The organism is Anaeromicrobium sediminis (assembly GCF_002270055.1).
GTDB lineage: Bacteria > Bacillota > Clostridia > Peptostreptococcales > Thermotaleaceae > Anaeromicrobium > Anaeromicrobium sediminis.
In genome coordinates, this window is sequence record NZ_NIBG01000015.1 from 1 (window position 1) to 57,671 (window position 57,671).

At 31.7% G+C, this 57,671-nt stretch carries 61 protein-coding genes, 1 pseudogene and 2 other annotated features (1 of these 64 running past the window's edge); of the genes and pseudogenes, 32 read left to right on the forward strand and 30 right to left on the reverse strand.

Features of this window, described 5'->3' with window-relative positions; genetic code table 11:
- Window positions 1–596: 596 nt before the first annotated feature.
- Genes leuB through CCE28_RS14955 form a run of 4 tightly spaced genes read right to left on the reverse strand, consistent with a single transcriptional unit; the run spans window position 597 to window position 4,982 of the window.
- Entirely contained in the window at window positions 597–1,655 is a 1,059-nt protein-coding gene (gene leuB / locus CCE28_RS14940; RefSeq protein WP_095134533.1) for a 3-isopropylmalate dehydrogenase, read from the reverse strand.
- Window positions 1,656–1,675: 20 nt separating this feature from the next.
- Window positions 1,676–2,164: a 3-isopropylmalate dehydratase small subunit gene (gene leuD / locus CCE28_RS14945; protein ID WP_095134534.1), complete on the reverse strand. Its 489-nt coding sequence runs from the start codon at window positions 2,162–2,164 to the stop codon at window positions 1,676–1,678.
- Window positions 2,165–2,176: 12 nt separating this feature from the next.
- Window positions 2,177–3,436 carry a 3-isopropylmalate dehydratase large subunit gene (leuC, locus tag CCE28_RS14950; protein WP_095134535.1) on the reverse strand — a complete coding sequence of 420 codons (1,260 nt, stop codon included), beginning with the start codon at window positions 3,434–3,436 and terminating at the stop codon, window positions 2,177–2,179.
- Between the two features lie 13 nt (window positions 3,437–3,449).
- Entirely contained in the window at window positions 3,450–4,982 is a 1,533-nt protein-coding gene (locus CCE28_RS14955; protein WP_278277567.1) for a 2-isopropylmalate synthase, read from the reverse strand.
- A gap of 281 nt (window positions 4,983–5,263) precedes the next feature.
- Window positions 5,264–5,485 (reverse strand) — a binding site (T-box leader).
- A gap of 563 nt (window positions 5,486–6,048) precedes the next feature.
- Window positions 6,049–6,264, forward strand: a binding site (T-box leader).
- Between the two features lie 107 nt (window positions 6,265–6,371).
- Here CCE28_RS14955 and CCE28_RS14960 point away from each other — a divergent pair.
- The 3 genes from CCE28_RS14960 to CCE28_RS21880 are packed head-to-tail and all read left to right on the forward strand — an operon-like array spanning window position 6,372 to window position 8,505.
- Window positions 6,372–7,430, forward strand: a complete 1,059-nt coding sequence (locus CCE28_RS14960) for a pyridoxal-phosphate-dependent aminotransferase family protein (RefSeq protein ID WP_095134537.1) — start codon at window positions 6,372–6,374, stop codon at window positions 7,428–7,430.
- 12 nt (window positions 7,431–7,442) lie between these two features.
- Window positions 7,443–8,351 carry a D-2-hydroxyacid dehydrogenase gene (locus CCE28_RS14965; RefSeq protein ID WP_095134538.1) on the forward strand — a complete coding sequence of 303 codons (909 nt, stop codon included), beginning with the start codon at window positions 7,443–7,445 and terminating at the stop codon, window positions 8,349–8,351.
- Window positions 8,352–8,364: 13 nt separating this feature from the next.
- Complete coding sequence (locus CCE28_RS21880) at window positions 8,365–8,505, forward strand: DUF1015 family protein (protein ID WP_141228375.1); 141 nt, start codon at window positions 8,365–8,367, stop codon at window positions 8,503–8,505.
- Between the two features lie 86 nt (window positions 8,506–8,591).
- On the opposite strand, the gene CCE28_RS14970 is transcribed toward CCE28_RS21880, so the two are convergent.
- Window positions 8,592–10,595 (reverse strand): methyl-accepting chemotaxis protein, encoded by a 2,004-nt coding sequence (locus tag CCE28_RS14970; RefSeq protein WP_095134539.1) that lies wholly within the window; start codon window positions 10,593–10,595, stop codon window positions 8,592–8,594.
- Between the two features lie 157 nt (window positions 10,596–10,752).
- Complete coding sequence (locus tag CCE28_RS14975; protein WP_176461853.1) at window positions 10,753–11,073, reverse strand: hypothetical protein; 321 nt, start codon at window positions 11,071–11,073, stop codon at window positions 10,753–10,755.
- Between the two features lie 175 nt (window positions 11,074–11,248).
- On the opposite strand from CCE28_RS14975, the gene CCE28_RS14980 reads away from it, so the two are divergent.
- Window positions 11,249–11,398, forward strand: a complete 150-nt coding sequence (locus CCE28_RS14980) for a CDIF630_02480 family spore surface protein (RefSeq protein WP_095134541.1) — start codon at window positions 11,249–11,251, stop codon at window positions 11,396–11,398.
- Between the two features lie 85 nt (window positions 11,399–11,483).
- On the opposite strand, the gene nifJ is transcribed toward CCE28_RS14980, so the two are convergent.
- Together nifJ and CCE28_RS14990 are read right to left on the reverse strand one after the other, a co-directional pair.
- Window positions 11,484–15,011 carry a pyruvate:ferredoxin (flavodoxin) oxidoreductase gene (gene nifJ / locus CCE28_RS14985; RefSeq protein WP_095134542.1) on the reverse strand — a complete coding sequence of 1,176 codons (3,528 nt, stop codon included), beginning with the start codon at window positions 15,009–15,011 and terminating at the stop codon, window positions 11,484–11,486.
- A gap of 93 nt (window positions 15,012–15,104) precedes the next feature.
- Window positions 15,105–15,695 (reverse strand): superoxide dismutase, encoded by a 591-nt coding sequence (locus tag CCE28_RS14990; protein ID WP_095134543.1) that lies wholly within the window; start codon window positions 15,693–15,695, stop codon window positions 15,105–15,107.
- Between the two features lie 129 nt (window positions 15,696–15,824).
- Between CCE28_RS14990 and CCE28_RS14995 the strand changes: the two genes are divergently transcribed.
- A complete protein-coding gene (locus tag CCE28_RS14995) occupies window positions 15,825–16,037 on the forward strand; it encodes a hypothetical protein (RefSeq protein ID WP_095134544.1) in 213 nt (70 codons plus the stop codon).
- Window positions 16,038–16,187: 150 nt separating this feature from the next.
- Complete coding sequence (locus tag CCE28_RS22785) at window positions 16,188–16,319, forward strand: hypothetical protein (protein ID WP_278277568.1); 132 nt, start codon at window positions 16,188–16,190, stop codon at window positions 16,317–16,319.
- Window positions 16,320–16,373: 54 nt separating this feature from the next.
- Here the strand turns inward: CCE28_RS22785 and CCE28_RS15000 are convergent, their stop codons facing one another.
- Window positions 16,374–16,949 carry a uracil-DNA glycosylase gene (locus CCE28_RS15000; protein WP_095134545.1) on the reverse strand — a complete coding sequence of 192 codons (576 nt, stop codon included), beginning with the start codon at window positions 16,947–16,949 and terminating at the stop codon, window positions 16,374–16,376.
- 233 nt (window positions 16,950–17,182) lie between these two features.
- Here CCE28_RS15000 and CCE28_RS15005 point away from each other — a divergent pair, with 233 nt between their 5' ends.
- Window positions 17,183–17,479: a hypothetical protein gene (locus tag CCE28_RS15005; protein WP_095134546.1), complete on the forward strand. Its 297-nt coding sequence runs from the start codon at window positions 17,183–17,185 to the stop codon at window positions 17,477–17,479.
- A 6-nt stretch (window positions 17,480–17,485) separates the two neighbouring features.
- Here CCE28_RS15005 and CCE28_RS15010 read toward each other — a convergent pair whose 3' ends face one another.
- From CCE28_RS15010 to CCE28_RS15030, 5 genes are all read right to left on the reverse strand, one after another.
- Window positions 17,486–18,040 carry a uracil-DNA glycosylase gene (locus CCE28_RS15010; RefSeq protein ID WP_095134623.1) on the reverse strand — a complete coding sequence of 185 codons (555 nt, stop codon included), beginning with the start codon at window positions 18,038–18,040 and terminating at the stop codon, window positions 17,486–17,488.
- A gap of 109 nt (window positions 18,041–18,149) precedes the next feature.
- Window positions 18,150–18,860, reverse strand: coding sequence for an ABC transporter ATP-binding protein (locus CCE28_RS15015; protein WP_095134547.1), 711 nt, complete (start codon window positions 18,858–18,860; stop codon window positions 18,150–18,152).
- 1 nt (window position 18,861) lies between these two features.
- On the reverse strand, window positions 18,862–19,662 hold the full coding sequence (locus tag CCE28_RS15020) for an ABC transporter ATP-binding protein (RefSeq protein ID WP_095134548.1): 801 nt from the start codon (window positions 19,660–19,662) through the stop codon (window positions 18,862–18,864).
- Window positions 19,662–20,705, reverse strand: coding sequence for a branched-chain amino acid ABC transporter permease (locus tag CCE28_RS15025; RefSeq protein ID WP_095134549.1), 1,044 nt, complete (start codon window positions 20,703–20,705; stop codon window positions 19,662–19,664). Before CCE28_RS15025 ends, CCE28_RS15020 begins: the two co-directional genes overlap by 1 nt.
- A gap of 5 nt (window positions 20,706–20,710) precedes the next feature.
- The gene (locus CCE28_RS15030; RefSeq protein WP_095134550.1) at window positions 20,711–21,604 is read right to left on the reverse strand and encodes a branched-chain amino acid ABC transporter permease; all 894 of its coding nucleotides are present in this window, start codon (window positions 21,602–21,604) and stop codon (window positions 20,711–20,713) included.
- Window positions 21,605–22,071: 467 nt separating this feature from the next.
- On the opposite strand from CCE28_RS15030, the gene trpS reads away from it, so the two are divergent.
- Complete coding sequence (gene trpS / locus CCE28_RS15035; protein ID WP_095134551.1) at window positions 22,072–23,055, forward strand: tryptophan--tRNA ligase; 984 nt, start codon at window positions 22,072–22,074, stop codon at window positions 23,053–23,055.
- 38 nt (window positions 23,056–23,093) lie between these two features.
- Here trpS and CCE28_RS15040 read toward each other — a convergent pair whose 3' ends face one another.
- The 12 genes from CCE28_RS15040 to dnaA all read right to left on the reverse strand — a co-directional run bounded on the left by CCE28_RS15040 (window position 23,094) and on the right by dnaA (window position 34,906).
- The gene (locus tag CCE28_RS15040) at window positions 23,094–23,507 is read right to left on the reverse strand and encodes a bacteriohemerythrin (protein WP_095134552.1); all 414 of its coding nucleotides are present in this window, start codon (window positions 23,505–23,507) and stop codon (window positions 23,094–23,096) included.
- Between the two features lie 232 nt (window positions 23,508–23,739).
- Entirely contained in the window at window positions 23,740–24,153 is a 414-nt protein-coding gene (locus tag CCE28_RS15045) for a bacteriohemerythrin (RefSeq protein ID WP_095134553.1), read from the reverse strand.
- Window positions 24,154–24,239: 86 nt separating this feature from the next.
- Entirely contained in the window at window positions 24,240–25,028 is a 789-nt protein-coding gene (locus tag CCE28_RS15050; RefSeq protein ID WP_095134554.1) for a SigB/SigF/SigG family RNA polymerase sigma factor, read from the reverse strand.
- The gene (locus CCE28_RS15055; RefSeq protein WP_095134555.1) at window positions 25,028–25,453 is read right to left on the reverse strand and encodes an ATP-binding protein; all 426 of its coding nucleotides are present in this window, start codon (window positions 25,451–25,453) and stop codon (window positions 25,028–25,030) included. Before CCE28_RS15055 ends, CCE28_RS15050 begins: the two co-directional genes overlap by 1 nt.
- A 27-nt stretch (window positions 25,454–25,480) precedes the next feature.
- The gene (locus tag CCE28_RS15060) at window positions 25,481–25,789 is read right to left on the reverse strand and encodes an STAS domain-containing protein (RefSeq protein ID WP_095134556.1); all 309 of its coding nucleotides are present in this window, start codon (window positions 25,787–25,789) and stop codon (window positions 25,481–25,483) included.
- Window positions 25,790–25,905: 116 nt separating this feature from the next.
- On the reverse strand, window positions 25,906–28,347 hold the full coding sequence (gyrA, locus tag CCE28_RS15065; protein WP_278277569.1) for a DNA gyrase subunit A: 2,442 nt from the start codon (window positions 28,345–28,347) through the stop codon (window positions 25,906–25,908).
- A 24-nt stretch (window positions 28,348–28,371) separates the two neighbouring features.
- On the reverse strand, window positions 28,372–30,285 hold the full coding sequence (gene gyrB / locus CCE28_RS15070; RefSeq protein ID WP_095134558.1) for a DNA topoisomerase (ATP-hydrolyzing) subunit B: 1,914 nt from the start codon (window positions 30,283–30,285) through the stop codon (window positions 28,372–28,374).
- A gap of 111 nt (window positions 30,286–30,396) precedes the next feature.
- Entirely contained in the window at window positions 30,397–30,696 is a 300-nt protein-coding gene (gene remB, locus CCE28_RS15075; protein ID WP_095134559.1) for an extracellular matrix regulator RemB, read from the reverse strand.
- A gap of 91 nt (window positions 30,697–30,787) precedes the next feature.
- Window positions 30,788–31,894, reverse strand: coding sequence for a DNA replication/repair protein RecF (recF, locus tag CCE28_RS15080; RefSeq protein WP_095134560.1), 1,107 nt, complete (start codon window positions 31,892–31,894; stop codon window positions 30,788–30,790).
- 18 nt (window positions 31,895–31,912) lie between these two features.
- Window positions 31,913–32,119, reverse strand: coding sequence for a S4 domain-containing protein YaaA (gene yaaA / locus CCE28_RS15085; RefSeq protein ID WP_095134561.1), 207 nt, complete (start codon window positions 32,117–32,119; stop codon window positions 31,913–31,915).
- A 106-nt stretch (window positions 32,120–32,225) separates the two neighbouring features.
- Window positions 32,226–33,329 (reverse strand): DNA polymerase III subunit beta, encoded by a 1,104-nt coding sequence (gene dnaN / locus CCE28_RS15090; RefSeq protein WP_095134562.1) that lies wholly within the window; start codon window positions 33,327–33,329, stop codon window positions 32,226–32,228.
- A gap of 236 nt (window positions 33,330–33,565) precedes the next feature.
- Window positions 33,566–34,906 (reverse strand): chromosomal replication initiator protein DnaA, encoded by a 1,341-nt coding sequence (dnaA, locus tag CCE28_RS15095; RefSeq protein WP_095134563.1) that lies wholly within the window; start codon window positions 34,904–34,906, stop codon window positions 33,566–33,568.
- A gap of 581 nt (window positions 34,907–35,487) precedes the next feature.
- On the opposite strand from dnaA, the gene rpmH reads away from it, so the two are divergent.
- From rpmH to noc, 9 genes are all read left to right on the forward strand, one after another.
- Window positions 35,488–35,622 (forward strand): 50S ribosomal protein L34, encoded by a 135-nt coding sequence (gene rpmH, locus CCE28_RS15100; protein WP_095134564.1) that lies wholly within the window; start codon window positions 35,488–35,490, stop codon window positions 35,620–35,622.
- An 82-nt stretch (window positions 35,623–35,704) separates the two neighbouring features.
- Window positions 35,705–36,040 (forward strand): ribonuclease P protein component, encoded by a 336-nt coding sequence (gene rnpA / locus CCE28_RS15105; RefSeq protein WP_095134565.1) that lies wholly within the window; start codon window positions 35,705–35,707, stop codon window positions 36,038–36,040.
- Between the two features lie 18 nt (window positions 36,041–36,058).
- Complete coding sequence (yidD, locus tag CCE28_RS15110) at window positions 36,059–36,268, forward strand: membrane protein insertion efficiency factor YidD (protein ID WP_095134624.1); 210 nt, start codon at window positions 36,059–36,061, stop codon at window positions 36,266–36,268.
- A 20-nt stretch (window positions 36,269–36,288) separates the two neighbouring features.
- Entirely contained in the window at window positions 36,289–36,954 is a 666-nt protein-coding gene (locus CCE28_RS15115; RefSeq protein WP_242972991.1) for a YidC/Oxa1 family membrane protein insertase, read from the forward strand.
- Between the two features lies 1 nt (window position 36,955).
- The gene (gene jag, locus CCE28_RS15120) at window positions 36,956–37,573 is read left to right on the forward strand and encodes an RNA-binding cell elongation regulator Jag/EloR (protein WP_095134566.1); all 618 of its coding nucleotides are present in this window, start codon (window positions 36,956–36,958) and stop codon (window positions 37,571–37,573) included.
- Between the two features lie 211 nt (window positions 37,574–37,784).
- Window positions 37,785–39,170: a tRNA uridine-5-carboxymethylaminomethyl(34) synthesis GTPase MnmE gene (gene mnmE, locus CCE28_RS15125; protein WP_095134567.1), complete on the forward strand. Its 1,386-nt coding sequence runs from the start codon at window positions 37,785–37,787 to the stop codon at window positions 39,168–39,170.
- Window positions 39,171–39,330: 160 nt separating this feature from the next.
- The gene (gene mnmG / locus CCE28_RS15130; RefSeq protein ID WP_095134568.1) at window positions 39,331–41,223 is read left to right on the forward strand and encodes a tRNA uridine-5-carboxymethylaminomethyl(34) synthesis enzyme MnmG; all 1,893 of its coding nucleotides are present in this window, start codon (window positions 39,331–39,333) and stop codon (window positions 41,221–41,223) included.
- A complete protein-coding gene (rsmG, locus tag CCE28_RS15135; RefSeq protein ID WP_095134626.1) occupies window positions 41,216–41,935 on the forward strand; it encodes a 16S rRNA (guanine(527)-N(7))-methyltransferase RsmG in 720 nt (239 codons plus the stop codon). The genes mnmG and rsmG overlap by 8 nt, the downstream gene beginning before the upstream one ends.
- Before the next feature lie 251 nt (window positions 41,936–42,186).
- Window positions 42,187–42,990: a nucleoid occlusion protein gene (gene noc / locus CCE28_RS15140; RefSeq protein ID WP_242972992.1), complete on the forward strand. Its 804-nt coding sequence runs from the start codon at window positions 42,187–42,189 to the stop codon at window positions 42,988–42,990.
- A 37-nt stretch (window positions 42,991–43,027) separates the two neighbouring features.
- Here noc and CCE28_RS15145 read toward each other — a convergent pair whose 3' ends face one another.
- Window positions 43,028–43,297, reverse strand: a complete 270-nt coding sequence (locus tag CCE28_RS15145; protein WP_095134570.1) for a TMEM165/GDT1 family protein — start codon at window positions 43,295–43,297, stop codon at window positions 43,028–43,030.
- A 153-nt stretch (window positions 43,298–43,450) separates the two neighbouring features.
- Between CCE28_RS15145 and CCE28_RS15150 the strand changes: the two genes are divergently transcribed.
- The 6 genes from CCE28_RS15150 (at window position 43,451) to CCE28_RS15175 (ending at window position 47,744) form a co-directional block, all read left to right on the forward strand.
- On the forward strand, window positions 43,451–44,224 hold the full coding sequence (locus CCE28_RS15150; protein ID WP_095134571.1) for a ParA family protein: 774 nt from the start codon (window positions 43,451–43,453) through the stop codon (window positions 44,222–44,224).
- A complete protein-coding gene (locus CCE28_RS15155) occupies window positions 44,225–45,082 on the forward strand; it encodes a ParB/RepB/Spo0J family partition protein (protein WP_095134572.1) in 858 nt (285 codons plus the stop codon). It begins immediately after the preceding gene.
- Window positions 45,083–45,261: 179 nt separating this feature from the next.
- Window positions 45,262–45,561, forward strand: coding sequence for a hypothetical protein (locus CCE28_RS15160; RefSeq protein WP_095134573.1), 300 nt, complete (start codon window positions 45,262–45,264; stop codon window positions 45,559–45,561).
- Window positions 45,562–45,655: 94 nt separating this feature from the next.
- On the forward strand, window positions 45,656–46,804 hold the full coding sequence (locus CCE28_RS15165) for an aminotransferase class V-fold PLP-dependent enzyme (RefSeq protein ID WP_095134574.1): 1,149 nt from the start codon (window positions 45,656–45,658) through the stop codon (window positions 46,802–46,804).
- Window positions 46,805–46,904: 100 nt separating this feature from the next.
- Entirely contained in the window at window positions 46,905–47,402 is a 498-nt protein-coding gene (locus CCE28_RS15170) for a DUF4446 family protein (RefSeq protein WP_095134575.1), read from the forward strand.
- 75 nt (window positions 47,403–47,477) lie between these two features.
- Window positions 47,478–47,744 carry a YkuS family protein gene (locus CCE28_RS15175; protein ID WP_095134576.1) on the forward strand — a complete coding sequence of 89 codons (267 nt, stop codon included), beginning with the start codon at window positions 47,478–47,480 and terminating at the stop codon, window positions 47,742–47,744.
- A gap of 50 nt (window positions 47,745–47,794) precedes the next feature.
- Here CCE28_RS15175 and yyaC read toward each other — a convergent pair whose 3' ends face one another.
- Window positions 47,795–48,385 (reverse strand): spore protease YyaC, encoded by a 591-nt coding sequence (gene yyaC / locus CCE28_RS15180; protein ID WP_095134577.1) that lies wholly within the window; start codon window positions 48,383–48,385, stop codon window positions 47,795–47,797.
- Window positions 48,386–48,518: 133 nt separating this feature from the next.
- Here yyaC and aroE point away from each other — a divergent pair, with 133 nt between their 5' ends.
- The 5 genes from aroE to CCE28_RS15205 all read left to right on the forward strand — a co-directional run bounded on the left by aroE (window position 48,519) and on the right by CCE28_RS15205 (window position 53,380).
- Window positions 48,519–49,373, forward strand: a complete 855-nt coding sequence (gene aroE, locus CCE28_RS15185) for a shikimate dehydrogenase (protein WP_095134578.1) — start codon at window positions 48,519–48,521, stop codon at window positions 49,371–49,373.
- A 24-nt stretch (window positions 49,374–49,397) separates the two neighbouring features.
- On the forward strand, window positions 49,398–49,832 hold the full coding sequence (aroQ, locus tag CCE28_RS15190; RefSeq protein WP_095134579.1) for a type II 3-dehydroquinate dehydratase: 435 nt from the start codon (window positions 49,398–49,400) through the stop codon (window positions 49,830–49,832).
- 173 nt (window positions 49,833–50,005) lie between these two features.
- Window positions 50,006–51,352 (forward strand): TIGR00366 family protein, encoded by a 1,347-nt coding sequence (locus tag CCE28_RS15195; RefSeq protein ID WP_095134580.1) that lies wholly within the window; start codon window positions 50,006–50,008, stop codon window positions 51,350–51,352.
- A 128-nt stretch (window positions 51,353–51,480) separates the two neighbouring features.
- Complete coding sequence (locus CCE28_RS15200) at window positions 51,481–52,191, forward strand: glycerophosphodiester phosphodiesterase (protein ID WP_095134581.1); 711 nt, start codon at window positions 51,481–51,483, stop codon at window positions 52,189–52,191.
- Between the two features lie 49 nt (window positions 52,192–52,240).
- The gene (locus CCE28_RS15205; protein WP_095134582.1) at window positions 52,241–53,380 is read left to right on the forward strand and encodes a glycerate kinase family protein; all 1,140 of its coding nucleotides are present in this window, start codon (window positions 52,241–52,243) and stop codon (window positions 53,378–53,380) included.
- Window positions 53,381–53,420: 40 nt separating this feature from the next.
- Here CCE28_RS15205 and CCE28_RS15210 read toward each other — a convergent pair.
- Window positions 53,421–53,810, reverse strand: a pseudogene (locus tag CCE28_RS15210) (DUF5714 domain-containing protein); the annotation flags it as partial.
- Between the two features lie 102 nt (window positions 53,811–53,912).
- Between CCE28_RS15210 and CCE28_RS15215 the strand changes: the two are divergent.
- The 3 genes from CCE28_RS15215 to CCE28_RS15225 all read left to right on the forward strand — a co-directional run bounded on the left by CCE28_RS15215 (window position 53,913) and on the right by CCE28_RS15225 (window position 55,900).
- Complete coding sequence (locus CCE28_RS15215) at window positions 53,913–54,365, forward strand: spore coat protein (protein ID WP_095134584.1); 453 nt, start codon at window positions 53,913–53,915, stop codon at window positions 54,363–54,365.
- A 271-nt stretch (window positions 54,366–54,636) separates the two neighbouring features.
- Window positions 54,637–55,059, forward strand: coding sequence for a PPC domain-containing DNA-binding protein (locus CCE28_RS15220; RefSeq protein WP_095134585.1), 423 nt, complete (start codon window positions 54,637–54,639; stop codon window positions 55,057–55,059).
- 112 nt (window positions 55,060–55,171) lie between these two features.
- Window positions 55,172–55,900, forward strand: a complete 729-nt coding sequence (locus tag CCE28_RS15225) for a hypothetical protein (protein WP_095134586.1) — start codon at window positions 55,172–55,174, stop codon at window positions 55,898–55,900.
- 44 nt (window positions 55,901–55,944) lie between these two features.
- Here CCE28_RS15225 and CCE28_RS15230 read toward each other — a convergent pair whose 3' ends face one another.
- Window positions 55,945–56,667, reverse strand: coding sequence for a lysophospholipid acyltransferase family protein (locus tag CCE28_RS15230; protein ID WP_095134587.1), 723 nt, complete (start codon window positions 56,665–56,667; stop codon window positions 55,945–55,947).
- A 107-nt stretch (window positions 56,668–56,774) separates the two neighbouring features.
- On the opposite strand from CCE28_RS15230, the gene CCE28_RS15235 reads away from it, so the two are divergent.
- A protein-coding gene (locus tag CCE28_RS15235) for a calcium/sodium antiporter (protein WP_095134588.1) crosses the window boundary here: on the forward strand, window positions 56,775–57,671 show its 5' portion. The gene runs 51 nt beyond the window's last position; the window shows 897 of its 948 coding nt (coding positions 1–897); the start codon lies at window positions 56,775–56,777; the stop codon falls past the right edge of the window.

The window sequence follows — 57,671 nt, forward strand, 5'->3', positions numbered from 1 at the left end:
TACTGTTTAGTTTTCAAAGTTCAATGTTCTTAGCCGTCCCTCGACGACTTACTCAGTTTAACACATTTAAAAACTCTTGTCAAACTTTATTTTTGTTCATCTTGTTTTGTTTGTGTTCCTTGGTGCTAAATAATAGTAGCATGAAACCATGTCCTAATCAATACTTTTTTTGAAGTTCCTATCTTTCAAATTTTCTGTCTACGAGTATATACTAGGCTTGTACTATATAATACCCATATTTCTTTACCTTAAACTTTTTTCAAAAAACTTTTTACTTTAAACAAATTCTTTTGAAACTCAATAAACTCTGCACACCTACGAAGTGAAATGAATCAAAAATAAAGTNAACATCAGAACATCTTATGCTGTAAACAATTGTGAATCTTCTATCGTGAATATAAGATCCATACTCCCTAGTCTGATAGTGACTTACCTTTGAAACGTTTTGATTTATTGAACTGAAGTAGGTTCACATACCGCCGGCTTAAATATAGTCAATCCATATGTCAACTTATCTTTTCAAGATTTATTAAAACGAATTGTATTCACCAACCAAAAGAAAGAACTAGCCCTCAAACTAATTCTTTCTTTATATATTACTTTATTTCTTCTATTATTAAATCTGTCATTTCCCTTGTTCCCACTAACTTATTATTATCAGACATAATATCCCCAGTTCTATATCCCTTCTTAAGAACCTCTTTTACTGCCTCTTCAATTTTAGTTCCTTCCTTATATAGTCCCAAAGAATTTTTCATCATCAAACATATGGATAATATGGTTCCTATAGGATTTGCTTTGTTTTCTCCTGCTATATCAGGAGCTGATCCATGGATAGGTTCATAAAGACCTACTCCTTCTCCAAGGCTTGCCGATGGCAATACTCCTATGGAACCTACAATGGCACTGGCCTCATCTGATAATATATCTCCAAATATATTATTAGTAAGAATCACATCAAAATTAGCTGGCTGTCTAACTAACTGCATAGCTCCATTATCTATATACATATGTTCTAACTCTACTTCTTTATAATCCTTAGCCACTTCCTCTACCACTTGCCTCCAAAGTTTAGAACTTTCAAGTACATTGGCTTTATCTATACTAGTTACCTTCTTATTTCTATTCATTGCCATATCGAAAGCAGTTTTTGCAATTCTTCTTATTTCTTCTCTATTATATCTTTCCACATCATAGGCTTCATTTTCTTCTTTTCCCTTTTCCCCAAAATAAATTCCACCTGTTAATTCTCTTACTATACATATATCAATATTATCTTTTATAAGGCTACTTTTTAGTGGTGATGCTTCCTTTAATTCTTCAAATAATATGGCTGGCCTTATATTTGCATAGACCCCTAATGCTTTTCTTAATCCTAATAATCCAGCTTCTGGCCTTTCACTTCCCTTTAAATGATCCCATTTCGGCCCTCCAACAGCCCCTAATAATACCGCATCACTTTTTATACACTTATCTATAGTTTCATTAGGTATGGGGCTGCCTAACTCATCTATAGCCTCTCCACCTAATAGAGCCCTATCTATATTAAATTTATGTCCATATACTTCTTCTATTTTATTTAATACCCTAATACCCGAATCTATGATTTCAGGCCCTATACCATCTCCATATATAACACTTATATTAAATTCCATAACCATTACTCCCCTTTTATTTATCTCTTACTCTTTACATACTCTACAAGGCCACCTTGTTCTATAATTTCTTTTATAAACTCTGGGTACACTTGCCCTTTATAAGTTTCTTCTTTAGTAACATTAAATATAGTTCCCTCTTGAAAATCTACTTCTATAGTATCGCCCCCATCTATTTTCTCAAAGGCTTCATCGCACTCTAGTATAGGTAATCCTATATTAAATGAATTTCTATAGAATATTCGTGCAAAACTAGTGGCTATGACACAAGTTACTCCACAGGATTTTATGGCAAGGGGTGCATGTTCCCTAGAAGAACCACATCCAAAGTTTTTATTTGCCACTATAAAATCTCCTTTTTCAACCTTGGAGCTAAAATCCTTATCTATATCTTCCATACAATGTTTTGCCAACTCCATTGGATCAGAAGTATTCAAATATCTAGCAGGTATAATTACATCCGTATCTATATTACTTCCATATTTAAAAACTCTACCTCTATTACTCATGATCATTTCCCCCTATATGTTTTCCGGATTATATATTTTTCCCATTATGGCTGATGCTGCTGCCACAGCTGGACTAGCTAAATAAACTTCCGATTCCGTATGTCCCATTCTTCCTACAAAGTTTCTATTAGTAGTAGCTACAGCTCTCTCACCTTCAGCTAGTATTCCCATATGACCACCTAAACAAGGTCCACAAGTAGGTGTACTAACAAGGGCTCCACTTTCTATAAATATCTCCATTAACCCTTCCTTTATAGCTTGAAGATATATATTTTGAGTGGCAGGAAATACTATAGCCCTAATTCCTTTAGCTACTTTTCTTCCCTTAAATACTTTAGCCGCTTGCCTTAAATCTTCTATTCTTCCGTTAGTACAAGATCCAATTACTACTTGATCTATCTTCACATCTCCAACTTCATCTATAGTACGTGTATTATCAGGAGAGTGTGGGAATGATACAGTAGGTCTTATATCCCCTAAATCTATCTTATAAACCTCATCATAATAAGCATCCTCATCTGATTCATACACCTTAAATTCCTTTATTGAATGTTCTTTCATATAGTTCATAGTCTTTTCATCTACTATAAATATTCCGTTCTTTCCCCCTGCCTCAATGGCCATATTTGATATGGTAAACCTATCGTCCATGGATAATTCATTTATTCCCTCACCTACAAATTCCATAGATTTATATCTAGCTCCATCTACACCGATCATACCTATAATGTGAAGAATTATATCCTTACCACTAACCCATTTAGTTGGTTTTCCCACAAGTTCAAACTTTATGGCACTAGGAACTTTAAACCAACACTTTCCTCTAGCCATTCCAGCTGCCATATCAGTACTTCCTACCCCTGTAGAAAAAGCACCTAAAGCACCATAGGTGCAGGTATGCGAATCTGCTCCTATAACCACATCTCCTGCTACTACTAACCCCTTTTCTGGTAGCAAAGCATGTTCTATTCCCATTTCTCCTACTTCAAAATAATTTTTTATTTCCTTATCATAAGCAAATTCCCTAACCATTTTACATTGCTGAGCTGCTTTTATATCCTTATTAGGAGTAAAATGATCTGGCACTATCACTACCTTATCCTTATGAAAAACTTCCTTTGCACCCATTTTTTCAAACTCTTTAATAGCAACAGGTGTAGTTATGTCATTTCCAAGTACTATATCTAAATTTGCTTCTATAAACTGCCCTGCTTTAACAGATTCTACCCCTGCATGATTAGCTAGTATTTTTTGTGTCATAGTCATTCCCATAATTAAATCCCCCTTAGTTTCTTTCTTCATAAACTAGTTTGTTCACTGCATTTATATATGCTTTAATACTAGCCTCTACCACATCCGTACTTATTCCTCTACCCGTAAATATATTTTCATTCTTTTTAAGCTTTACTATGGCTTCACCCTGAGCATCCTTTCCTTCTGTAACAGAATGTAGATTATAATCTTCTAATGTAGCCTTTGTATTTACTATTTTTTCTATTGCCTTAAAGGCAGCATCTATTGGTCCATCTCCATCAGATATATCTCCTATATTTTTATCTTCAAAGTTTAAAGTTACACTAGCAGTAGAAGTTATAGTGTTTCCACTATTAGTAACAAATTTGTGTAATTCATAAACGTTTGGAATATGTGTTACTCTTTTTGATACAATAGCTTCAATATCTCCATCGTAAACATTCTTTTTCTTATCCGCTAATTTCTTAAATTCTTCAAAGGCTTCTTTTACCTCATTATCACTTAATTCATATCCTAAAGTCTTTAATCTATCTATAAAAGCATGTCGCCCAGAGTGTTTTCCTAAAACCATTTTATTAGTGTTAAGACCTACCGATTCAGGAGTCATGATCTCATAGGTACTCCTTTCTTCTAATACTCCATGTTGATGGATTCCCGATTCATGGGCAAAGGCATTTTCTCCAACTATAGCCTTATTAGGCTGTACTTCCACCCCTGTAATATTAGTTAAAAGCCTACTAGTTTTCATAATTTCCTTCGTATTTATACCTGTTCCATATTTTAAAATGTCTTTTCTAGTATTTATGGCCATTACAATTTCTTCTAAGGCTGCATTACCAGCACGTTCTCCAATACCATTTACAGTACACTCTATCTGAGTGGCTCCAGCCCTCATGGCAGCTATACTGTTGGCAACAGCTAAACCTAGGTCATTGTGACAGTGTACAGATATATCTATTTTATGAATACTTGGTGTATTCTCTTTTATCCTAGTTAAAAAATTATAATATTCGTCTGGAGTAGTGTAACCTACTGTATCAGGAATGTTTATTACAGTAGCTCCAGCTTTTATTACTTTTTCAAATATTTCTGCTAAAAATAGTGGATTACTTCTTGTGGCATCTTCGGCAGAAAATTCAATATCTTCGCAATATTTCTTCGCATATTTCACCATATTCACGGCATCTTCTATTACCTCTTCTGGTGTCTTTTTCAATTTATATTTCATATGAATAGGCGATGTGGCTATGAAAGTATGAATTCTTGGTCGTTTAGCATCCTTGACGGCTTCCCATGCACAATCAATATCCTTTGGTAAAGCCCTTGCTAAACTTGCTACTATGGGAGTACTAACGTTTTTAGCTATTGCATTTACTGATTTAAAATCTCCCTTTGATGCAATTGCAAATCCTGCTTCTATAATATCTACACCTAATCGCTCTAGTTGTTTTGCCATTTCTATTTTTTCATAAATGTTCATACTACATCCTGGAGATTGTTCTCCATCTCTTAATGTGGTATCGAATATCTTAATATTTTTCATAACAATCCTCTCCTCAAACATATTTATTTTATTTTAAAGTTAGCTAGACTTTAAAATATAAAGAGAGTTTATAAGCGCTTACAAACAATTTTTATTTAAATTAAAAAATGAAAAAGTCATACTTCGTATGATTCGTTATGGAACCCTATGGTTCCCGCAGGCGTCTGCTCTCACAAGCTGAACACCCTCCTTTAAAGAGACAGGGGAATTCTTCCCCCACACCCCCTTAATTTTTTTACTTATCTAGAGTTTTTAAAAATTTATAATTTCCTAGAAAGTAAAAAAACCCGTCCTTAATAAAAAATAAGGACGAGTTAACCCGCGGTACCACCTTAAATTGCCCATAAGGGCCCCTTAGTAGAATAATTTATCAAACCCTTTAACGGGGGTTATTCGTTTATCTCCTACTTTAGTTCAGAGATCCAGCTTAGGAGTGAGTAGTATCTTTTTAGGGTATCGGTTCACAGCACCACCGACTCTCTGAAACTCCTTTTAAAAAATACGCTCTCCGTCATAGCCTTTCATGTAACATTTAAATATATTGTTTTATATTTTATCAATTTTTTTTAGTATGTCAATAGGTTTTTTAATATTTTTTTAAATTTTTAGATAAATTGAAAAAGTCAAAAAAAACATTGCATAATTTAAAAAACTGTGATAAATTAATATACATAATCTAGTCCGTACTCCTAGTACATCTGTTTTTTAAAAAGTGCAATCTTTTTAATCTACAAACTATTTTATTTGGGTGACAACGCAGAAAAAATCTCTCTTTTGTGAAGAAGGAGGGATTTTTTCGTTTTTGAAAAAACAATAATCTTTTTCATATTACTTGCATATATTATTTAATAAGCTTTATTTTCTTTACAACTTCCTATGTATAATTATTCAGATTTAAGGAAATTCTTCTTCATGTTTTTAAATAAATTTCTTTAACTTTTATGTTTAATTTCACTATTGTATTTATATTAAGCACAATATAGTGAATATAGAAAAAAAATCAAAAAAACTTATTGCATTATGATTTTATATGTGTTAAATTATTAAACATAAATTTAGTTCGCATTTCCAACACAAGTGTTTTTTAATAAAGACTATGAAGGGAAATAGTAAGTAACCTTGTATCTTCAGAGAGTCGGTAGTTGGTGAAAACCGATGTTACATTTTACTGAATCCATCCCAGAGTTATAAAACTGAAATTAATAGTAGGTTTTATCGGTAGCCACCGTTACATGGCAATTGAGAGGATCAATTATTTTAATTGATTAATCAGGGTGGCAACGCGGAAACTTTCGTCCCTATATATGAGGGAGTGAAGGTTTTTTTTATTGCTTTTATTAATTCACAGGAAGTCTTGACTGAAATTTTACGTTTATTTTTCACAATATTCTGAATAGGAGGTTCGAAATTATGAAATTATTTATTCCAGGACCTGTGACGGTGAAGGAAGATGTTTTAAATCAAATGGCCACAGCCTTAATAGGACATAGGACACAAGATGCTTCTCAGTTACAGGAAAGTATAACTAGAAAGCTTCAAAAGTTAATGTATACAAAAAATGAAATATTATTATCTACCACATCAGGAAGTGGTCTTATGGAAGGAACTATTAGAAGTCTAACTAAGAAAAAAGCTGCTGTATTTTCCATTGGTGCCTTTGGCGATAGATGGTTTAAGATGGCAAAGGTTAACAATATAGAAGCAGATAAGTTTTCTGTACCTATGGGTGAAGCTACTACTCCAAAGATGGTGGAGGATGCTTTAAAAACAGGTGAATATGATTTAGTTACTATAACTCATAATGAAACATCTACAGGAGTTATGAATCCCATATATGAGATTAGTGAAATTGTAAAAAAATATCCCGACGTTATCTTTTGTGTAGACGCAGTCAGTTCATTAGGTGGAGTTAAAATCCCTGTAGATGAATTAGGCATTGATGTATGTATCACATCAACTCAAAAGTGTTTAGGTCTACCACCAGGTCTTGCTATTTGTTCTATCTCTGATAAAGGAATAAATCGTGCCAAAGGAATTGGACCTAGGGGTATGTATTTAGATTTACTTAGTATCTATGAATACTTAAAGAAAAAACACTATCAATACCCATCAACCCCTAATCTATCTCTTATGTTTGCCCTAGATTATCAACTAGGTAAAATATTGGATGAAGGATTAGAAAATAGATTTAATAGACATTTAGAAATGGCAAACTACGTTAGAGATTGGGCTAAAGAGAATTTTGACCTATTTGCAGATGAAAATCATTTATCTAATACACTTACTACTATTAAGAACACTAAGGAAATTAGTATAAAGGATTTAAATAAAAAATTAGAAACTAGAGGTTTCCTAATCTCAAATGGTTATGGAGATTTAAAAGAAAAGACCTTTAGAATAGCCCATATGGCTGATACTACCCTAGATGAAGTTAAAGAATTATTAAATGTTATTGAAGAATTTTTATAAGGAGGTATTTTTATGAATATATTAATAAACGATGGCGCCCATAAGGACACTATAACCACATTAAAGGAAAAGGGATTTAATGTTATTGATAAGCATTTTAATAAAGAAGAATTAAAAGAAAAAATTAAAGAAGTGGATGTTTTAATAGTAAGGTCTAAAACAAAGGTTACTAAGAATTTAATAGACGAAGCATTAAAGACTAGGAATTTAAAGTTAATATTAAGAGCTGGTGTTGGCCTTGATAATATAGATTTAAACTATGCTAAGGAAAATGGCATAGAAGTTCATAACACCCCCCTAGCAAGTAGCAGATCTGTAGCTGAATTGACTATAGGTCATATAATGTCTCTAGCAAGACATGTACACATTTCTAACGTGACTATGAGAGAGGGTAAATGGAATAAAAAGGATTATAAAGGATTCGAAGTCTTTGGTAAAACCTTAGGAATCATAGGTTTTGGTAATATTGGTAGACAAACGGCCACAATTGCTCAAGCCCTTGGTATGAATGTGATTTACACAGATAAACTTGGTAAAAGGGATGATTGCCCTGACTTTAAATTTGTTCAATTTAATGAATTACTAAGACAATCAGATTTCATAACTCTACATGTTCCCTTTATAAAAGACGAAGGTTATGTAATTTCTCATAATGAATTTAAGCAAATGAAAGATGGAGTATTCATAATAAATGTGGCTAGAGGTGGTGTAGTTTCTGAAGAAGCCCTTTTGAGAGCATTGAATGAAGGAAAAGTAGCCGGAGCTGGTATAGATGTATTTGAAGAAGAACCTACTAGAAATGAGGACCTTATTAACCATAACAAAGTATGTATAACACCTCACATAGGAGCATCTACTGCTGAAGCACAAGAAAGAATCGGTATGGAATTAGTAGATAAAATAGTTAATTTCAAAATGTAGTGAGGAAATATAAATGATAAATAAAAATTTAGATAATATGATGGATAAAAAAATACTAGTACAAAATACTAAACCCTCTCTCTATCTTTACCGGCAAGTAATGAGCAATAGAGTACAAATAAGTATTGTAACTTGTACTAGCATAAAGGAATAATTAAATAATATCATAAAAAAGCATGAATATACCATATTAAAGGGTTAAAAGTTTAGTAAAACGATTAACCCTTTAATAAAAAGTTTTTAAATATGAAATTTGTCTACAGTAGCTAATAGTTGTATTGACATATTAGCTAAATCATTAGCAGAAGCAGCAACTTCTTCTGATGCAGCTGTTTGTTCCTCTGCTAATGAAGATACTTGTTCTGTTCCAGTAGCAGCTTCCTGTATAATACTCGTTATATTTCCAATGGAATTTCTTATTTCTTTTCCAGACCCGTCCATTTCATTTATTGAATTTGCAACTTCTTCAATTTCTAGTGCCACATGTTTAATGGAATTAATAATTTCATTAAAAGTATATCCCGTTTTTGTAATTACTTCTTTTCCTGTATTTACTTCTTTATTTTCCTCTTCCATAGAAATTATAGATTTCTTAATTTCATCTTGTATTTCAATTATTAATTCAGAAATTTCATTAGAAGATTTCTGTGAATCCTCTGCTAATTTCCTTATCTCTTCAGCTACAACAGCAAAACCTCTACCATGCTCTCCTGCTCTTGCCGATTCAATTGCAGCATTTAAGGATAATAGATTTGTCTGTGCTGATATACTTGATATTACTTCAATTATTTTTCCAATTTGAATAGATCTTTCACTTAGTCCTATAATAACCTTTTCTGTATTTTTAGATGAAGATCTAATCTTTTCCATTTGCTGGATTGAATTATTAACTACATCTTTTCCTTCATTAGCAAGCTTTAATACCTTATCAGAAACAGAAACTACATCCTTTGCATTTTTATTGGATTTTCTTAATTCATCCATAAACCTTAAAATTACTGTATTAGTTTCTTCAATATGATTTCTTTGTTCTTTTGTTCCTTCACTGATTGCTTCAATTGTGATAGCTGTTTCACTTGTTGCTTTTCCACATTCCTCAGAAGCTGCTGCTAATTCTTGACTAGAAGCTGACACATTATTGGCCGTACTATATACATTCTTTATTAAATCTCTTAAATTCTCTTGCATCTTCTTAAAGGCCATTCCTAAATTTCCTATTTCATCTTTAGAATTTACTAGTACTTCTTCCTTTAAGTTCCCTGAAGCTATTGTTTCAGCCACTTTTACCATTTTTTCTATTGGTTTAGTTATCAAGTTAGAAATATATACTGCAATACAAATTGATATTAAAATAATAACTGTAATAATTATTATAATCTGAGTTTTTAATCTATCTGCATCTTCATGTATTGATGTAGAAATATTTTTATATGATTTTTCTATTAAAGGTTCCAGTTTATGAATTTTACTTCTATAATTACCAATTAGACCCTCTGTAGGTTTAAGACCTATTTCCTTGTCTATAGCAATTGTTTCCTCAAATTTTTCTTCATAAATACCCATGAATGATTTTAGCTTTGATTTATCATTATTGTCATAGTTTGATTCATCTACTATATTGTTAAATTGTGAAACTATTCCTTTGAAATCATTTAAATATTTTATATCTTTTCTTAAGAAATAATCCTTTTCAGCTTTCCTTGCTCTCAACATGGAAATCTGTAATTTATCACTATTCGGCATACTTTCCAATATACTTTCAACATTATGAACACTATCTCTTAATTGTCCAATCAAACCATAATCCTTAAAACCTCTTGTCTTTATTCTTTCAACTACCTTCATAAAGTCATGATGATATTCTTCAACTACAGAGTTGATCTCATCTAAATTTTTAATATTCTCTGGGTTATTAATTATTGTGTCATTTTTTCCTATTAATTCTATAGTCTTTTGAAATTCACTAAAATTTGACTCAAACTTATCTATGTATTCACTTTTTCCCGTTTTGAAAAATTCTAAATTAGTTTCCTCCCGCAAGAGAAAGTCCTTTTCATTTTTCCTCATTTCCAACATGAGTTTTACAAGTTTTTCATTATTCTTTATTAAAGGAATTTTATTATCTACAATCTTTCTTATAGATGTAAATGATATACCACCTAAAACAATAATAAATACCATTAATATTAAGAAACCTGAAAGTATTTTTCTCCTTATTTTCCAATCCCTAAACCTGAATTCCACCTAACATCCTCCCACTTTAAATTTATTGATTATTAACAATTTTCTACATAATTTTATATAATTTTTACATTTTTTTCAATGTATCCTTCATTTTTTGGGACATTTTTCCTAAAAAAATACAACATTATATAGTAATGTTGTATTTTTCGTTTTTTAATTATTCTCTTTTAAAGGTTATCATTTCATTACCTCTATATACTAATATTCCTTTTTGACCTTCTTCTATTAATTCATATTCCTTATAATTAGTGACTACTTCAATAAATTCATTCCCATTAGTTTTAAATATCATAGTATATCTTCTTGTTAAAAAATTACCAAATATTGATGGCTTTTTTATAAAAAAGAAATTGTATATTTCTTTGTGTATGAGTTCAACTTCTTCCGTATATATTTTTATTTTTTTTCTTTGAACATAACATATAATATTCCATAGTATTTGTAATAATACTATAGCTATAAATATGCTACAAGTCATACACTCACAACACATAAGCACCTTCCAAAGTTTTATGACTTTATTTTTACATTAAATTTAATTAACTGTCCTTAATTATAAATTATTCTTACTCTATATATCCCCTTTATTTCCATTAATTTTTATAACTTTTTTTCTTATTAGAGAAGATACTAATAATATAAGGAGGTATTATATGAGAAAAAAAATAAAAAAGCCCGTTGAAAATCACCAAACTGCCGCATGGGCAAATGTTGAGCAATTAAAAGGTGAAGCAAGAGTTCCCATTCCTGCCACATTAGAAGTAGATAATGCAAGAGAATGGATAGAACAAAACGAAAAATAATAAGTTTTAATTAATGCTAACCTAATCATTTCTTTGTTTCTATACTATATGAAAAGGACTCATATTTATATGAGTCCTTTTATATTTAATACTCCATTTCTGCCATGCGTTTATAGTTTTCATATCTATCTTTAGCATGTTTGTCAGCTTCTACAAACAACTTTTCAGCTATTTCAGGGAAAGTATTTTGTAGTTGAGTGTATCTAATTTCACCATTAATAAAGTCTGTAAAACTCTTGTTAGGTTCCTTAGAATCTAATATAAATGGATTTTTACCTTCTTCCTTAAGTATTGGATTATATCTATATAGATGCCAATATCCAGCCTCTACAGCTTCCTTTTCTCTTCTTACAGTAGTACCCATACCTGTCTTAATTCCATGGGCTATACAAGGAGCATAGGCAATTATTAAGGATGGTCCCTTATAGCTTTCAGCTTCTTTTATTGCCTTAAGGGCCTGATTCATATTTGCACCTAATCCAATTTGAGTTACATATACATATCCATAACTCATGGCCATCATGCCTAAGTCTTTCTTTCTAATCTTCTTACCACTAGCTGCAAATTTAGCAACACTAGCCGTTGGAGTAGCTTTAGATGCCTGACCACCTGTATTTGAATATACTTCCGTATCTAATACTAATATATTCACATCGTCACCAGAGGCTAGCACATGATCAAGTCCTCCATAACCAATATCATAACCCCAACCGTCTCCACCAATTATCCATACGGATTTCTTAACTAAGAAATCTTTATTTTCTAATATTTCCATAACTAGTGGATCATCTGAATAATTTTCTAGTTCTTTAACTAGTTCTTCACTGGCTTTTATGGATTGATCTCCATTTTCCATATTATTTAAATAAGTCATCATAGCACCCTTAACATCTTCAGGAAACTCACCTTCTACTAGGGTCTCTAATAAGTCTCTTATTTTATCTCTAATTTGCTTTACTCCAAGATACATTCCATATCCAAATTCAGCATTATCTTCAAATAATGAATTTGCCCAAGATGGACCCTTTCCACATGGAGTTGTAGTGTATGGAACAGAAGGAGCACTACCTCCCCAAATTGAAGAACAACCTGTAGCATTTGCTATCATCATTCTAGTTCCATATAATTGAGTTATTAATTTTACATATGCAGTTTCTCCACATCCTGCACAGGCACCAGAGAACTCCAATAGTGGTTGAACAAATTGACTTCCCTTTACTGTATATTTGTCCATTAAATGGTCCTTCATGGATACATTGTGTACTGCAAACTCCCAATTTCCTTCTTCTTTCTCTGTTTCCTCTTCTGCATCTACCATAACCAGAGCCTTGTTAGGAGCAGGACATACTTCAGCACAAACTCCACAGCCTGTACAATCCAGTGGACTTATTTGAATTTTATACTCATAACCGTCAAGTGCCTTTCCTGTAGCTTTCTTAGTTTCAAATCCTTCAGGTTTTTTCTTCATTTCCTCTTCATCTAATAGAAATGGTCTTATTACTGCATGAGGACATGCATAAGAGCATTGATTACATTGAATACAATTCTCTATCTTCCACTCTGGTAACATAACTGCTATACCGCGTTTTTCATAGGCAGTAGTTCCCATAGGGAATGTTCCATCTTCAATTCCTTCAAAGGCGCTTACAGGTAGTGAATCTCCTTCTGTTTTTGCCATTGGAATTTGAATTTCTTTAACAAAGTATGGATCATTATTTTCATCATCTTCATCAATAAAGTCTTCTGCATCTTTCCACTCATCAGGTATTTCTACCTTAACTAAACTATCTACACCCCTATCTATGGCATCATGGTTCATCTTAACTATATGCTCACCCTTTTTACCATAGGTTTGTACTACTAGTTCCTTTAAATAATCCATAGCTTCTTCCACAGAAATTACATTGGCCAACTTAAAGAAAGCAGACTGCATAATCATATTTATTCTTCCACCAAGACCTATTTCTTTAGCTATTTCTACTGCATCTATAGTATAGAAATTAATATTTTTATTAAATATGGTTCTCTTTAGACTAGCTGGCAATTTATCATCTAACTCTTCTAAATCCCAAGGACAATTGAGTACAAAGGTTCCACCCTCTACAATTCCCTTTAAAAGATCATAATGATTTACATAGGATTTGTTATGGCATGCAATAAAATCTGCATTACTAATTAAGTAAGTAGCTTTTATCGGTTGTTTACCAAATCTTAGATGGGATATGGTAGTTCCTCCAGATTTTTTAGAATCATAGGAGAAATATGCTTGGGCATAAAGGTCTGTTTTGTCCCCTATTATCTTAATAGCCATCTTGTTAGCCCCAACAGTACCATCAGAACCAAGTCCCCAGAATTTACATCTTATAGTTCCCTCTGGTGTAGTATTAATAGTGTTTCCTATATCTAAAGATGTGTGAGTTACATCATCTAAAATACCCATTGTAAAGTCATTCTTAGGAGCTTCTTCTTTTAAGTTTTCAAATACGGATACTATTTGCTCTGGTGTTGTATCCTTAGAACCAAGGCCATACCTACCACCTACTATAATAGGAGAATCCTTTTTATTATAAAATAAACTCTTTATATCCACATAAAGGGGTTCACCTAAAGAACCAGGTTCTTTAGTTCTATCTAATACGGCAATTTTCTTTACACTATCTGGGAATACATTAAAGAAATGAGTTGGACAGAAAGGTCTATATAACCTCACTTTAATTAAGCCAACCTTTTCTCCCTTGCTCACTAAATAATCTATTGTTTCTTCTATAGTTTCACATACGGAACCCATAGCTATTACTATATTTTCTGGATTTTCTGCTCCATAGTAATCAAATGGCTTATATTCTCTTCCTGTAATTTCACTGATCTCTTTCATATAATCAGCTACTATATCAGGAACTTCTTTATAAAATTTATTAGAAGCTTCCCTTCCTTGGAAGTATATGTCCGGATTTTGAGCAGTTCCTCTAAGTACTGGTCTCTCTGGATTAAGTGAACTATTTCTAAATTCTTTTATAGCTTCAAAATCTACTAATCTTTCAAAATCATCATATTCAATTAGTTCTACCTTTTGAATTTCATGGGATGTTCTAAATCCATCAAAGAAATGAAGAAATGGAATTCTAGATTTTATAGCTGATAAATGAGCTATACCACCTAAATCAATTACTTCTTGTACACTACTTGAACAAAGAAGTGCAAATCCTGTCTGTCTTGTAGCCATAACATCTTGATGATCTCCAAATATGGATAGTGCATGGGTAGCTAGTGCTCTAGCACTTACATGAAATACTCCTGGTAATAATTCTCCTGCCATTTTATACATATTAGGAACCATTAATAATAATCCTTGAGAAGCTGTATATGTACTAGTTAATGCTCCTCCTTGTAATGAACCATGCATAGTTCCTGCAGCTCCTGCTTCTGATTGCATCTCTGATACTTTAACCCTTTGTCCAAATAAGTTTAATTTACCCTTAGCTGACCACTCATCCACCTTTTCAGCCATAGGTGATGAAGGGGTTATTGGATATATGGCTGCCACATCAGTAAAGGCATATGATACATATGCAGCTGCTTCATTCCCATCCATGGTTTTCATTTTTTTAGCCACAAATCTTCCTCCTTTTATCTTTCAATTTCCTAGTTTTTAGTTTTTTCTTTTTATTGAAAAATATGTATGAAAAAAGATAATTCCAAAAAGGAATTATCTCAATGCTTTATCTAATCTTTTATTAACTTTTTTCCAATCTATATTTTGAAAGAATACATCTATATATTTTCTTCTATTTATGCCAAAATCAATCATATAAGCATGCTCATATACATCCATTACAAGTAATGGATAGCTATACCATATACTTCCCACATCATGGGCATCACATCCAAATATATGTATATCCTCATCTATGGAATCTAAGGCTAATATTACCCATCCTCTAACAGCCATTCCTACACTTTTGAACTTCTCCATGAATACATCAAATCCACCATATTTTTTATTTATTAAATCTAAGATATTTCCATAAGGAATGTTGCTATCTCCCATATTATCAAAATAGAATTCATGTAATTTTACTCCATTTAAGGCATAACTTTGACCAAGTTCTATACTTCTAATGGAAGAATAGGTGCTATTAGGTTTTTTGTAATTATTTATATCCTCTAATTTTTGGAACATCTTGTTAGTTTTCCCCACATATCCTTCATAAAGCTTATAATGTTGTTTTAATTGACTAGTAGTTATTCCTTTAATAGAAGCAAAATCAAACTTTTTAGCAGTTACTTCCTTATACATATAACCCCTCCTTAAGAAAATAGTATGTTCATTTACATTAATATATATCTGTCCATACACACTTTTTTATAGATTTTCATAATTTAGTATTATATATAGGAAATTTTATTAAAAAGGTGGGGGAGTTTTATGGCTGATAAATCTTGTTTTGGCTTCGATGATAATATACTCATATTCTTCTTCCTATTACTTATAATTTTATTCTTCTTTACAGGAACTGGAGACGGATGTGGATTTGATAACTTATTTGGATGTGATGACAATCTATTCATCTGGATATTCCTATTAATAATCCTTTTCCTCTTTTTATTATGGCCTAACGATTGTGAACCTGTGTGTTAGAAAAAGACTAGGATTACAAATCTTAGTCTTTTTCTTTAAAAAAAATCTATTATTAAGTAACAGATGTCCTCTAACATGAATACTTTATATTATGACATAAACAAAGGAATAAATTTAACAACTACATAATTATAAAGGAGGTGTAATTACATGGGTGATAAACAATGTGGTGAATATGGTGGTTTATTTAATAGTGGTAGTGAGTTGCTATTCTTCTTCTTATTGCTAGTAGTATTATTCTGTAACTGTGGTTGCTTTGGTGGATTTGGTGGCGGTTACTAATAATAAAAAAAGAGTTGGGAGTTCCCCCAATTCTTTTTTATACATATTACATATTTATACTAAAAATTTCTTAAGTACCTCTAAATCCCCATAGTATACTTCTTTTAGCTCTCTTCTATATATTACAGCTGCTGGATGATATAGTGGGAATAGATTATATTCCTTACCATTTATAATAACCTTAGATTCTTTTCCATGAAGATCTCCAATCTTAGAACTTTCATCTCCAGTTACTGTTTTTAATGGCACATTTCCAAGGGTAACTATTACTTTAGGTTTAATGATATTTATTTCATCAAATAAATATTCCTTAAATTCTCCTATTTCTTTTTTAGATGGAGGCCTATTTATTTTCCCTCCTGTTTTAGGACTTTCTTTCGTAGGTCTAAACTTAACTGTATTAGTAATATAAAGTTCACTTCTATCTAACTCTAATATCTCAAGAAACTCCTGAAGGTGTTTACCTGCTTGACCCACAAAAGGTAATTTAGCTTCCACCTCTTTGGCCCCTGGTGCCTCTCCTATAAGGACTATGGTGCTATTAACACTACCATTACCTAAAACAATTTCCTCATCTTTATTTTCCTCTAGTATTTTTTTATTAAGTTCTTCTAACTGTATCTCCTTCAACCTAAACACCCTCTCTATATTTTAATATACCATACTGATAAATTCGTTTTTTATATAATAACCACCACTTATCTATTAATATTCTCAAATTTTAATATTTTACATAGGTATAGCATTTTTCCACATAATAGTCAATACTTTATTTTAAAACATATGTTCTTTATAATATTATTAGGTGTTTTATGTTTAAATAAGAAAAAAAGTGGTATTTTATATATATAGGAGTGATTATCATGAATAATTATCATAAGCAAATCCAAGGGATGATAGACGAAAGAGGTATTGACTCCACAGATGATATTCTCAGAGAAAACCTTAGTAGTGTAACTAAGAAAGTAATCAGTTCACGTGAAAGAATAGAAAAACTTAAAAACACCATAGAAAATACATTGAATCAAGATGAAATAAACCACTTACAATATGACATCCAGGACAATCAAGAAAGATTAAACATTTTCCTACAGGAATTAAAAGAAGCAGATGAAATCTATGGGGCATTTAATGAATACATAAAAAGAAAGAAGCCGTAAAGGCTTCTAACTTATTTCTTCATACTTTTCTCTTATATTTTTAAAGTCCATCCAAAATGGTCTTTTTTTCTTTTCATCTCTAAGTACAGCTGAAGGGTGATAGGTTGGCATTATCCATATGCCCTTTTTATATACCCATTTTTCCCTTTCTTTTGTTATTCGCAAATTTTTATCTATTATATTCTTAGAAGATATGGAACCTAAACAAACTATTATTTTAGGCTTAATAATCTTTACTTGCCATCTTAAGTATTGAATACAAGCTTCCATTTCATCATCTTTAGGATTCCTATTATTAGGAGATCTGCATTTAACTATATTTCCTATATATACTTGATCCCGAGTCAAGTTGATTCCTTCTAAAGCCTTAGTCAACAATTGCCCAGCTGGTCCTACAAAAGCCAATCCCTTCATATCCTCGTGATAACCTGGCCCTTCACCAATAAACATTATATCTGCATTTTCATTTCCTTGTCCAAAAACTAGATTATTTCTAGTATCTCCTAATCTGCACTTATAACATTTCTCTACCATCTCTTTTAATTCATCTAAATTATGCATATATCCCCCTGTAGGAAATTTATTTAAAGGATGGCTCACTACCAACCATCCTTTATGCTAAATCTTCTTAGATAATATTATACATAATTATTAATTATAGATAAATATATTACTTTGCCTCTCCTAAATAAGCCTTCTTCACATCATCATTAACCAATAGTTCATGTCCTTTCCCTTCTAAAACTATATTCCCCGTCTCTAATACATACCCATAGTCTGCAATTTCTAAGGCAGCCTTTGCATTTTGTTCTATAAGTAATATGGTTACACCCTTTTCATGAATTTCTCTTATTATATTAAATATCTCCTTAACTAACATGGGCGCTAAACCGAGGGATGGCTCATCCATCATGAGTAATTTAGGATTACTCATAAGACCCCTACCTACTGCTAGCATTTGTTGTTCTCCACCAGATAAGGTCCCTGCCTTTTGCCACAGTCTCTCCTTTAGCCTTGGAAATAATTCATATATCCAATTCATATCCTTTTCTATTTTAACTTTATCTTTCCTTATGTATGCTCCTAATATGAGATTTTCCTTTACTGTGAGATTAGGAAATACCCTTCTTCCTTCAGGAACTAATACTATTCCGCCCTTTACCATATCCTTTGTCTTATAATTTTTCAAATCCTTATCTTCATAAATTATTTTTCCACTAGTTTTCTTTACAATTCCCATGATACTTCTTAAAGTAGAACTTTTACCAGCTCCATTAGCTCCTATTAAAGTAACTATTTTTCCTTTAGGTACATGAACATTTATACCTCTTAAGGCATGAATACCTCCATAATGTACATCTAGATTTTCTATTCTCAACATATTATTCCACCCCCAAATAAGCTTCTATGACTTTGTTATTATTTTGAATTTCACTAGGGGTTCCCTGGGCTATGGTTATGCCATGGTCTAGTACAAATATTCTTTCACAGATTCCCATGACCACTTGCATATGATGTTCTATCATAAATATGGTTGAATTAAATTTATCCCTTATTTCACTTATAAAGTCCATAAGTTCTAATGATTCATTTGGATTCATACCTGCTGCGGGTTCATCTAATAATAGTATTTTAGGCTCTGTTGCTAAGGCTCTAGCTATTTCTAATCGCCTTTGTTTTCCATAGGGAAGTGAATAAGCCTTTTCATCTATTACATCATATAAATTCACTTCCTTTAATAATTCTATTGATTTTTCATACATGTGTTTTTCTTCTTTTGTGTACTTACTATCTATATTAAATGTGTCCTTTAATAGGGGTCCAACTACTGACTCTGCCCAATTAGATTTTAATCTCAAATGGTTTCCTATTAGTACATTTTCAAGAACTGTTAACTCCTTGAACAATCTTATATTTTGAAAGGTTCTAGCCACACCAAGTCTAGTTATTTCATCAGGCTTTAATGATGTAATATTTATATTTTTATTGTCCTTCTCTAAATATATATTTCCTATAGTAGGCTTATAAACTCCTGTAATCATATTAAATGCAGTAGTTTTTCCAGCTCCATTAGGTCCTATTAGCCCTACGATTTCTCCCTCTTTGAGCTCCATATTAAACTCAGATACGGCCACTAGGCCTCCAAACTTCATAGTTATATTATCCACATTTAGTATACCCATTAAGAATTCACATCTCCCTTAGATTTCTTCTTAAAACTAAACCAATCCCAGCTAAATTCATTAGTTCCCATAATTCCCTTTTGATAAAATAAAATTACTCCCATAAGCATTAAGGAAAATACAACCATACGCATGCCTGGAATCCCTATTATCTTATAATTTCCAATAATTATATCCCCATCTAATATTCTCAAGGCTTCCATGAGTATGGTTACTATAATTGCTGATAATACACTACCCGTAATACTTCCTATTCCCCCTAATACAACTATAAGTACAATATTAAAGGTTAATACGAATCTAAACATGAGAGGATCTATAGTTCCTAATAGATTTCCAAGGAGTCCACCTCCAACTCCTGCAAAAAAAGCACCTATAATAAAGGATATTAATTTGTGTTTAAACAAGTTAATTCCCATGGCCTCCGCTGCTATTTCATCTTCCCTTATGGCCTTAAATGCCCTACCATAACTGCCCTTTACTAGGTATATCATAAATATTATGGTTACTATGGCCCATCCCCAACTCCACCATACATTTGTGTAGTTTGGAATTCCCTTAAGACCTAAGGCACCATTAGTAATACTTTGTATATTAGTAAATATTACTCTAATAATTTCACTGAATCCTAATGTGGCTATGGCCAAGTAATCGTCCCTTAGCTTAAGTACTGGAGTTCCTATTATAATGGCTACTAAAGCAGACATTAGCCCCCCTATTAATAAAGCTGGTAAAAAGCTCATTTCCACATCCCTTAAAAAAGGTACTATGGGCTTTAAGAAAAAATTCATTTCCTTAGTAGCTTTATCCATAGTAACTAGTGCAGTAGTATAAGCTCCTATGGCCATAAAACCAGCATGACCTAATGTGAAAAGACCTGTAAATCCATTTATCAAATTCATGCTTAAGGCCAATACTATATATATTCCACACAAGTTCAATATTCTTATTTTATAAGAGTCAAAATTCCTGTCCATTAAAAACAATAGACCTAAAACCAATATTAAACTTAATATATTTAATAATATCCTTTTATTTTTCATAATATCTACACCTTCTCTGTTAATTTTTCACCCATCAATCCTGTAGGCTTAACTAATAATATGAAAATCAATAATATGAATGCAAAGGCATCCCTATAACCTGTAAGAGCTGGTAAAAATGCTACTATAAGTATTTCTCCCAATCCTAGAATAAATCCACCAATTACAGCCCCCCTTATGTTTCCTATACCTCCTACCACAGCAGCTATAAAACACTTAAGTCCTGGCATAAGGCCCATAACAGGAATTAATGAGGTGAATTTTACGCCCCACATTATACCTCCTACTGCCGCTAATAAAGAACCTAGACCAAATGTTATGGATATTATCTTATCCACATCTATAGCCATGAGTCTTGCGGCTTCATAATCTTTAGATAAGGCCCTCATGGCCATACCTGTTTTAGTGTTATTTATTACATAATTTAAAATTAACAGTAAAATTATAGTTATTATAGGTATATAGAAAGTAATACTTACAATGGATATTCCTCCTATATTTAGTATTTTATTGAACATAGGTATTTCAGGAAAAGATTTAGGTCTTCCTCCAAATACAACTATGCCTAAGTTTTGAAGTAAAAAAGAAGCTCCTATGGCCGATATCATAACAGATATTCGAGGTGAATTCCTAAGTGGTTTATAGGCTGCTTTTTCAACTAAAATACCAAATAGACAAGTACCTAGTATTGCTATAATAAATGCTAAATACCAAGGAACTGCCACTAATGTGATCAAATAAAATGCCATATATACCCCTATCATAAATATTTCTCCATGGGCAAAGTTTATGAGTCTTAATATGCCGTAAACCATAGTATATCCTATGGCTATAAGGGCGTATAAACTTCCCAAGGAAATTCCATTAGATAAATGTTGCATAAAAATCTGAAAAGTCATATGTATTATCCCCCTAATTCAAAATAAAGACTTCCGTTCTGGAAGTCTTTTGTGTATTTGTTTAAATTTATGAAAATTTCTTAATTATTATATATGTCCTGCTTAAAATAATTATGAATCTTATACCTTCGTTATAGGATTTACATTAACAATGTTCAGATATTAGGGTTTAGGGACAAAACATATAAACACTGCATACCTGCAAGTTGAAATAAGTTTAATAATTTTTGAAAAGGCGGAACATCAGAACATCCTATGCTGTAAACAATTATGAACCTTCTACCTTAAGTATTAGATTCAAACTCTCTAGTCTGATAGTGACTTCCTTTGAAAAAATTTTGAACTTATTGAGACGAATTAGGTTCACATACCTTTAGTTTGAAAGTTGTTTCTCTATAGCCTTGTGTTTTATGAAAAATAATTATATTATTAAAGTTAGCATATATGTTTTATAGGAGGTTTTTTTAATGAAAAGAGTATTTTCAGGCGTTCAGCCTACTGGAAATATAACTATAGGAAATTATTTAGGAGCCATAAAGCAATTCGTTACATATCAAGAAGATAATGATGCTTTTTACTGTGTAGTGGATCTACACTCCATAACACTTCCACAGGATCCAAAGGAGCTTCATAAAAATAGTTTAAGTGTGGCAGCCATGTACATGGCTGTAGGGTTAGACCCTAGTAAATGTACCATATTCCTTCAGTCATCAGTAAAGGAACATGCTGAACTTGGATGGTTTTTACAATGTATGTCTTCTACAGGAGAATTAAGTAGAATGACTCAATTTAAAGATAAAAGTAGGGGTCAAGAATCTGCTCCAACTGGACTTTTCACATATCCAACCCTAATGGCTGCAGATATTTTATTATATGATACAAACTACGTGCCCGTTGGAAATGACCAAAAGCAACATTTAGAATTAACTCGTGATTTAGCCATGAGATTTAATAATAGATTTGGAAAGACTTTTGTAGTTCCAGAATATAAAGAGCAAAAGGTAGGAGCTAGAATCATGTCACTAGATGAGCCTACTTCTAAAATGAGTAAGAGTAATCCTAATGAACACAGTAGAATTTGCCTACTAGATCCACCAAACAAAGTTAAAAAATCTTTAATGAGATCTACTACAGATTCTGATATGGAAGTGAGATTTGATCCAGAAAATAAAGCTGGAGTAAGTAACTTACTTACTATATATAGTGCTTTTTCAGGCCTTTCTATAAAAGATTTAGAAAAGAAGTACGAAGGTCTTGGATACGGTACTTTCAAGAAAGAGTTAGTAGTTGTAGTTAATGATTCATTAGCTGAAATTCAAGATAAATATAATAAAATTATAGATTCACCAGAATTATTAGAAGTACTTAAAACTGGAGCTGATAGAGCTCGTGAAGTAGCATCGGCTACTATGGATAGGGTTAAAAAGAATATGGGATTTGTAACTTTATAAATATAAATAAATGAGGACGGTTATAAAATAACCGTCCTTTAATATACGCCCTTTGAATTTAAATATTCCACATACTCTCCATCAGTTTTTAATATGTGTTCTACTATCCAATCTGACACAAATACTAATAATCCCATAATTACAGAAATTTGATTTTCATCCACATCCTCTAATTCTAAATTCTCTAATTTCTTTAAGAAAAATTTATGCTGAAATTTATGCAAGTATATATCCTCATATCCATGCTCTTCTAATAACTTTTCTTCACAATCAAAGTGATATCTAGTATAATCTCTTAGTTCATGTAGTATTTCCATTATTTCATCATAATTATCTTCATGCTTTTTCAATTTAAGTATTTCGTGTAACTTACTTCCTATCTTTAAAAGATTCTTATGTTGATCATCTATTTCCTTTATATTACGGCTATATTCATCTTTCCATTCAAACATATGTACATTCCCCTTTAAATATAGTTTTTAATCATTAACATTAACCTATGTCCATTAATACCCAATTTTTTATCCCTAAACCAATTATAATCCCTAAAAATCTGTAGATAAAAAATTAAGGGGTTGTAGGGGAAGAATTCCCCTGCCTCTTTAAAGGAGGGTGCTTAGCAACTTTAGTTGCGTCGAAGGGAACCATAGGGTTCCATAGCGAAGCATACATAGTATGCATTTTTTATGAAATACCCTTTGAGTTGAAAAATTCTTTATATTTCAAATCAGATTTTAATATGTGCTGTTCTATCCAATTAGCTACAAATACTATTAAATCCATAGTCATATCAAATTGCTTTTCATCTAACTCGTCTAATTCTAATCCTTCCAATTTCTTTAAGAAGGATTTGTGTTCAAATTTATGTAAAAACAATTCTTCATACCCATATTCTTCCATAAGTTTTTCTTCCGCTTGAAAATGATATAGGGTATAGTCCTTTAATTCATTTAATATTTGTACTAATTCATCATAATTATCCTCGTGCTTTTTAAGCCTGACCATCTCATAAAGACTAGATCCAATTTTTAAAAGTTCCTTATGTTGATCATCAATGGATTTTATATTACAACTATATTCCTCTTTCCACGTAAACATAATATTACTCCTTTATCCTTTTTTTACATAATTATATAATTTTTTTACAAAAAACAAAAGGTCAACTCCATTGAGTTAACCTTTATCTATGATAAACTTTGCATGTCATTTTGAAGTTTTTTAATAATCTTCTTTTCCATTCTAGATATGGTCATTTGTGATACTTCAAATTTCTTAGCAACTTGAGATTGGGTTTCATTGTTAAAAAACCTAGCTTTTATTATTTGTTTTTCCATATGATTTAGCTTCTCTAAGCATTTTACTAAAAAATCTTTATTTTCTAAACTTGCAAAATCCTTATCTTCTTCTCCTATTAAATCCATTAAAGTAACGTCTTTATCTTCCCCATTATTGTCATAACTTAATTCTAAAGACTTTGGAGTATACACTTGACTAGCTTCCATCGCTTCTAATACTTCTTCTTCTGTACATTCTAAATATTCGGCTATATCAGAAACTTTAGGTACTCTTTGTAGAGTTTGATGAAGTACAACTTTAGCATTGTTCACTTTCTTAGACAATTCTTGAATCCTTCTCGGAACTCTTATAGCCCAACCTTTATCTCTAAAGTATTTTTTTATTTCTCCAATTATTGTTGGTGTGGCAAAACTTGAAAATTCAAAGCCCTTTGACACATCAAATCGTTCTATGGCATATATAAGTCCTAGGGATGCTATTTGAAATATATCTTCATAGTCTATTCCTTTGTTGATATACTTTTTAGATAAGATTTCCGCTATATATAAGTATCTATTCACTAGTTCATTTCTTATAGTCCTATCTTTATTCTCACTATAAATAGCGAAAAGTTCCTTGGAGTTTAAGTCTGTTAGGGATTCTTTAGAATATTTTTTTCCGTTTAGTAAATTTTCCATTAAATATCATCCCCTAAATATTTAATCATTTTAATAATAGTCCCTTTTTCTGGAGCTGATATAATATCAACCTCATCCATTAGAGATCTTATTATAAATATTCCTAACCCTCCTTCTTTAGGACTAGTTAAATCAGGTTCCTCTATGTCTTCAGTACAGAAACCTTTCCCATTATCTTGTATTTCTACTATCATTTTATCATATTCGACACAATATTTTATATTAAAATTCTCTAAATCTTTTTCATTACAACTATACTTTCCATATTTAATTGCATTAGTGCAAGCTTCGGCTACCGCTACTTTTATATCTTCTATCTCCTCAATATTAAATCCCATTCTGCTTGCTACAGCAGATGTAGTTAATCTTACTACATTCACATACTCAGCTTTGCTTGGTACAGAAATAGTAAAAACATCACTCATAACTCTAATCCACCTTCTTTTTATGTTTTACTTAATTACAAAAACTTTATCTAATCCAGTTATTTTTAATAATTTTAATATATTAGTCCCTGGATTTTCTATTATTATATTCTTATTTTGTGCCTTTAGCTTCTTTAAAGCTCCAATTAAGACACCAAATCCCGTACTGTCCATATAAGTTAAGTTCGTACATTCTAATTTTATATCTTTTATTCTTTGATTACTAAGTTCATGAAGAGTTTCTTTAAACTTATTAGCAGTGTATATGTCTATCTCACCACTTAAATATACTATCCACTCTTCACCGGCATTTTTATAACTAATATCTAGCGACATATTAGTTTCTCCTTTCTTTTGATTTTTACCCTCATAATTTATATTTAAACATAAAAAAGTCTTCCTGTGCAATATATAAAAAAATAAAATGCAGTTTTGAAACTGCATTTTATTATCTATTCTTCAATTACTTCTTCTATTTCGTTTGCCACTTTAGCTATGGATACTATACTATCACCTTCATCAACTCTCATTAAGGTTACTCCTTGAGTATGTCTACCCATAATTGAAACATCCTTAGATTCAAGTCTGATTACTACACCATTTGTATTTATAAGCATAATCTCATCAGTGTCAGTTACTACCTTTGCTCCTACTAAATGTCCAGTTTTGTCCTTAACATTATAAGTAAGTAGGCCTTTTCCACCTCTGTTTTGGCTCTTATACTCACTTAAGTCAGTTCTTTTACCAAAACCAAACTGGCTTACTACTAGTAGGTCTGCACCCTCTTCTATTAATTCCATAGCAACTACTATATCATCAGAATCTAAACTCATAGCTTTAACTCCCATGGCAGCTCTACCCATATCACGAACATCCTTTTCGCTAAATCTTATGGATTTACCACTTTGAGAAACGATTATTACTTCATCGTCACCATTAGTTTGCTTTACACTTATTAGCTCATCATCATCTCTTAAACTAATAGCTATAAGGCCTGATTTTCTAGAAGTATCAAATTGAGTTAAGTCAGTTTTCTTAATAATACCGTTTCTAGTTACAGCTATTAAGTACTTTTCTTTCTCAAATTTCTTAACTGGAATTACAGCCGTTATCTTTTCACTTGGGTTTAGCTGAAGTAGATTTACTATAGCTGTACCCTTAGCCTGTCTTTTAGCCTCAGGAATTTCATAAGCCTTAAGTCTATATACTCTTCCCCTATTAGTGAAGAACAACAGATAATTATGAGTAGACGTTATGAATAATCTCTCAACAAAGTCTTCTTCCCTAGTAGTAAGACCTGTAATTCCTTTACCGCCTCTTCTTTGACTCTTATAAGTATCAGCTGGAATTCTCTTAATGTATCCTAGATGAGTTAATGTTATTGCCACATCTTCCTCATCAATTAAGTCTTCTATATCAATTTCATCTTCAGAGAAGGATATAGCCGTTCTTCTAGGGTCATTATATTTTTCTTTTATTTCTAGAATCTCTTCTCTAATTATGTTTAAAAGAAGATGTTCATTAGCTAATATTTCTCTAAATTTGTTTATTAACTTAATTAATTCTTCATACTCTTCTTCTATTTTTCCACGTTCTAAACCAGTTAACTTTTGAAGTCTCATATCTAGTATGGCCTTAGCTTGAACTTCTGTAAGCCCAAACCTACTCATAAGTCCTTCTCTTGCTTCGTTAACGTTGGCAGAACTTCTAATTAAAGAAATCACTTCATCAATATTATCAAGGGCTATTTTTAAACCTTCTAATATGTGAGCTCTATCCTCTGCTTTTCTTAAATCATATTGAGTTCTTCTAGTAACTACATCCTTTTGATGTTCAAGGTAATGTCTTACTAATTCATATAAGTTAAGAATCTTTGGTTGCCCATTAACTAAGGCAATCATTATAATACTGAATGTATCTTGAAGTTGCGTATGCTTATAAAGTTTATTAAGAACTATGTTAGCATTAACATCTCTCTTTAATTCTACAACTATACGCATACCATTTCTATCCGATTCATCTCTTAAATCAGATATACCTTCAATCTTTTTATCTCTAACAAGATCTGCTATCTTTTCTATAAGCCTAGCCTTATTTACCTGGTATGGAATTTCTGTAGCAATTATTCTACTCTTTCCCTTACCCATATCTTCAATTTCCACATTGGCTCTTACAGTAACTTTTCCTTGACCAGTTCTATAAGCATCTTTTATAGATTCTTTTCCCATTATGGTAGCCCCTGTTGGGAAGTCTGGACCTTTTACTATTTGTATTAAATCTTCTACTGTAGCTTCTTTATCATCTATTAGTTTAACTGTAGCATCTATTACTTCACCTAAGTTGTGTGGTGGAATAGATGTGGCCATACCAACGGCTATACCATTAGAACCATTTACCAATAGATTAGGGAATCTACTTGGAAGTACTTTAGGTTCTTTTAATGTTTCATCAAAGTTTGGTGCGAAGTCTACAGTTTCCTTTTCAATATCTCTTAACATTTCTACAGCTAGCTTTTGCATTTTTGCTTCCGTATAACGCATTGCAGCTGCACCGTCACCATCTACAGAACCGAAGTTTCCATGGCCATTTACTAATAGATATCTTATAGAGAAATCCTGTGCCATTCTTACCATTGCATCGTATACAGACGTGTCACCGTGTGGGTGGTACTTACCAAGTACGTCTCCAACGATACGTGCTGATTTTCTATGTGGTTTCTCTGGGCTTAGACCCAGTTCATTCATTGCGTATAGAATTCTTCTGTGAACAGGTTTTAGTCCATCCCTAACATCAGGTAGAGCTCTTCCTACAATTACACTCATGGCATAATCTATGTAGGATTTTTTCATTTCCTGTTCTATGTCCACCTGAATAATTTTAGTTTGATCTTCTATCATTCTTTTGCCCCCTTAGACAAATTATACATCTAGATTAGCTACGTATCTTGCATTTGATTCTATGAACTCTCTACGTGGCTTTACTTTATCACCCATAAGAGTAGTAAATATTTCATCAGCAGCTGCTGCATCGTCTATAGTTACTTGTATCAATGTACGCTTAGAAGCGTCCATAGTAGTATCCCAAAGCTGCTCTGGATTCATTTCACCAAGACCCTTATATCTTTGAAGGCTGATTCCATTTCTACCTATCTCACTTAATAAGTTTTCTAATTCCTTATCAGAATATACATAATGTTCAGCTCTACCCTTTTTCACTTTATAAAGTGGTGGTTGAGCTATATATATATGGCCATAATCTACAAGTGGTTTCATGTATCTATAGAAGAACGTAAGAAGAAGTGTTCTAATGTGAGCACCATCCACATCGGCATCTGTCATTATAACTATTTTATGATATCTTAGTTTTTCTAAATTAAACTCTTCTCCAATACCGCATCCAAATGCAGTTATCATAGCTCTTATTTCATTGTAATTTAATATTTTATCAAGTCTTGCCTTTTCAACATTTAATATTTTACCTCTAAGTGGTAAAATAGCCTGAGTTCTTCTATCTCTACCTTGCTTTGCAGATCCTCCGGCAGAGTCACCCTCTACTAGGAACACCTCACAAAGGCTAGGATCCTTCTCAGAGCAATCAGCAAGCTTTCCTGGTAGTGATAGTCCATCTAGTGCTCCCTTTCGCCTAGTAAGCTCTCTGGCCTTTCTAGCGGCCTCTCTAGCTCGAGCAGATCTTATACATTTATCCACTATTATTTTAGCTTCTTGAGGATTCTCATTTAAGAAGTTTTGTAATGCTTCATTTGCAATACCTTCTACAATACCCCTTACTTCACTATTTCCAAGTTTAGTTTTAGTTTGACCTTCGAATTGAGGCTCTACTAATTTAACAGAAATAATACAAGTTATACCTTCTCTTATATCTTCTCCTGTTAGATTGTCGTCCTTCTCTTTAAGTATATTAGCTTTTCTTGCATAGTCATTCACTACACGAGTTAATGCAGATTTAAAGCCAACTAAGTGGCTTCCACCTTCATGAGTATTTATATTATTGGCAAATGAAAATATGTTTTCTGTATATCTATCCGTATATTGGAATGCTATTTCTGCTGAACTCGTATCCTTTTCTCCTTCAAAATATACAATATTTTTTTGAATAGGAGTTTTGTTTCTATTTAAGTGCTTTACAAATTCCTTTATACCACCTTCATAGTGGAAAGTTACTTCTACTGGCTCTTCTTCTCTTTCGTCCCTAAGAACTATTTTAATTCCCTTGTTTAAGAATGCCATTTCTCTAAATCTATGCTCAAGTACACTAAAATCAAATACAGTTTCATCAAATATTTGTGGATCTGGTAAGAATATTGTTTCTGAACCCGTATCTGTTGCTTCACCTATTACCTCTAGTGAAGTCATTGTGTTCCCTCTTTCGTATCTTTGATAATATAGGTTTCCGTTTCTTCTGATCCTTACTTCCATCCATGTTGACAAGGCATTAACTACAGAAGCACCAACACCATGAAGACCTCCAGATACTTTGTATCCGCCTCCACCAAATTTACCTCCTGCATGAAGTACAGTATGTATAACTTCTACTGCTGGTTTTCCCATTTTAGGATGTATATCTACAGGCATACCACGACCATTATCAACTACTTTTATGGAGTTATCTTTACCTATAGTTATTCGTATTTCAGTACAATATCCAGCAAGGGCTTCATCTACACTGTTATCTACAATTTCATATACTAAGTGATGTAAACCCTTAGGTCCTGTGGAACCAATATACATACCAGGTCTTTTTCTTACGGGTTCAAGACCTTCTAGGACCTGTATCTGTTCGGCACCATATTCTTTGTTCACTTTTTCTGACATTTCTTTACCCCCTGTATCTTATATAGCTATAAATCCTTAAATTAAAGCTCATATTTCACATTTATTTTATAGGGTTCCCTATCTAACTATTTACTCATAACTTTCTCAACCTTATTTTTCATCTATATATATATCTTCCACGTTATTGGCTCTTTTTTGAAGAGTTACAGATGATATGGGAGAATAGTAAACTACAGTTTTTATAACTTTTCGCTTTTTATTTATTTCTACCTTTTCTGTTATAACACAGGATTTTATTTTGTCATCGGATATTTTACGTACAAATTCTTCTTCTTCTATAACCTTTAAAAACTCTCTTCCTGTTTTAGACTTCTTAAAGGTTTCATAATCCAATATAGAAATAATATTCTTTCTTGGAACTACCACATCTCTCCCCAAATGAAGGAACATAAAAATCACTCCTCGAAAAATCATCCACCTTCTATTATAACCCTTTATTAACTTATATACAAAAGATTTAAAATGGATAGTTTATATTTGATCATCTACTCCTATTCACTTGAGCATTTTCAACATGAAAAATAAAAGCTTCATCCATATTCAACTCTTCTAAATTATTTATCTCCGTAGTAGTAATAAATAATTGGACGTCTTTTAATGCCTTTATTAAAAAGTTTTGTCTATTAATATCTAGTTCTGACATGACATCATCTAATAGCAATACGGGATATTCTCCCGTTTCTCCCTTTACAAGTTCAATTTCAGCTAACTTTAATGATAATGCACAAGTTCTTTGTTGTCCCTGAGATCCAAAGCTTCTTATATCTATCTTATCAATGAAAACTCCTAAATCATCTCTATGGGGCCCTACCGTAGTAGTTCCCCTTTTTATATCTATTTTTAGAGCTTCTTTTAACTGCTTTTTAAACATATCTTTTAGCTTGTTAGTATCTTCTACATAATCTATATTGCTCAGATAAGTCACTTCCAAGTTTTCCCTGTTGTTAGTTATCTTCCTATGTATAAGCCTACTAAGTGGCGTTATTCTCTTTACAAATCTAGCCCTTTCCTCAATAATCTTAACACCCACATCAATTAATTTTTCATCCCATACTTCTAACATGAATTCATTATCTTTTCCCCTCATGTTTTTTAATAGATGATTTCTCTGTATAAGTATTTTGTTGTAACTATTTAGATTGTGGAAATAATAGGGTTTCATTTGAGAGAGTTCATTGTCCATAAACTTACGTCTTTCTGATGGGCCTTCTTTTATAAGTCTTAAGTCTTCTGGAGAAAATATGACTACATATATATTATTTAATATCTCAGAATTTTTACTTAAAGATAATTTATTTACTTTTATACGCTTTTTTTTGTTAGCTACTAATTTTATTTCAACTTCCACGTTGGAATACTTTTTTTGTCCTTCTACTTTTATGTAGGACTGATTTCTATTAAACATTATGAGTTCCTTATCCTTACTAGTTCTAAAGGACTTCCCTAGTGAACTCATATATATGGCTTCTACTATGTTAGTTTTGCCTTGGGCATTATTTCCTACAAATATATTTAATTTTTCATTTAAATCCAATTCTAATTCTTTATAATTTCTAAAGTTTATCAACTTTAATCTTTTTAAATACACCAGATGCACCCCTTGAAATTAAATAACCTCAATTAACTCGCCTTCAACTTGAACTCTATCTCCTTTGTATATCTTTTTACCACGCCTAGTTTCTACTTCCCCATTAACAGTAACTTCTCCTGATGTTATAAGGAACTTTGCATGACCACCCGTTTGAACCACTGCTGAAAGTTTTAATAATTTATCTAACTGAATGAATTCTCCGTTAATCTTAATTTTATCCATAATTTTTCCTCCTGTATATTAATCACCTAATTTAGTATGTGATTTATTTAATATAATTAAACCCACTCCAAACTCTTAAAAGGGACTCTTAAGAGCCCCTTTAATTTTATTCAACTATTCTAACTGGTAATATTAAGTAAGTGTAGTTTTCATTGTCTGTAGGTTTTATAATACAAGGACTTACATTAGTTGTAAATTCCAATTGAATCTGTTCACTATCTATTATTTTTAAAGCATCTATAAAGTATTTTGAATTAAATCCTATATCTAAATCATTTCCCTCTAAATCTATATTTACACTTTCTAGTACATTTCCTATTTCTGCGTTTGAAGTTATAGTAAGTTCTTCATCTCTTACGGAGAATTTCACTAAATTGTTTTTTCCCTCTTTTGCAAGTAAGGATGCACGCTCTATACTATTTAGTAACTCCTTTGTATTTACATTTAGTCTAGATTTATAGTCTGTAGGAATAATTTGTTTGTAATTAATAAATTCTCCTTCTAATAATCTAGAAACTACTTTAGTATTATTCATATTAAATAATATGTGCTTATCTGTGATATAAATTCTAACCTCTTGACCTTCTTCTTCTGATAATAAACGGTTTATTTCATTTAAGGTTTTTGCTGGAATAACAGCCTTTCCTTCAAAATCACTTTTTATGCTAGCCTCCCTTAAAGCCAATCTGTATCCGTCTAGGGCAACCATGTTTATAGTTTCCGGTTCTAATTTCATAAGAACACCCATTAAAATAGGCCTTGTTTCATCTATGGCAGTGGCAAATACTGTTTGTCTGATCATGTTTTTTAATAGGTCCTGTGAAATAGTATATTCATAATCTTCTTCTACTTCTGGTAGATCAGGAAAATCTTCTGGATTTTGTCCCAGCAATGTAAACTCTGAGTTTTTACATCTTATAATTGTTTTATTATTATCTTTTACTTCTATTTCTATATTATCATCAGGAAGCTTTCTTACAATGTCTCCTAAAATTCTAGCTGATAATACAAGAGAACCTTCTTCTATTATTTCTGCTTCTATATAATTTTCAATTCCTATTTCCAAATCCGTTCCAACTAATTTTAATTTATCATTATATGCTTCAAGTAAAATCCCTTTTAAAATAGGTAGATTGCTTTTAGATGAAATTGCTTTTTGGACAGTTCCTATTCCAGAAGCTAATACTTTTTGGCTACAAATAAACTTCATTTGTGGATAACCTCCTTTTGCTTTTAAACATAAATAAATATAAATTTTTAGTAGTAATAGTAGTAGGGCCTGTGAATTTGTGGATAAGTGCTTTTTTCTTTAAAATACTAACAGTTATCCAATATAATAACTTGTTAATATATATCTAATAGTTATCCACATATTCTACTATACCCCATGATGTATAAGTTATTAACATTTTATTAAGAAAGAATACACACCTAATTGTGAATTAATTATTTCTCTTTTATATCCTTTATAATGACCTCCATTTTTTCTTTAACATTAGAATCTTTTTCAATATCCTTTGATATTTTTTCATGGGCATGTATAACAGTAGTATGATCTCTTCCTCCAAATTCTTCACCAATCTTAGGAAGGGATAGATCTGTTAATTCTCTACTTAAATACATGGCAATCTGTCTAGGATAGGCAATGGATCTAGGTCTTCTTTTAGAGCTAAAATCTTCTAATTTTATAGAATAGTGCTGTGCAACTACTTCCTTTATAAGTTGTATATTTATTTGTTTAGGCCTATTAGACGAAATAATATCCTTTAGAGCTTCTGTAGCAAGTTCAATAGTCACATCCTTATTTGTTAAGGATGAATAGGCTACAATTCTTATTAGTGCCCCTTCTAATTCTCTAATATTAGATTGAATCTTCTTTGCTATATAGTGCATAACTTCATTTGGTACGCTAATACCTTCTATTTCGGCCTTTTTTCTTAAAATTGCTATTCTAGTTTCAAAGTCTGGAGCTTGAATATCAGTAATAAGACCCCATTCGAACCTTGAACGTAGACGATCCTCTAGGGTAGGTATTTCCTTTGGTGGTCTATCACTAGATATGATAATCTGCTTATTAGCTTCATGTAGAGCATTGAACGTATGGAAAAACTCTTCTTGAGTACGTTCTTTACCAGCTATAAACTGAATATCATCTATTAAAAGTACATCTATATTTCTATACTTATTTCTAAAAGCTTCATTCTTATCATCTCTAATGGAATTGATAAGTTCATTTGTAAATTTCTCAGAAGAAACGTATACCACTTTAGAACTAGGATTTTGTCCTAAAATAAAGTGACCAATAGCGTGCATCAAGTGAGTTTTACCAAGTCCAACACCACCATATAAAAAGAGAGGGTTGTAGGCCTTAGCAGGAGCTTCTGCAACGGCTAATGAAGCAGCATGAGCAAATCTATTACTATTACCGATTACAAAGGTATCGAATACGTATTTAGGATTCAAATTTAAATTGTCAAATTGCTCTGCTTGTACTATCTTTTTTTCTGTAGATTTAGATGCTTTTAAATACGACTCACTACCTGGTATGGTGAATTCTAAGTTGTACTCCTTAGAAGTAATTTGTTTTAAAGCATTTGAAATTAAACTAGCATATCTTGCCTCTAAAATTCCTTTAGAGAAATCATTAGCTACAGCTAAAACTATGCGATCGTTGTGAAGGGCTATGGGTTCTATAGGCTTTAACCAAGTATTGTAACTAACCTCAGTAAGTTCTGTTTTTAAAAGATTTAAAGCCATTTGCCATATTTCACTTAAATTAGTGTTCATAGGATAACCTCCTTAAGGAAAAAATATAAATATATGATAAAAAAATTAAATTTTTAATGAATATCCACAAATTATACACAGAAAATGTGGATAATTTTTTCAAAAACAACAAAATGTGAGTATAATTTTTAAAAAGTGGGAAATTAATAACCTTGTGGATAGTTTATGGATAAAATGTTGAAATAATGCCAAAAAAAAAGCTTGTACACAATGTTATTAATAACTTTTAAGAATTATTAACAGGAAATAAGTATTGTAATTACTGATTGTCTACAAGTAACCATATAGTTATACACAGATTTATCCACACAGTGTGTATAACTGTTGATATGTGAAATGATTTTTTAACATATTAACAATTTTTATTTAATGATATCAAATAAAGTAGACCTTTTCAATCATATACACGAATTTATCCACAACAAAAAAACTAGGGTGGATAAATTTGTCCACATAACTGTAGAAAATATCCAGCTTGACAGATTATTCTTATGAAGTTATAATAATTTAGTAATGTCAATTTTAAAGTAAATTTGGTTAGTATCATATATATAGGTGAATTGAGAAGGGGGTGTTCTAAAATGAAAAGAACTTATCAACCAAAAAAGAGACAGAGAAAGAAAGAGCATGGATTCAGAAAAAGAATGAAGACTGCAGCAGGAAGAAACATATTAAAAAAACGTAGAAGAAGAGGCAGAAAAAGTTTGACTGCATAAGGCCGCATAATTAGTGGCCTTTTTCTATAATTTCTATATATTATAGGAAAATTCAAATTATCTTTTGAAAGAAGGCTAATAAATGAAGGAAACTTTACGATTAAGAGATAAGAAAGTATTCGGTAGAATATATAAGAAAGGGTCTTCTTTAGCCAATAAGTATTTAGTGTTGTTCTTTATGAAAAACGACTTAGATGTAAATAGAGTTGGTTTTATCGCAAGTAAAAAAGTTGGAAAGAGTACAGTAAGAAATAGAGCAAGGCGATTGATGAAAGAAAGTTTTAGAAAATTTGAAATACAATTAGAAAAAGGTTATGACATAGTAATAATAGCCAGAAAAAATATAGTAGATGTTTCAGGGAATGATGTTGATAAAGCCATGAAACATGCTTTAAAGAAGTCTAAACTACTTAAATAGGTGAAAATATTGAATATAATGAAGGAAATTCTAATATTCATGGTGAAGTTATATAGAAGGTATATCTCACCATTGAAAAAACCATCTTGTAGATTTTATCCTACCTGCTCCCAATATGCCCTAGAAGCTTTAAAAAAGTATGGTGCATTTAAAGGGAGTTATTTGGCTATAAAAAGAATTTTAAAATGTCATCCTTTTCATCCAGGTGGTTATGATCCTTTAAAATAGATTGAGTGGGAGGTAAACACATGATAACAGCAATAGCTAAGCCCTTAGGTATGTTACTTAATGTATTATATTCTGTAGTGGGAAATTATGGAGTCGCCATAATATTATTTACATTAGTAGTTAAACTTTTCTTATTACCTTTGACGTTCAAGCAGTTGAAGAGTACTAGTAAAATGACAGAAATTCAACCAGAGTTGAAGAAAATACAGGAAAAGTATAAGAATGATAAAGAAAAATTAAATCAGAAGACTATGGAGTTATACCAAAAGCATAAAATAAATCCTGTTGCAGGATGTTTACCTTTATTAATACAAATGCCTATATTATTTGGTTTGTTTGCCGTGTTAAGAGAGCCAGGAACTTATGCTGGAGAAGCTATTTTAACGGCTAGTATGGAACCATTTTTATGGATGAGCAGTTTAAAGGAACCAGACTTATGGATACTTCCAATATTAGCAGCTGTAACTACGTATTTTTCAATTAAGAGTAGTTCGGGAGCAAATTCACAAGCTGCAGAAAATCAAACAATGAAGACTATGAATATGATTATGCCAGTTATGATTTTATTTTGGGGACGTGGATTTCCAGCAGGACTATGTCTATATTGGGTAGTGAGTAATCTATTCCAAATGGTACAACAGATGGTGATGCCTAAGCCAGGAACATCTAAGGAGGAATTGAGTTAATATGAAGTTCACAGAAAAGACAGGAAAAACTGTAGAAGAAGCTGTGAAAAATGCCCTTGAAGAGCTAAACGTAGGAAGAGAAGAAGTCGATATTGAAGTATTAGAAGTACCAAGCCGTGGCATTTTCGGATTAATAGGGACTAGACCAGCAAAGATAAAAGTTACTGTTATAGATAATCCAGAAAAAAAAGCGACAGAATTTCTAGAAGATATGTTAGAAAAAATGAACATAGTAGCAAAATATAGAACTAAATTAGAAAATAATACTCTAAACCTAGAAATTATAGGAAGTAACATGGGTGTATTAATAGGTAAAAGAGGACAGACGTTAGATGCTATCCAATATCTTGTAAGTTTAGTAGTAAATAAAGAACGAGATGAATATGTAAGGGTAGTTTTAGATACTGAAAACTATAGAAGAAAAAGAAAACAAACCTTAATAAAATTAGCAAATAAATTGGCATATAAAGCAAAATCTACTAGTAGAGATGTGGTTTTAGAGCCAATGAACCCATATGAAAGAAGAATAATTCATGCTGCTTTACAAAACCACCCACATGTGGTTACAAAGAGTAAAGGTGAAGAGCCTTTTAGAAAAGTAGTAATTGAAGTAAAATAAATTAACTAAAAACCCAGTATATTTTACTGGGTTTTATTATTGTGAAGAATTAATGAAATACATATATGGAATAATATAAAGAAGTAATAGGATAATACTCTTTACAAAAGACCGTATTTTAATATAAATTATAGTTTAGGACTTAGAGATAGAATAAATCTAATCTCTTAACCCTAAACACTAAACCAAGGAAAGAAAAAATAGAGGTGATATAATGGCAGAAAATACTATAGCAGCCATAGCCACTGCTCCTGGGGAAGCAGGAATTGGAATTGTTAGACTGAGTGGAGAGAAATCAATCCATATTTTAGATAAAATATTTAAACCTACTAAGAAAAATTCAATAAGGGACTATGAGCCTAGGAGAATAACCCATGGAAAGATAATAGATCCTGATACACAAAAGATAGTAGATGAAGTATTAGTAACTTACATGAAAGGGCCTTATACATATACAGCAGAGGATGTAGTTGAGATAAACTGTCATGGTGGTATGGTTCCTGTAAAAAATATATTGGATCTTGTTTTAAGACAAGGAGCTTTCATGGCTGAGAGGGGAGAATTTACTAAGAGAGCCTTCTTAAATGGCAGAATAGACCTTTCTCAAGCTGAAGCAGTAATGGATATAATAAAAGCAAAAACATCCACTGGATTTGATGTGGCCCTTAATCAATTAGAAGGAAGTCTATCTAATGAAGTTAAGGCTATTAGACATGATTTATTGGAAGTACTAGCTCATATAACTGTTAATATAGATTTTCCTGATGACGATATAGAGGAACTTACATATGACAAACTGGAGCAAGATTCTATTAAAATACTTGAGAAAATAGATAAATTACTAGATACGGCCCACACTGGAAAAATATTAAAAGAGGGCTTAAATACAGTTATAATTGGGAAACCAAATGTGGGAAAATCATCCTTAATGAATGCTCTACTTAAGGAATCTAGAGCCATAGTTACAGATGTTCCTGGAACTACTAGGGATATTATTGAAGAGATCATAAGTGTTAAGGGAATTCCTTTAAGAATAACAGATACGGCTGGTATTAGAGAAACGGAAGATGTGGTCGAAAAAATAGGTGTAGAGAGAAGTAAAGAATCCTTTAATAAGGCAGATTTAGTAATATTTATATTAAATGCATCAGAGACATTATCCATTGAAGATAAGGAAATAATGGATAAGTTACAACATAAAGAAACTATAGTATTAATGAATAAAACGGATTTACCTAATGTAATAGATTTAGACGAACTTAAAGAATTATTACCAGGGAAAAGTATTATACCAATTTCTGTGAAGGAAAATAAGGGGTTAGATTTACTTGAAGATAAGATTGTTAATATGGTATATGAAGGTAAAGTACAAAGGCACGAGGACTCTTTAGTGACGAATGCAAGACATAAAAGAGCCTTAGAAGTGGGTAAAACTAGTATGGAAGAAGGCATAGAGGCCATAAGATCAGGTCTTGCCCTAGATTTTGTAGAAGTTGATATTAAAAACTGTTGGGAATCATTGGGAGAAATAACAGGTGACACCACATCTGAAGACATGCTAGATAGGATATTTAGCTCATTCTGTATAGGAAAATAATTATAGATTTGTTGTGTTAAAGTAAGCTTATTTGGGCCTACTTCAGGAAAAGATATTAAATTTTTTTTCCTTCGTAGGCAAGTTAGTGTATAGATTTAATTGACATATATAAATAAGATAGGCGTGAAAAATTCATAAACCTATAAAGGGAGGATTAAGCGTGGAAAGATACGTATCAGGAAATTATGATGTAATAGTTGTTGGAGCTGGACATGCAGGGTGTGAGGCTTCACTGGCAGCAGCACGTATGGGGTGCTCTACTTTATTATTATCTATAAACTTAGATTCAATAGCTATGATGCCTTGTAATCCATCTATAGGAGGAACGGGAAAAGGCCATTTAGTTAAAGAGATAGATGCCCTAGGTGGAGAAATGGGACTTAATATAGATAGGTCCTTTATACAAAGTAAAATGTTGAATACGGCAAAGGGTCCAGCTGTACACTCATTAAGAGCTCAAGCTGATAAAAACCTTTATCATAGGGAAATGAAAAAAGTATTAGAGGAAGAAGATAATTTAGAAGTTAGACAGGCAGAAGTAATTGAACTTTTAGTTGAAGATAATGTGGTTAAAGGTGTAGTTACTAAAACTGGAGGCGTATATAATGCTAAGTCTGTAATATTATGTACGGGAACTTATTTAGGTGGAAAGATATTCATAGGTCAAATGAGTTATACTAGTGGTCCTAATGGTTTATCTGCTTCTTTAGACCTAACAGATAGCTTACAAAATCACGGTCTTAAGATGAGAAGATTTAAAACGGGAACTCCTGCTAGATTAGATAGTAAAACATTAGATTTTAGTAAAATGGAAGAACAACCAGGGGATGAAAAAATAGTTCCTTTCTCTTTTATGAACAAGGAACTTAGTGTTAAGCAAGTGCCATGTTGGCTTACATATACGAATAATGAGACCCATGAGATTATAAAGAATAACCTTCATCGTTCAGCCATGTATTCTGGAGACATAGAGGGAACTGGACCAAGATACTGTCCATCTATTGAAGATAAGGTAGTTAGATTTTCAGAAAAGCAAAGACATCAACTATTCGTTGAACCAGAAGGACTTCACACCAATGAAATGTATATTCAAGGTATGTCTACAAGTTTACCTGAAGATGTACAATTAGCTTTTTATAGAAGTATTCCAGGACTTGAGAATTCTAAAATTATGAGACCAGCTTATGCAATAGAATATGACTGTATAGATCCTCTTCAATTGAAGTTAACTTTAGAATCTAAGGAAATAGAAGGATTATTTTCTGCTGGTCAATTTAATGGAAGTTCTGGATATGAAGAAGCTGGAGCACAAGGTCTAATAGCAGGTATAAATGCATCTTTAAAGATTCAAGGAAAAGAACCATTTATACTAGATCGTTCAGAGGCTTATATAGGTGTTTTAATAGATGATTTAGTAACTAAAGGTACTAATGAACCTTATCGAATGATGACCTCTCGTGCAGAATATAGATTAGTTCTTAGACAAGATAACGCAGATTTAAGATTAACTGAGAAAAGTTATAGGGCAGGTCTTGCATCTAAAGAAAGATATGAGGCTCTATTAGAAAAAACGAAGAATATAGATGCTGAAATGGAAAGATTAAAAGACGTTAAGATAAAACCTAGTGTAGTAAATGAATATTTAGAGTCAATAGGTACGGCACCTTTAAGTCAAGGAATGTCCTTATATGATCTTTTAAAGAGACCACAAGTTACATATAAAGAAATAGCTTTTGCTGATGAAAATAGACCAGAACTAGATAGATTTGTCATAGAACAATGCCAAGTTCAAATCAAATATGATGGATATATTAAAAAGCAATTAAGACAGATAGATCAGTTTAAGAAACTTGAAATGAAGAAATTAAGACAAGAAATAGATTATTTAAAAATAGAAGGGTTAAGGCTTGAAGCAAGACAAAAGCTTGATGAAATTAAACCCCTATCTGTAGGGCAAGCTTCTCGTATTTCAGGAGTATCTCCAGCAGATATATCTGTACTATTAGTTTACTTAGAGCAACAAAGGAGAAAGAGAAGTGGAAAAGATGACTAATGAACAAATATTAAAGGAAGGCTGTGAAAAGTTAGGTCTTTCTATAGATGATAATAGGATAAATAAGCTCATTAAATATAAGGACATATTAGTAGAGTGGAATAAGTTTATGAATCTTACAGGTATAACAGAAGACAGGGAAGTGATGATAAAGCACTTTCTAGACTCCCTATCTTGCCTGTCACTAGATTACATAAAGAAAGATTCTAGTGTGATAGATGTGGGAACAGGAGCAGGATTCCCTGGAATACCCATTAGAATATATCATGATGAGGTTAAATTAACATTATTAGATTCCTTAAACAAGAGGATAAAGTTTTTACAGGAAGTTTGTACTCAAAATAATTTAGACAATGTGGACTTTGTCCATGGAAGAGCTGAAGATATAGGAAAGAAAAAAGAATATAGAGAAAAGTATGATATAGCTGTTGCAAGGGCTGTGGCAAGATTAAATGTGTTGTGTGAATACTGCCTTCCCTTTGTAAAAGTGGGAGGATACTTTATCTGTCAAAAGGGACCAACTATTAATGAAGAACTAGAAGAAGGAAAGAAGGCTATAAGTATACTAGGGGGAGAATTAGTTGAAAAGGTAGATATACATATTCCTTATACGGACTTAAGTCATAATGTAGTAGTAATAAGGAAAGTAAAAAATACTCCTAATAAATACCCTAGGAAAGCGGGAACTCCAAATAAAAATCCTTTAATATAAAAGTTAGTGCTTAAATTAGGGTTAAAAGTCTTTGTGGATAACCATTCTAAGAAATTAACCCTAATTGTTGATAAAAAATCGGTGGGACGTTTAATTCACATGTGGATAAGTAGTAAAAGACAAAAATCTCTATTTATCCACATGTGAATAAGAATTATTCTAAAAACTTACACAAAATATTCATTATAAGAAGGAACATTAATATTTTTGACGAATAGTTATTACAATTAGATATTAAGAGGAGAAGAGTAATGATGATAAGAGACGGAAACGCTAAAGTGGTAGAGATTCCAGTTAATTTAATTTCCCCAAATCCATATCAACCAAGAAGAATATTTAATAAAGCACATATAGAAGAATTAAGCGAATCTATTAAATGTTATGGAGTATTACAACCCATTAGCGTTAGGAATTTAGGAGAAAATAGATATGAATTAGTAGCTGGAGAAAGAAGATTAAAAGCTACAAAGCATGCTGGATTAGAAACTATCCCTGCCATAGTTAGGAATATGACAGATGAAGATTCTGCTGTATTAGCTTTAATAGAAAACCTTCAAAGGGAAGATTTAAATTTCATAGAAGAGGCTCTAGGATATGAAAACTTAATGAAAGATCATAACTTTACTCAACATGATGTGGCAAAAAAAGTAGGAAAGAGTCAGTCTACTATAGCCAATAAGCTAAGAATATTAAAGTTACCAGAAGAAGTTAAGGCATCGCTTATAGAACATGGTCTTACAGAAAGACATGGAAGGGCTTTATTAAAGCTCCATGATGAAAAGTTACAACTTATGGTTTTAAAAGAAATCATAGATAAAGATTTAACTGTAAAAAAGACTGAGGATAGAATAAAAAGCATATTAGAAGAGTTTAGAGAAGAAAAAGACGACAACAAAAGGAAGATAAAAAGTGCCTTTAATTTTAGAATATATTTAAATACTTTAAAGAATGCATATAATGCCATAAAGGATACGGGACTTAAGGCTGAATATAATCAAAAGGACAAGGGTGAATATATAGAAGTAACTGTAAAGATACCCAAAGATCAAGGATAGGTGACCATATGGTCACCTTTTATAATCTATAGATAAATTATAATTTCCCTATTATAGTTAATGTACCAATTATTATAAAGGCTGAACCAGCTGCTAATCGAAGGTAGAACGGAGGTACATACCTGGTTATGTAACTTCCTAAAGTAACAGCTAAAAAGGAACTTAACATTAAGGCGATAGAACTACCTAAAAAAACTGGAAGCCGAGATTTACATTGAGTAGCAAGCATCATAGTTTGAAGTTGAGTTTTATCTCCAAGCTCTGCTAAGAATACCATCCAAAAGGCAGTTAACATTATTTTGAACATGAGCTTTCCTCCCATATATTCTTTTCATACTACTATTTCTATTCTCTAAAATGAAAAAATATAACAAATAAAAGAATAGATGAAAAAGAAGGAATAATCATATATTTTACCGAAATTTATAGTAATTAATAAATATTTTTCGGGGTGATAAATATGGGTAAAGTCATTGCAGTGTTTAACCAAAAAGGTGGAGTTGGAAAGACAACAACAAATGTGAATTTAAGCGCCTGTCTTGCACAACTGGGTAAAAAGATATTAGTAATAGATATAGACCCTCAAGGGAATACCACTAGTGGTTTTGGTATAGACAAGAATAGTTTAGAAAGTAGCATGTATGATATTCTGCTAGAAGAGAGTAGTGCCTTAGAATCAATAATAGATACGGAATGTGATAACCTACAATTAGTTCCTTCTAGTACTGAATTAGCAGGAGCCGAAATTGAGCTTACTACTTTAGAAAACAGAGAAATAATTTTGAAAAATGCTATAGATAGTGTGAAAGATCAATATGACTATGTATTTATAGATTGTCCGCCATCTTTAGGATTATTGACAATTAATGCATTAACAGCTGTAGATAGTGTATTAATCCCTATACAATGTGAGTATTATGCTCTAGAGGGAGTAAGTCAACTTATGAATACTATAGAACTAGTAAGAAATGGTCTAAATCCTAATTTAGAGATTCAGGGGGTAGTTCTTAGTATGTTTGATGGACGTACTAATCTATCTATACAAGTTGTTGATGAAGTTAAAAAGTATTTTAGAGGAAAGGTGTACACCACATTAATACCTAGAAATGTTAGATTGGCAGAAGCACCTAGCCATGGACTACCTATAATAGAATATGATCCCAAATCCAAGGGCGCAGAAGCTTATAATGACTTTGCTGAAGAATTTTTAGAATTAGAAGAGGACGTGATATAGTTGGCTAAAGGAAAGAGAGGATTAGGTAGAGGATTAAATGCCCTTATTCCAGAAAGTAATAAAAAATCAGATGGAATTAAAGGGAGTATATTGAAAATAGACATAAGTAAAATAAAAGCTAATAAGGACCAACCTAGAAAATATTTCGATGAAGAGAAGATAGATATTCTTTCAGACTCTATAAAAAAACATGGTGTAATTCAGCCAATAATAGTAAAAACTATGGGAGATAAATATGAAATAATAGCAGGAGAAAGAAGATTTAGAGCTGCTAAGGTTGCGCAGCTAAAGGAAATACCTTGTATAATCAAAGATGTGGAAGAGAGAGATGTAGTAGAAATAGCTTTAATTGAAAATTTACAAAGGGAAGATTTGAATCCTATTGAAGAGGCAATTGCCTATAGAAATTTGATGGACAAGTATAAATTGACTCAAGAAAACATATCTTCTGCTGTAGGTAAAAGTAGATCATATATAGCCAATACTATTAGATTGATAAACTTACCTGACATTGTGAAAGAAGAAGTGATTAGGGGTCAAATAACAAGTGGACATGCTAGGGTATTATTGAGATTTACAGATGAACATATACAAAAGGACATAATGGAAAAGGTAATAGAAAATAATCTATCTGTTAGGGAATTAGAGAAGCTTGTAGGTGACTTATTAGAAGAAAAAGAAATAAAGGAAAAAGTACAAAAGAAAAAGGATGCTACCCTATTATATTTAGAAGATAATTTAAAAAGCCTGTTAGGAACTAAAGTTAACATAGTTAAAGGGAAGAAAAAGGGAAAGATAGAAATTGAGTATTATAGCGATGATGAATTAGATAGAATATTAGAGTTCTTACAAAAATAGATAATGTTTCACGTGAAACATTATCTTTTTTTGGGGTATTACTTATATACAACCAACTAATCCTATAGAAAAACCTTATAGTTTAAAAAAAACTATAAGGTTTTTCTATATTACTCTTTTGATAAAAATTGTAAAAGATTATAATATATATGGTAAAGTGAAAATAGGGAGGAATAAGAATGGATTTTTATACTGAATCGTTACTAAACATACCTGAGGAAATATCAGAGGTTCCTTTTACTAAGATGGAAGAGAGAATAAAAGAGGAACTTAAAGAAGACTTTATGAAATTAAAAGAAAGAGTTGGTGAAAAATACTTTGAAAAGTATTTTAATAGCCTTATTAGAATAAATAAACACGAGAAAGATTTGCTTATAATAACCTCTAGTGAAAGTTACAGGTCCATTATAATGAGAGAATTTTTTAATCACATTAAAGAAGTGTTTAATGTGAATAATATAATAATAGCAAAACAATAAATTAGCAGAGTGTTTCATGTGAAACACAAGAGACAACAATAAAAGAAACGACTCTCTTACAAAGTGCATAATATAGTATGAAAGGAGTGGTTTGATGATCTACTTAGATAACGGAGCTACTAGTTTTCCTAAACCAGAAAGTGTTTATGTAGCTATGGATGACTGTATGAGAAACTATTGTGCTAATCCTGGGAGAGCAGGACATAAACTTGCATTAAAAGCCGGTAGAGAGATACACAAAACTAGGGGATTAATTTGTAAATTATTCAATATAGAAAATCCTATGAGGGTAATATTCACTTCTAATGCAACGGATTCTTTAAACTTAGGAATAAAAGGTTTTTTAAGAAGGGGAGATCATGTTATAACTACTAGTATGGAGCACAACTCTGTCATAAGACCTATTAAGGCATTGGAAAAGTATGGTGTGAGAAATACTGTGGTTCAATGTGAAAAAGATGGAACTCTTAATATAAAAAATCTAAAAAGAGCCATAAGACATAATACTAAAATGATAGTTATGACTCATGCATCCAATGTTACGGGTACATTAATGCCTATAGAAGAGGTAGGTAGTATTGCTAAAAGTAGAAATATTATATTTTTAGTAGATGCAGCTCAAAGTGCAGGTATATATGATATAGATGTACAGAAGATGAATATAGATATGTTAGCCATGCCAGGACATAAGGGTTTATTAGGTCCTCAGGGTACTGGAATTTTATATGTAAGAGAAGGTTTGAATATAAGACACTTAAAAGAAGGTGGAACAGGAAGCAAATCAGAATCCCTTGTTCAGCCAGATATAGCTCCAGATAAATATGAAAGTGGAACTAATAATACTTGTGGAATAGTAGGTTTAGGAGCGGGAATAGAATTCCTACTAGAAGAGGGATTAGAGAAAATAAGAAACCATGAAAAAGAATTAACGGGGTATATGATAGACGAATTAAAAAAAGTAAATAGGGTTAAAATATATGGTCCTGCGGACTCTAATAAACAAGGAGCAGTTATATCCATGAATTTAGAAGGTTTAGATTGCTCTGACGTAGGTTATATTTTGGATAGGGATTTTGACATAGGTGTGAGAACAGGTCTTCATTGTGCTCCATTAGCCCATAAGACTATAGGTACCTTAGAAGAAGGAACAGTGAGACTTAGTATAGGGTATTTTAATACTAAAGAAGATATAGATAAAGCCGTAGATGCTATTAAAAAAATAAGTGAAGAATTAAATAAATAGACCCATATGACTATGGGTCTATTTCATTGGGGATGCTTATCTAATTATAGGGATAACTGTCCCTTTTGTGCTATAATAGAGAGGTTAGAGGAGGGATAAAATGAATGATATTATGAATCTTATGGAACTAAATACAGGAGCTCTTATTTTAGGACTTATTTTATTAAATATTATAATGCTTGTGTTCATATTAGTTCAAAGAAAAGGAATAAACACGCTTAATAAGAGATATAATAAATTAAGTGATGGACTAGACAATAAAAGTCTAGAAGAAATTGTATCTAAATATTATGATCATATTAAGTTTTTATTAGAAGAAAATAATAAAAAAGAAGAAAGATTAGAAGAGTTAAGCAAAATTATAAAAACGTGTGTTCAAAATATAGGAATCGTACAATATAATGCTTATGATGATGTGGGTGGCAATTTAAGCTTTAGTATGGCTCTATTAGATGGAAATTATAATGGTATAATATTTACTAGTTTATATGGAAGACAGAATACGGTTACATTTGGTAAGCAAATTAAAAATAAAGAACCACAGACAAATCTTTCCGATGAGGAAAAGAAAGCATTAAAAATGGCTATAAACTCTTAAAATACTAGGAAAAAATTAACTATCATAGTATAAAAGATAAACCTTCTAGCAATAATAGTTCTAGGAGGTGTGCCTATGCCAAAGGTTGTAGCAATTCCCAATAATCTTGAACAAATAGGAAGAGAGTTAGATGCCAGAGGATATGAAGTGGTTCATGATAGGTATGATGGATATGTAGATGCTATACTTTATGATAGTAGAGAAAGTTCTTTGGCTTATTTAAATAACTACGACAATGTTTTAGATATGGAAAGAGGAGCAATTGTAGTAGATGTACACAATAAAGGTTTAAGAGATATAATATATGCTATAGAGCATAGAAGTTATGAAGGATTGTTTTAGATAAAAGGGATATAAAAGTTTCATACGAAACTTTTATATCCCTTTCACTTTTAAAATAAATTACTTTGTTTTGGTTTATTAAAACTCCAAAGACAATGGCGAATCCCTTCTGAAATAGTATCTGCCATTTTCATGACCAAATTAAGACGTGTATTTTGAAGAACTATGTATTCCATAAAACCACTTAGATTAACTATTCCCGTAACATATATATCACCTACGGCTGGTAGGGATTTATTTACTCCTGCTCCAGGACGTATAGAACCACTACCTACTTTAATATGACCTATTCTAGTGGACTTGCCTAAACAGGCATCAATGGCTATAACAAAAGGTTTATTGTAGTTAGAATATATGTCTTCAATACTATCCTTTAGATTTTTTGCATGAACGGGATTATCTAAAGTTCCATGAACATAGAAATTTGGAATCATTCTAGAATAACGTTCTAGCTTGTACCCAACTAATGGACCTAAAGAATCACCTGTGGATCTGTCTGTTCCAATACACATAATTATAATTTCTTCATAACTATCCGTATAATGAGTCTCAAAACACTCTTTAAAGGCTCTATTGAAATTTAAGTAAGGCATATTCCCATTTACATCAATAGATGGGGTTGAAAGTTTCTTATCAAACATGAAATAGTTTGTCCTCCTATCATAGGAAAATATATATTAAGAGTATTCCCTAAACAGCATAGAAAATACGTGGATAAATGATTAAAAAAGTGGTATTGTATAGAATAAGAAAAAGTCTAAAGGGGTTGATAGTATGAATCATAGGATAAAAGGAAGTACCAAGTTATATGCAGTTATAGGAGACCCAATAAATCATAGTTTATCGCCAGAGCTACACAACACTCTATTTGATTATGAAGAAAAGGACTCTGCTTATATACCACTTAAGATAAGATATGAAGAATTAGGGGCGAATATACATACTTTAAGAAATAATTTATATGGGTTTAACATAACTAAGCCACATAAGCAAAATATAATTAAATATTTAGATCAGATGGATGAGAATTCAAAGGTATATAATGCAGTAAATACAGTAAAAGTGGAAAGTGGCAAACTGATGGGATATAATACGGACGGTTATGGGTTTTCAAAGAGTATAGAACATTTAGATTTAGAAGAAAAGAAAGTATTATTGTTAGGTGCCGGTGGAGCTGCAAGTGTAGTTTTATATGAATTACTTAAAAAGGGTGCTTGTGTACATGTTAAAAATAGAAGTAGAAACAAAGCTGAGGATATGGTAGAAAATATAATAAAGTTTAGTAGTAATAAGGATATACATATATGTGATGAAATAAATGATAGCTACTATATGATAGTGAATTCCACACCGTTAGGAATGGGTGAGTATAAAGGGGTTATGCCTATAGATGAAATTCATTTAGAAAATGTGAAAGTAGCCTATGATTTAATATATAATCCCTATCACACAGAGTTTTTAAAAAGGGCTAAAGAAAAGGGAGCACAAGTTATAAATGGATTTGAAATGTTATTTTATCAAGGAATAAGAGCACAAGAGATTTGGAAAAATGAAAAAATCAATGAAGAGCTAGTTATGAAGGTATACAAGGATATTAATAAATATTTTGAAGATAAGTTTAGAGATTAAAATCATATTAAAGGGGAGTAGAAGATGAATGTATTAGTAATCCATGGACCAAATTTAAATATGTTAGGAATAAGGGAAAAAAGTGTATATGGAGAAAAGAGCTTTGAAGATATAAATGATTTAATAATAGAAGAAGGAAATAAATTACATATAAACATAGAAATATATCAATCAAATATAGAAGGTGAAATAATAAATAAAATCCATGAAGCCTATGGGAATAAGGATGCTATAGTTATAAACCCTGCGGCTTTTACCCACTACAGTTATGCCATAAGGGATGCCATAGGTTCAGTTAATATACCTACAATAGAAGTTCATCTATCTAATATACATAAAAGGGAAGAATTTAGAACTAAATCCGTAACAGCGCCTGTTTGTATAGGCCAAATAAGTGGCTTTGGGTATAATTCATATTTATTAGCTCTTCGTAGTCTAAAAATGACGAAAAATAGCTAAAAACGTTGAAAAATACAGGATTCATAAAAATGCGAATTACTTACTAATTACTAGTAAATGGAAGAAAAACATGATTAAATGAATAAAACTGACCTAAACCTATTCTTGTATAAAGAATAGGTTTTTAATTATAATAGGGGGCGAGAAATACTATATTATTCGGGGGTGGGGCAATGTTTAAAAAACTGACAAAATTTTGTGTAGGATTAGTGCAAAGGTATTTACCAGATCCCTTCTTGTTTGCCGTAATACTTACTTTATTAGTATTAGGCCTAGGTATGGTTACTACTGGACAAGGATTTATGCCTATGATAAATCATTGGAGCAATGGATTTTGGAAGCTATTAGCATTTTCAATGCAAATGTCACTAGTACTAGTAACAGGACATACATTAGCTAATGCACCATTAATTAAAAACGTGCTTAAACGTTTAGCTAGGATAGCCAAAACTCCAACACAGGCGATTATGGCCGTTACTTTCATATCAACTCTAGCATGTTGGATAAATTGGGGATTTGGATTAGTTGTAGGAGCTTTATATGCCAGACAATTGGCAAAAGAGGTAAAGGGTGTAGACTATAGACTTTTAATAGCTTCAGCCTATTCTGGATTCTTAGTATGGCACTCTGGCATATCAGGGTCTGTACCGCTTAAGCTAGCTACAGGGGGAGCTGACCTAGCCAAAGTAACTAATGGAGCCGTTACAGAAGCTGTAGCCACATCACAAACTATTTTTTCAAGCTTTAACTTAATTATATTTGGAATAATACTTGCTACTATGCCTTTTGTAAATAAGGCAATGCATCCTAATAAAGATGAAGTAATAGCTATTGATCCTAAGTTATTAGAGGAAGAAGAAGCAGCAACAATGGAAAAGAGTATGACACCAGCAGATAAAATGGAAAATTCGCCTATACTATCTATCCTAATAGGTCTTATGGGAATGAGTTATGTGGTGTATTACTTTAGTACTAATGGATTTAAACTAAATTTAAATATAGTTAACTTCATGTTCTTGTTTGTAGGTATTCTATTACATGGAACGCCAAGAAGATTCTTAGATGCAGTGTCTACTGCGGCTAAGGGTACAGCAGGAATAATACTTCAATTCCCATTTTATGCAGGTATTATGGGTATGATGGTAGGAGCTAGTGCTGAGGGAGTATCCTTTGCAGGGGTTATATCTAACTGGTTTGTAAATATATCTACTGCAACAACTTTCCCGCTATTTACTTTCTTAAGTGCAGGTATAGTTAACTTCTTTGTACCTTCTGGAGGAGGACAATGGGCAGTTCAGGCACCTATTATGATGCCAGCAGGAGCGGCCCTTGGAGTGGACACTGCAAAAACAGCCATGGCTATAGCGTGGGGAGATGCATGGACTAATATGATTCAACCGTTCTGGGCATTACCAGCATTAGGAATAGCAGGTCTTGGCGCCAGAGATATAATGGGATTCTGTATAATAGATTTACTATATACAGGAGTAATAATAGCTGCAGGATTAATGTTCTTATAAAAAATAGCTGTGAGGAAACTCACAGCTTTTTTTAGTTTTATATTTAACATAAAGTATTTATAATTAAATAAATATACTAATAAACTAAAAATATACAAGAAAAAATCATCAAAAATAATGGAGGGGTTATGAATAAAATAATAGCTCATAGGGGTTGGTCTAGTAGAGCACCAGAGAATACTATATCTTCAATTAAACTAGCCCTTGAAGAAGAAAGAATTGATATGATTGAAATAGATATACATTTGACTAAAGATGATGTTGTTGTAGTATCTCATGATTTTGTATTAGGGAGGACTTCTAATGGAAAAGGAAGAATTAGTGATTATACTTATGAAGAATTGATGCAATTTGATTTTGGAGCTTGGTTTTCTGAAAAGTATAATGGGGAGAAGATTCCAACCCTAGAAAAAGTACTAAATATTATAGATGGGAAGAAAACTTTAATTGTTGAGATAAAAAAAGATAACCGTAATTATCCTAACATGGCGGAACAATTGTGTAAATTATTAAAGGACTATAAGCACAAAGATAAAGTCCTTATAAAATCCTTTAACCATGAAGTGATAAAAGATATACATCATATGGATGATGAAATAAATATAGGCATGTTAATTGATGGAATGCCTAATTTAGTCCTAGAAAAGGTAAGGAAGTTAAATGGATCTTTTGTTTCCATGTCATTTGAATATATTGATAGAGAGTTAGTAAAACAATTAATAAAAAATAATATTCAAGTAATGGTATGGACTGTAAATGAAAAGGAAGACATTCATCGTATAAAAGAAATAAGTGATAGAATAGGCATTATTACAAATTATCCTGAAAAAGCATTTTAGAGAAAGTTTTATTTTGTTTACTTTTTTTATTTAACTAGGAGGTATATGAATGAAAATTTTAATAGGAACAGATTCCTTTAAAGGAAGCATGACATCCTTAGAGGTGGCTAATTATTTAGAAAAAGGATTTAAATATATAGATAAGAATTTAGAAATAATAAAGGTTCCTATTTCAGATGGTGGAGAAGGTATGATAGATGCCTTAATAGGGAATGACAATGGTATAAAAGTTCAATTGAAAGTAGTTGGACCCTTAGGAAGAACTATAGATTCATTCTACGGTATATCAGGTAATGGTAATACAGCATATATAGAAGTGGCCACTGCAATTGGATTATATTTATTAGATGAACATGAAAGGAATCCCTTAAACACATCATCTTTTGGTGTAGGTCAATTAATATTACATGCTGTAGAAAATGGATGTAAAAATATCATAGTCGGATTAGGAGGAAGTTCTACTAATGATGGTGGAATGGGCATGGCTAGAGCATTAGGCGTGAAATTTTTAACTTCAAATGGTGATGAACTAATTGGATGTGGTAGTGATTTAGAAAAAGTTCATAAAATTGATCTTTCTAGTATGGATAAAAGACTTAAAAATATAAGTTTTAAAATAGCTTGTGACGTGGATAATCCTTTAACAGGAAAAAATGGAGCAACCCATATTTTCTCACCTCAAAAGGGAGCAGATGAGAAAATTATTTGCCAGCTAGAAAAGGGTATGTTAAATTATGAGTCTATTATAGAAAAGGACTTAAATATAGAAGTATCTCAAATAAAAGGTGGAGGAGCCGCTGGTGGTTTAGGGGTAGCCTTCGTTACTTATTTAAATGGTGAAATGGAACAGGGAATAAAACTAGTTATAGATGAGATTGGATTAGAAGAAAAAATTAAAAGGGCCCATTTAGTTATTACGGGTGAAGGTAAAATAGATAATCAAACCTTATACGGAAAAGTACCTGTTGGAGTGTCAGTTCTGGCTAAGAAGCATAATAAAAAGACTATTGCCATTGCAGGGAAGGTAGAAATTGAAAATGAAGATCTAAAGTCCTTTGGTATAGAGGACATAATATGTATAACACCTGAAAATCAAAGTATAGAAGAGGCAATGGCAAAGGCAAAAGAAAATACTTTTAATATAGCTAAAGTAATTTATGAAAAGCATTTAATGAAGGTACACGTATAGTATGTTTTTTAGCTATATTAAAAAAATTATATTAAGATTCCTATGCATTTCCATAATAAGAGAATTTAGTTTTTCTACATCCATAGGGATGGTGATGACTATCCTCACAGTTAATATTTAAATCATAAGGTAAATTTATTTCAAGATGTTCATTAGCTAGTTTACAACTTAAAACTAAAGCTGTACCCATGAAATTTTTACAACAACAGGGAACTGTTTCCCGGGCAATAGATTCAATGACTTGAGATATAATATGCATAGTCAAAGAAGTTTCTTTATCCTTAGGACAAGCTGCACCTAGGATCACACTAAAACTAGCTCCGATAGCAGGTGCTATTCCACAAATACTTGTTAAGCCACAATAAGCTCCTATGGATTGTCTTTTAGTTCGATTAAGAGCGTTTTCAATTTTTCGATCTGTAATTATAATATAATTTCATAAATTAGGTAATATTATGTTTCACGTGAAACATAGTATTATTATGAATAAAATTCTTTAATAAAACAAAACTAGAAGTAGGAGGTGCTTTTTATGGAATTAAGCATAAAAGAAAAACTACTTTTAGAGGATCAAAGGGACAATGAGGCTGTATGTGTGAAAACATACACAGAATATAGTAATAGAGCTGATGATTCTGTCCTTAAAAACATATTTGCGGATCATGCCAAGGTTGAACAGGAACATTATGATACTTTAACTAAAATATTAAATGGTCAAGTTCCACCTATGGCACAGGGACAAAAACAAGATAATAAATATCAATTTAAAGGTATACATACAACTGGAACAGATAATGATAAATATTTGTGTGAAAATGTATTAGTAGCAGAGAAATACGTTTCATCTAATTATGATACGGCCATATTTGAATGTGGGGATCATAATATAAGACAAATATTAAATCACATTCAAAAGGAAGAACAAGAACATGGAGAGCATATATATAATTATATGCAGAGTAGAGGAATGTATAATGTTCAATAAAAAGTAGTTATTTAACTACTTTTTACTTTGTGGGAAAATATAACATTATCAAAACTGGGGATAAGTAAAAAAGGAAGGGGGTGTGGGGGAAGGATTCCCCTGCCTCTTTAAAGGAGGGTGCTCAGCAACTTTAGTTGCGTCGAAGGGAACCATCGGGTTCCATAGCGAAGCATACGAAGTATGCCTTTTTTATTTGTGAAAAATTGAAACTACTCAAAAGGGGATTTGATATAATAGAAATTAAGTTAGTTCCAAAAAGGAGATGATTTCTATGAAGTGTGTAAAGAGGGGAAGTAAGTATTTTGTAAGAATTGATAAGGGACAAGAAGTTGTTAGTTCATTAAAAAACTTTTGTGAAGAAAACAATGTAAAATTAGGTTCTGTAGTGGGGATAGGGGCCACTGATAAAGTTACGATAGGCTTATTTAATACGGACACTAAAGAGTACCATAATAAAGAACTTGTTGGAGAGTATGAGATTACAAACTTAACAGGAAATATATCTACTAAAGAAGAAGAAGTATACCTTCACTTACATATAACTCTTGGAGATGAGGAGTATAAGGCCTTTGGTGGCCATTTAAATGAGTGTTGGATAAGTGGAACCTGTGAACTTGTAGTAGATGTAATTGATGGACAGATAGAGAGAATTTTTGATGATTATTGTGGACTTAACGTATTAAAGATAGATTAATCTAGAAATATATTATAAATAGAGTTTTTTTTAAAACTCTATTTTTTTGTGTCTAAATAGTATCGAAAAGAGGGGCTCGTGTCGTATTATAATACAAAGGAGGAGTATTAAATTGGTGGGACGTATTGCTACAGGACTATTTCAAGGTTTAGCTGCTGAGGCATTCATAAGTAACTATAGGAAGAGCAATAAGGGGAAACAGATTCAAAGAAGATGGCATAGGATGTTTGAAAATATCCATGGTCAGTCTATAGGGTTAAACAGAAAAACGGTACAACACATTGGCTCAACCAGTTCTGTAAAAAGATATTTTTACAAAACCTTTGAACCAATGGCAGGAATAGTCACTACAAGGGACTTGTCCATGGCAGTAGGTATAGAACTTTCTGACAGAGACATAAGAGTCAGACCCCATGATGTGAGACAGTTATCTAGAGCCATAAGAAATGAATGGATAAAGATACTCATATCTACGGAAGTTATACAGGATGCCATGTCAGTACTGGGGAAAAATGTTAGAGACCATCTAGAAGACGATCATGATAAGAATGAAATAGAAGAGACTATAGGAGATAGAGTAAAATTAAGAGAAGCATATTTTAAAACATATCACCAGGAAGAAGAAGATGACATAGTAAGGGTAGGGTATAACTATAATGCCCTTACAACTGATGTAACTACCAATAAATTTAAAGCTGATATAAAAACTAATAAATTTTCTGGGTTTGAAATGGGCTTTTACAGAAAAGGATATGACTATACTTTAATAAGTGATGAAGAAGAAAGAAAGTTTCATACCATGAATAAGAAATATACAAGAGAATATATACATTTTAAATAAAAAATCTTAAGAACACATAAATAAAGTTCCTAAGATTTTTTCATTTAATTAGATAATAAATTTTTTCTAACGGCCCCTTCTACCTGATCATTTAAAAGAGCTTCTTCCTCTTTTGTAATATTATCAGTAAATATAGGTTCACAAAAAGTTAGATTCACCTTTGCTGGAGTAATTTTTTTACCATCATTAGCTTCAAAAACTTTATAAGTTCCATTTATACATACGGGAACTATAGGTACTTTAGCCTTTGTAGCAAGTTTTAAACTTCCCTTTTTAAAATCCTTCATTTCAGAAGATTTACTTCTAGTACCTTCTGGAAATATTATTAGAGAATGGCCTTCTTTTAAAAGAGCAATCCCATCTTTAATAGCTTGAAGAGATTGTCTTTTATTACCCCTATCTATAAATATACATCTTGTAAGTTCCATCCATTTTCCAAATACGGGAATTTTGCCTAATTCTTTTTTTGCAATAAAACTAGTAGGTTTAGTAATAACAGAAAATAATACGGGAATATCAAAATAACCTTGGTGGTTAGACACAAATACAACAGGGCCATCTGGTATATTTTCTAATCCTGTAGTTTCAATTTCAACACCACTAGATTGTATAATTTGCTTTGCCCAATTATTAGTAGTTTTACTTATTAAATCAGCTGATGCTTCGACTTCGCCTTTTTTTTGAAGTTTTTCCAACTTCATCTTTGTAGGAGTTAAAAGGGCCAAGTCAAAAATAAATTTAGAAGCAACATAAAATGTTCTAAACATGATCACCCTCCTCTATTAATAACATAATAACATAAATAATAATAGAATAAAAATCCATCCATTGATAAAAACTACATTAAGTAGAACATAAGAAAAGGAGCTAAAATATGTATTATATATTATTAGTATTAGGATTTATTTTATTAATAAAAGGAGCAGATTTTTTTGTAGATGGGGCATCTAGTATAGCTAAATTATTAAAGGTGCCACCTGTTTTAATTGGTCTTACTATAGTGGCCTTTGGAACCAGTTCTCCAGAAGGAGCCGTTAGTATTAGAGCTGCCATAAATGGAAACAATGGTCTATCTTTGGGAAATATTATAGGAAGTAATATGTTTAATATGTCCTTAGTAATAGGCATAGCAGCAATAATAATTCCACTTAAAGTAGAAATGCAGACTATTAAAAAGGAAATCCCCTTTACTTTATTGGCAGCCATAGTTGTTGAAATACTAATGGCTGATGTATTTCTTAATAAGCAAGACACTAATATGTTATCAAGGTCAGATGGATTAGTACTTTTATGTTTCTTTATCATATTCATGTATTATTTATTTGAAGTGGCCATGAAAAGCAGAGAAAATTATGAGGAAGAATTTCATGAAGTTAGTAAAGGAAAAAGTATAATCTATACTATAGCAGGGTTAATAGCAATACTAGTTGGAGGAGACTTAGTAGTAAAAAGTAGCTCTAAAATAGCCTTGGCTTTTGGAATGAGCGAAACATTAGTTGCCATAACTATAGTATCCTTAGGTACTTCACTACCAGAGTTAATCACATGTGTTACGGCTGCTAGAAAGGGATATAGCGACATGGCCGTTGGAAATATAGTAGGTAGTAATATATTTAACACCCTATTTGTATTAGGAACATCAGCTACAATAAATCCATTGGTTGTGGAAAGTGGATTAAATATAGACGTAGGATTTATGGTTATATATACTTTCTTACTATTAATATTCTCCATACTACATTATAAGATTGTAAGATGGGAAGGAGCCCTA

Excerpts from the sequence above, each read along its gene's own strand:
- leuB (WP_095134533.1), bottom strand. The coding sequence starts at position 1,655 with ATGGAATTTAATATAAGTGTTATATATGGAGATGGTATAGGGCCTGAA.
- leuD (WP_095134534.1), bottom strand. The coding sequence starts at position 2,164 with ATGAGTAATAGAGGTAGAGTTTTTAAATATGGAAGTAATATAGATACG.
- leuC (WP_095134535.1), bottom strand. The coding sequence starts at position 3,436 with ATGGGAATGACTATGACACAAAAAATACTAGCTAATCATGCAGGGGTA.
- CCE28_RS14955 (WP_278277567.1), bottom strand. The coding sequence starts at position 4,982 with ATGTTTGAGGAGAGGATTGTTATGAAAAATATTAAGATATTCGATACC.
- CCE28_RS14960 (WP_095134537.1), top strand. The coding sequence starts at position 6,372 with ATGAAATTATTTATTCCAGGACCTGTGACGGTGAAGGAAGATGTTTTA.
- CCE28_RS14965 (WP_095134538.1), top strand. The coding sequence starts at position 7,443 with ATGAATATATTAATAAACGATGGCGCCCATAAGGACACTATAACCACA.
- CCE28_RS21880 (WP_141228375.1), top strand. The coding sequence starts at position 8,365 with ATGATAAATAAAAATTTAGATAATATGATGGATAAAAAAATACTAGTA.
- CCE28_RS14975 (WP_176461853.1), bottom strand. The coding sequence starts at position 11,073 with ATGACTTGTAGCATATTTATAGCTATAGTATTATTACAAATACTATGG.
- CCE28_RS14980 (WP_095134541.1), top strand. The coding sequence starts at position 11,249 with ATGAGAAAAAAAATAAAAAAGCCCGTTGAAAATCACCAAACTGCCGCA.
- CCE28_RS14990 (WP_095134543.1), bottom strand. The coding sequence starts at position 15,695 with ATGTATAAGGAAGTAACTGCTAAAAAGTTTGATTTTGCTTCTATTAAA.
- CCE28_RS14995 (WP_095134544.1), top strand. The coding sequence starts at position 15,825 with ATGGCTGATAAATCTTGTTTTGGCTTCGATGATAATATACTCATATTC.
- CCE28_RS22785 (WP_278277568.1), top strand. The coding sequence starts at position 16,188 with ATGGGTGATAAACAATGTGGTGAATATGGTGGTTTATTTAATAGTGGT.
- CCE28_RS15005 (WP_095134546.1), top strand. The coding sequence starts at position 17,183 with ATGAATAATTATCATAAGCAAATCCAAGGGATGATAGACGAAAGAGGT.
- CCE28_RS15010 (WP_095134623.1), bottom strand. The coding sequence starts at position 18,040 with ATGCATAATTTAGATGAATTAAAAGAGATGGTAGAGAAATGTTATAAG.
- CCE28_RS15015 (WP_095134547.1), bottom strand. The coding sequence starts at position 18,860 with ATGTTGAGAATAGAAAATCTAGATGTACATTATGGAGGTATTCATGCC.
- CCE28_RS15020 (WP_095134548.1), bottom strand. The coding sequence starts at position 19,662 with ATGGGTATACTAAATGTGGATAATATAACTATGAAGTTTGGAGGCCTA.
- CCE28_RS15025 (WP_095134549.1), bottom strand. The coding sequence starts at position 20,705 with ATGAAAAATAAAAGGATATTATTAAATATATTAAGTTTAATATTGGTT.
- CCE28_RS15030 (WP_095134550.1), bottom strand. The coding sequence starts at position 21,604 with ATGACTTTTCAGATTTTTATGCAACATTTATCTAATGGAATTTCCTTG.
- trpS (WP_095134551.1), top strand. The coding sequence starts at position 22,072 with ATGAAAAGAGTATTTTCAGGCGTTCAGCCTACTGGAAATATAACTATA.
- CCE28_RS15040 (WP_095134552.1), bottom strand. The coding sequence starts at position 23,507 with ATGTTTGAATGGAAAGATGAATATAGCCGTAATATAAAGGAAATAGAT.
- CCE28_RS15045 (WP_095134553.1), bottom strand. The coding sequence starts at position 24,153 with ATGTTTACGTGGAAAGAGGAATATAGTTGTAATATAAAATCCATTGAT.
- CCE28_RS15050 (WP_095134554.1), bottom strand. The coding sequence starts at position 25,028 with ATGGAAAATTTACTAAACGGAAAAAAATATTCTAAAGAATCCCTAACA.
- CCE28_RS15055 (WP_095134555.1), bottom strand. The coding sequence starts at position 25,453 with ATGAGTGATGTTTTTACTATTTCTGTACCAAGCAAAGCTGAGTATGTG.
- CCE28_RS15060 (WP_095134556.1), bottom strand. The coding sequence starts at position 25,789 with ATGTCGCTAGATATTAGTTATAAAAATGCCGGTGAAGAGTGGATAGTA.
- gyrB (WP_095134558.1), bottom strand. The coding sequence starts at position 30,285 with ATGTCAGAAAAAGTGAACAAAGAATATGGTGCCGAACAGATACAGGTC.
- remB (WP_095134559.1), bottom strand. The coding sequence starts at position 30,696 with ATGTTCCTTCATTTGGGGAGAGATGTGGTAGTTCCAAGAAAGAATATT.
- yaaA (WP_095134561.1), bottom strand. The coding sequence starts at position 32,119 with ATGGATAAAATTAAGATTAACGGAGAATTCATTCAGTTAGATAAATTA.
- dnaN (WP_095134562.1), bottom strand. The coding sequence starts at position 33,329 with ATGAAGTTTATTTGTAGCCAAAAAGTATTAGCTTCTGGAATAGGAACT.
- dnaA (WP_095134563.1), bottom strand. The coding sequence starts at position 34,906 with ATGAACACTAATTTAAGTGAAATATGGCAAATGGCTTTAAATCTTTTA.
- rpmH (WP_095134564.1), top strand. The coding sequence starts at position 35,488 with ATGAAAAGAACTTATCAACCAAAAAAGAGACAGAGAAAGAAAGAGCAT.
- rnpA (WP_095134565.1), top strand. The coding sequence starts at position 35,705 with ATGAAGGAAACTTTACGATTAAGAGATAAGAAAGTATTCGGTAGAATA.
- yidD (WP_095134624.1), top strand. The coding sequence starts at position 36,059 with ATGAAGGAAATTCTAATATTCATGGTGAAGTTATATAGAAGGTATATC.
- CCE28_RS15115 (WP_242972991.1), top strand. The coding sequence starts at position 36,289 with ATGATAACAGCAATAGCTAAGCCCTTAGGTATGTTACTTAATGTATTA.
- jag (WP_095134566.1), top strand. The coding sequence starts at position 36,956 with ATGAAGTTCACAGAAAAGACAGGAAAAACTGTAGAAGAAGCTGTGAAA.
- rsmG (WP_095134626.1), top strand. The coding sequence starts at position 41,216 with ATGACTAATGAACAAATATTAAAGGAAGGCTGTGAAAAGTTAGGTCTT.
- noc (WP_242972992.1), top strand. The coding sequence starts at position 42,187 with ATGATGATAAGAGACGGAAACGCTAAAGTGGTAGAGATTCCAGTTAAT.
- CCE28_RS15145 (WP_095134570.1), bottom strand. The coding sequence starts at position 43,297 with ATGTTCAAAATAATGTTAACTGCCTTTTGGATGGTATTCTTAGCAGAG.
- CCE28_RS15150 (WP_095134571.1), top strand. The coding sequence starts at position 43,451 with ATGGGTAAAGTCATTGCAGTGTTTAACCAAAAAGGTGGAGTTGGAAAG.
- CCE28_RS15160 (WP_095134573.1), top strand. The coding sequence starts at position 45,262 with ATGGATTTTTATACTGAATCGTTACTAAACATACCTGAGGAAATATCA.
- CCE28_RS15165 (WP_095134574.1), top strand. The coding sequence starts at position 45,656 with ATGATCTACTTAGATAACGGAGCTACTAGTTTTCCTAAACCAGAAAGT.
- CCE28_RS15170 (WP_095134575.1), top strand. The coding sequence starts at position 46,905 with ATGAATGATATTATGAATCTTATGGAACTAAATACAGGAGCTCTTATT.
- CCE28_RS15175 (WP_095134576.1), top strand. The coding sequence starts at position 47,478 with ATGCCAAAGGTTGTAGCAATTCCCAATAATCTTGAACAAATAGGAAGA.
- yyaC (WP_095134577.1), bottom strand. The coding sequence starts at position 48,385 with ATGTTTGATAAGAAACTTTCAACCCCATCTATTGATGTAAATGGGAAT.
- aroE (WP_095134578.1), top strand. The coding sequence starts at position 48,519 with ATGAATCATAGGATAAAAGGAAGTACCAAGTTATATGCAGTTATAGGA.
- aroQ (WP_095134579.1), top strand. The coding sequence starts at position 49,398 with ATGAATGTATTAGTAATCCATGGACCAAATTTAAATATGTTAGGAATA.
- CCE28_RS15195 (WP_095134580.1), top strand. The coding sequence starts at position 50,006 with ATGTTTAAAAAACTGACAAAATTTTGTGTAGGATTAGTGCAAAGGTAT.
- CCE28_RS15200 (WP_095134581.1), top strand. The coding sequence starts at position 51,481 with ATGAATAAAATAATAGCTCATAGGGGTTGGTCTAGTAGAGCACCAGAG.
- CCE28_RS15205 (WP_095134582.1), top strand. The coding sequence starts at position 52,241 with ATGAAAATTTTAATAGGAACAGATTCCTTTAAAGGAAGCATGACATCC.
- CCE28_RS15215 (WP_095134584.1), top strand. The coding sequence starts at position 53,913 with ATGGAATTAAGCATAAAAGAAAAACTACTTTTAGAGGATCAAAGGGAC.
- CCE28_RS15220 (WP_095134585.1), top strand. The coding sequence starts at position 54,637 with ATGAAGTGTGTAAAGAGGGGAAGTAAGTATTTTGTAAGAATTGATAAG.
- CCE28_RS15230 (WP_095134587.1), bottom strand. The coding sequence starts at position 56,667 with ATGTTTAGAACATTTTATGTTGCTTCTAAATTTATTTTTGACTTGGCC.